Source organism: Pseudomonas sp. P106(2024) (assembly GCF_057480815.1).
In genome coordinates, this window is the sequence record NZ_JBLIYU010000024.1 from 1 (window position 1) to 46,422 (window position 46,422).

Consider the following 46,422-nt stretch of genomic DNA (forward strand, 5'->3'; position numbering starts at 1 on the left):
AGTGTGGGGCTTCCCCATGTGAGAGTAGGTCATCGTCAAGATTCATTTCGCAAAACCCCTATCTGCGCGAGCAGGTAGGGGTTTTGTCTTTTCCGCGTTTCTAAGCCAACGCCGGCTCTGTTGTGCAACACGAAGCGTGGGGGCGGGGGATCGTGTCGCCTGCGGAAAATGTGACCCGAACATCGATACAGTTCCTCATAATGGCCGTCTCCCACAATTCGAGTCGGAACACTAGAATAGAGCCGACGCATCCATTCAGAACCCCCTTATGCCCAACCCTGTCGATCCCGAAGCGCTCGCACAGCTGCCGCTGGACGAACTCGTGGCCTGCCACGAGTGCGACCTGCTGATGCGCAAGACCACGCTGCAACATGACGAGAAGGCCTTGTGCCCGCGCTGCGGCTACGAGCTGTACGCTCATCGCCACAACCTGATCAACCGTAGCCTGGCCCTGGTCCTGACCGCCCTGCTGCTGTACGTGCCGGCCAATTTCCTGCCGATCATGCAATTGCACCTGCTAGGCCAGACCTCCGACGACACCGTCTGGAGCGGTGTATTAGGCCTATACAACTCAGAGATGCGCGGCATCGCCGTGGTGGTGTTCCTGTGCAGCATGGCCATCCCTTTGCTCAAGCTGCTCTGCCAGCTGATGGTGCTGTTGAGCATCCGCCTGGATGTTGGCCGCAGCTATGGCCTGCTGATCTATCGTATCTATCACCATCTGCGTGAATGGGGCATGCTCGAGGTCTACTTCATGGGCGTGCTGGTGGCCATCGTCAAGCTGGTCGACCTGGCCGAGCTGAGCATCGGCCTGGGCCTGTTCTGCTTCATCAGCCTGTTGCTGGTGCAGGTATGGCTCGAGGTGGTCATGTCGCCACACCAGATCTGGGTGGCCTTGTCGGGGGAGGATGTCCATGCGGGCGATTGATGCAGGCATCCTGGTCTGCAATGAATGTCACCAGCTGAACCGCCAGGAGCCGGACAGCACCTCGCAGGCTTGCACCCGCTGCGGCGCGGTGGTGCATGCCCGGCGGCCCAACAGCATCGTGCGCACCTGGGCGCTGCTGATAACGGCCATGGTGCTCTATATCCCGGCCAATGTGCTGCCGATCATGACCGTCAGCGCGCTCGGCCAGGGCAGCCCGGACACCATCATGTCCGGCGTCATCACCTTGATGAAGCACGGCATGCTGCCGATCGCCGCTGTGGTGTTCATCGCCAGCATCCTGGTGCCGACCTTCAAGCTGGTCGGCATCGCCCTGCTGCTGTACTCGGTGCAGCGCCACCAGCCGCTCTCGGCACGTCAGCGCATCCTGATGTACCGCTTCATCGAATTCATCGGTCGCTGGTCGATGCTGGACATCTTCGTCATCGCCATCCTGGTCGCGGTGGTGAATTTCGGCCGCATCGCCAGTGTCGAAGCCAACCTGGGCGCCGTCGCCTTCGCCACCGTGGTGATCCTGACGATGCTCGCCGCTTTAACTTTCGATCCCCGACTGATCTGGGATAACACGGAGTCGGATGACGACCATGAGTGATTTGCCTACGGCTAAAACCCGGCCTGCTTCGAATTGGTCGGCCATCTGGATCCTGCCGCTGATTGCCCTGGCGATCGGCGGCTGGCTGGCCTGGCAGGCCTATCGCGATGCTGGTATCGAGATCCAGGTGCGCTTCGAGAGTGGCGAGGGCATCGTCGCCAACAAGACCGAGGTCATCTACAAGGGCATGTCGGTGGGCAAGGTCACCGCCCTGGTGCTGGATGACAAGGGTGACAACCGTGGCGTTGTCGCCACCATCGAGATGCGCAAGGAAGCGGGCCCGCACCTGACCAAGGGCACGCGTTTCTGGCTGGTCAAGCCAAGTGTCAGCTTGGCGGGGATCTCGGGCCTGGAGACGTTGGTCTCGGGTAACTACATCGCCGTTGATCCCGGGGAGGGGGAGCCGACCAAGCGTTTCACCGCGCTCAAGGAAGCTCCGCCGTTGTCCGATTCCGAGCCGGGCCTGCACCTTACCCTCAAGGCCGAGCGCCTGGGTTCGCTCAATCGTGACAGTCCGGTGTTCTACAAACAGATCCAGGTGGGTCGGGTGAAGAGCTATCGCCTGTCCGAGGACCAGGGCACGGTGGAGATCAAGGTGTTCATTGCGCCCGCTTACGCCAGCCTGGTACGTAAACACACGCGGTTCTGGAACGCCAGCGGGGTCAGCATCGACGCCGACCTGTCCGGCGTGAAGGTGCGCACCGAATCGCTGTCGAGCATCGTTGCCGGCGGCATCGCCTTTGCCACGCCAGAGAACCGCAAGGACAGCCCGCCCACCGACCCAAGCCTGCCGTTCCGTCTTTACGAAGACTTCGATGCCGCCCAGGCCGGTATTCGGGTCAAGGTCAAGCTGAGCGATTTCGAGGGGTTGCAGAAGGGCCGTACACCGGTGCTGTACAAAGGTATCCAGGTGGGATCGCTGAAGGAACTGAAAGTCGAAGGCGACCTCTCCACGGCCATGGCCGAACTGACCATGGATCCCCTGGCCGAGGACTACCTGGTTGAAGGCACTCAGTTCTGGGTGGTCAAGCCGTCCATCTCCCTGGCCGGCATCACCGGTCTCGAGGCCTTGGTGAAGGGCAACTACATTGCCGTGCGCCCGGGTGAGCCAGGTGCCAAGCCGCTGCGCGAATTCGAGGCGCGTCCCAAGGCGCCGCCGCTGGACCTGAAGGCGCCGGGCCTGCACATGGTGCTGTTCGCCGACACCCTGGGTTCGCTGGAGGTAGGCAGCCCGGTGATGTATCGCCAGGTGCGGGTGGGAAGCGTGCAGAGTTACCAGTTCGCTCGCAACAGCAAACGCATCCTGATCGGCGTCCATATTGAGAAGGAGTACGCCAACCTGGTAAACGGCTCCACGCGCTTCTGGAATGCCAGCGGCATCACCCTGACCGGCGGGCTGTCGGGCATCCAGGTCAAGAGCGAGTCGCTGCAGACGCTGATGGCGGGTGGTATCGCCTTCGATACGCCGAAACCGGATGTGCCGCTCAAGCGCCGTATTCCGCGTTTCCGCCTGCACGAGAGCCAGGATGCGGCCAACCGTGCCGGTACCTTGATCACTATCCGTGTCGACCGTGCCGAAGGCTTGAAGCCGGGCACGCCGATCCGTTTTCGGGGCCTGGATGTGGGCAGTGTCGAGAGCGTCGACCTGACCGCTGATCTGCAGGCCGTGGTGCTGCGTGCACGGATCACCCAAGCGGCCGAGCGTATCGCCCGTGCCGGCACCCAGTTCTGGGTGGTCAAGCCGGCCTTGGGCCTGGTGCGTACCCAGAACCTCGACACCTTGATCGGCGGCCAATATTTGGAGGTGTTGCCGGCGCTCAAGGACAAGGGGCCGCAGCGTGACTTCATCGCCCTGAGTGATGCGCCGGAGGTGAAAGGCGAGGAGGTCGGCCTGCCGCTGACCCTGAGCGCGGCGCGCCGCGGCTCGATCAAGCCGGGTGTGCCGGTGACCTATCGAGAGGTCACGGTGGGCAAGGTCACCGGCTTCGAGTTGGGGCAGACCGCCGACCGTGTGCTTATCCACATCCTGATCGAACCGCGTTACGCCGGGCTGGTTCGTGGCGGCAGCCGTTTCTGGAACAGCAGCGGGTTCGGCTTCGACTGGGGGCTGTTCAAGGGCGCCACGGTGCGCACCGAGTCGGTGGAGACCCTGATCGAGGGCGGAATTGCCTTCGCCACGCCGGACGGCGAACAGATGGGTAACCCGGCGCGGCCGCAGCAGACCTTCGCCTTGTTCGACAAGGCCGAGGATGCTTGGCTGGAGTGGGCGCCGAAGATTCAGATTGGTAAGTGATCGAACGGTTGGCCTGGTACCTGGAGCGGCCATGTGTCGCGAAAGGGCTGCACGGCAGCCCCAGGATTTCAGTGCAGACGCACAATCGCCGGGGCCGCTTTGCGGCCCTTTCGCGACGCAACGCCGCTCTTACAGATAGAGGAGTGTGGAGAGAAATCACAGGTATAAAAAAACCGACCCTAGGGTCGGTTTTTTCGACAAGAACGTCGCTTAGGCAGCTGCAGCTTCTTTCAGCGCCTTGATGTGGCCATTCAGACGGCCTTTGTGGCGAGCAGCTTTGTTCTTGTGGATGATACCTTTGTCGGCCATACGGTCGATTACAGGTACAGCCAGAACGTAAGCGGCTTGCGCTTTTTCGGCGTCTTTTGCGTCGATGGCTTTGACTACATTCTTGATGTAGGTGCGGACCATGGAACGCAGGCTGGCGTTGTGGCTGCGACGCTTCTCAGCCTGTTTTGCACGTTTCTTGGCGGAAGGTGAGTTGGCCACCGTCGAGCTCCTCGAAAGACTTTAGGTAAATAGCAAACAAAATAGGCCGCGAATCATGCCGATGAGTCGAGCGGATGTCAAGGCCACCTGCAGGGTTCCGCCGAGTGGTGAGCCAGCAGGAGGGAAATATTCCTTTCTGCCGCACGACCTGTAAACTCGGGAATTTTTGGCTCCCCTGCGAAGGCGCGGGAGTATCGCACATTCGGACGCTGTCTGGCAGCGCCCTCTGTCCCTGGCGTGAAATTTTTCGATGAACCTGCTCAAATCCCTGGCTGCAGTCAGCTCCATCACCATGATTTCCCGGGTGCTCGGCTTCGTGCGCGATACCATCTTGGCACGGGTGTTCGGCGCCGGCATCGCCACCGACGCCTTCTTCATCGCCTTCAAACTGCCCAACCTGTTGCGGCGGATCTTCGCCGAGGGGGCCTTCTCCCAGGCCTTCGTGCCGATCCTGGCCGAATACAAGACCCAGCAGGGCGAGGAGGCCACCCGTACCTTCATCGCCTACGTGAGCGGCCTGCTGACCCTGGTCCTGGCCCTGGTCACGGTGATCGGCATCCTTGCTGCGCCGTGGGTGGTCTGGGCCACCGCGCCGGGCTTCGTCGACAGCGCGCAAAAGTACGAGCTGACCACCGCGCTGTTGCGGGTGACGTTTCCTTATATATTGCTGATCTCGTTGTCGTCGCTGGTCGGCGCGATTCTCAATACCTGGAACCGCTTCAGTGTGCCGGCGTTCACGCCCACGCTGCTCAATGTGGCGATGATCGCCTTTGCCGTGCTGCTGACGCCGTACTTCGACCCGCCGATCATGGCCTTGGGCTGGGGCGTGCTGGCCGGTGGCCTGGCGCAGCTTTTGTACCAGCTGCCAGCGCTGAGGAAGATCGGCATGCTCGTGCTGCCACGCCTGAACCTGCGCGACAGCGGCGTGTGGCGCGTGCTCAAGCAGATGCTGCCGGCCATCCTCGGGGTGTCGGTGAGCCAGATTTCGCTGATCATCAACACCATCTTCGCCTCGTTCCTGGTGGCAGGCTCGGTGTCATGGATGTACTACGCTGACCGTCTGATGGAGCTGCCGTCCGGTGTGCTCGGCGTGGCCCTGGGCACCATCCTGCTGCCTACCCTGGCCAAGACCTATGCCAACAAGGATCGCGAGGAGTACTCGCGGATCCTCGACTGGGGCCTGCGCCTGTGTTTCCTGCTGGTGCTGCCCTGCACCCTGGCCCTGGCCATCCTTGCCGAGCCGCTGACCGTGGCGTTGTTCCAGTACGGCAAGTTCACCGCCTTCGACGCTGCCATGACCCAGCGCGCGCTCATCGCCTATTCGGTGGGCTTGCTGGCGATCATCCTGGTCAAGGTGCTGGCACCTGGCTTCTATGCGCAGCAGAATATCCGCACGCCGGTGAAGATCGCGGTCTTCACCCTGGTCTGCACCCAACTGTTCAACCTGGCCCTGGTCGGCCCGCTGGCCCATGCCGGGCTGGCCCTGGCCATCAGCCTGGGCGCGTGCCTGAACGCCGGCCTGCTGTTCTGGAAACTGCGCAGCCAGCAGCTGTTCCAGCCGCAGCCGGGCTGGATGCCGTTCCTGCTCAAGCTGGTGCTGGCCGTGACCCTGATGTCGGGCGTGCTGCTGCTGGGCATGCATTACCTGCCGGCCTGGGAACAGGGCAACATGCTTGCGCGCTTCCTGCGTCTCGGGGCGCTGATTGCCGCGGGCGTGGTGACCTACTTCGGCTGCCTGTTCCTGTGCGGGTTCCGCCCACGGCATTTCGCCCGCAAGGCGTTGCATTGAGGCGCATGAGGGGTCAGGCGTCGGTTTTTCGCATTCCATGCCCCCTGGGGGCGCTGCTGCCTGTCACCAGCGCCCGGGTGTGGTTATAATCGGCCACTTTATGAGCAAGAAGCGCGTTATGCAGCTGGTTCGAGGTCTTCACAACCTGCGCCCCGAGCACCGGGGCTGTGTCGCCACCATTGGCAACTTCGACGGGGTCCACCGCGGCCACCAGGCGATCCTCGCACGCCTGCGCGAACGCGGCCAGGCGCTGGGCCTGCCCACCTGCGTGGTGATCTTCGAGCCGCAGCCGCGCGAGTACTTCGCCCCGCAGAGCGCTCCGGCGCGCCTGGCCCGCCTGCGCGACAAGGTCGAGCTGCTGGCCGGCGAGGGCATCGACCGGGTCCTGTGCCTGTCGTTCAACCAGCGCCTGAGCCAGCTCAGCGCCGAGCAGTTCGTCAAGGCGGTGCTGGTCGATGGCCTGGGCGTGCGCCATCTCGAAGTGGGTGACGACTTCCGCTTCGGCTGCGACCGCGCCGGCGACTTCGCCTTCCTCACCGAGGCCGGCAAACGCCACGGCTTCACCGTCGAGGCGGCCAACACCGTGATCCAGGACGGCCTGCGGGTCAGCAGCACCGAAGTGCGCAAGGCCCTGGCCGAAGGCGACTTCGAGCTGGCCGAGCACCTGCTGGGCCGTCCGTACCGCATCACCGGGCGCGTGCTGCATGGCCAGAAGCTGGCCCGCCAGCTCGGCACCCCCACCGCCAACATCCAGCTCAAGCGCCGTCGCGTGCCGTTGTCCGGGGTCTACCTGGCCAGCATCGAAATCGACGGCAAGGCCTGGCCGGGTGTCGGCAATATCGGAGTGCGCCCCACCGTCGCCGGTGACGGGCGTCCTCACCTGGAGATTCATCTCCTGGACTACGCCGGCGACCTGTATGGCCGGCGCCTGACGGTGGAATTCCACCACAAGCTGCGTGAAGAGCAGCGTTTCGCCTCCCTGGAGGCGCTGAAGTCGGCGATCGACGCGGACATCGCCGCCGCACGTGCCCACTGGCACGCTCAACCGCTAACGAAGAGCCTGAAATGACCGACTACAAAGCCACGCTTAACCTTCCGGACACCGCCTTCCCCATGAAGGCCGGCCTGCCTCAGCGCGAACCGCAGATCCTGCAGCGCTGGGACAGTATTGGCCTGTACGGTAAGCTGCGCGAGATTGGCAAGGATCGTCCGAAGTTCGTCCTGCACGACGGCCCGCCCTATGCCAACGGCAAGATCCACATCGGTCATGCGCTGAACAAAATTCTCAAGGACATGATTGTCCGCTCCAAGACCCTGTCCGGTTTCGACGCGCCGTATGTGCCGGGCTGGGACTGCCACGGCCTGCCGATCGAGCACAAGGTCGAAGTCACCCACGGCAAGCACCTGACTGCCGACCGTACCCGCGAGCTGTGCCGCGAGTACGCCGCCGAGCAGATCGAAGGGCAGAAGACCGAGTTCATCCGCCTGGGCGTGCTGGGCGACTGGGACAACCCGTACAAGACCATGAACTTCGCCAACGAGGCCGGTGAAATCCGCGCCCTGGCCGAGATGGTCAAGCAGGGCTTCGTGTTCAAGGGCCTCAAGCCTGTGAACTGGTGCTTCGATTGCGGCTCCGCCCTGGCTGAAGCCGAGGTCGAGTACGCCGACAAGAAATCCCAGACCATCGACGTCGCCTTCCCGGTGGCCGATGCCGACAAGCTGGCCGCCGCCTTCGGCCTGGGCGCGCTGGCCAAGCCAGCCGCCATCGTGATCTGGACCACCACCCCGTGGACCATCCCGGCCAACCAGGCGCTGAACATCCACCCGGACTTCAAGTACGCCCTGGTCGATACCGGCGAGCGCCTGCTGGTGCTGGCCGAAGAGCTGGTCGAGTCGTGCCTCAAGCGCTACAACCTGGAAGGCTCGATCATCGCCACCGCCCCAGGCTCGGCCCTGGAGCTGATCAACTTCCGCCACCCGTTCTACGACCGCCTGTCGCCGATCTACCTGGCCGACTACGTCGAGCTGGGCGCCGGTACCGGCGTGGTGCACTCCTCGCCAGCCTACGGTGAAGACGACTTCGTCACCTGCAAGCGCTATGGCATGGTCAACGACGACATCCTCACCCCGGTGCAAAGCAACGGCGTGTATGTCGAGTCGCTGCCGTTCTTCGGCGGCCAGTTCATCTGGAAGGCCAACCCGGCCATTGTTGAAAAGCTCAGTGAAGTCGGTGCGCTGATGCACACCGAGACCATCAGCCACAGCTACATGCACTGCTGGCGCCACAAGACCCCGCTGATCTACCGCGCCACCGCGCAGTGGTTCGTCGGCATGGACAAGCAACCGAGCACTGGCGAACCGCTGCGTGAGCGCGCGCTCAAGGCCATCGAAGAGACCAAGTTCGTTCCGGCCTGGGGCCAGGCGCGCCTGCACTCGATGATCGCCAACCGCCCGGACTGGTGCATCTCGCGTCAGCGCAACTGGGGCGTGCCGATCCCGTTCTTCCTCGACAAGCAGACCGGCGAGCTGCACCCGCGCACCGTCGAGCTGATGGAAGAAGTCGCCAAGCGCGTCGAGCAGGAAGGCATCGAGGCCTGGTTCAAGCTGGACGCTGCCGAGCTGCTCGGTGACGAGGCCGGCCAGTACGACAAGATCACCGACACCCTCGATGTGTGGTTCGACTCTGGCACCACCCACTGGCACGTGCTGCGCGGCTCCCACGACATCGGCCACGCCACCGGCCCGCGCGCCGACCTGTACCTGGAAGGCTCCGACCAGCACCGCGGCTGGTTCCACTCCTCGTTGCTGACCGGTTGCGCCATCGACGGCCACGCGCCGTACCGCGAGCTGCTGACCCACGGCTTCACCGTGGACGAGAACGGCCGCAAGATGTCCAAGTCGCTGGGCAACACCATCGAGCCGCAGAAGGTCAACGACACCCTGGGTGCCGACATCCTGCGCCTGTGGGTCTCGGCCACCGACTACTCCGGCGAGATGGCGGTTTCCGAGCAGATCCTGCAGCGCAGCGCCGATGCCTATCGCCGCATCCGCAACACCGCGCGCTTCCTGCTTTCCAACCTGTCCGGCTTCGACCCGGCCCGTGACCTGCTGCCGGCCGAAGACATGCTGGCCCTGGACCGTTGGGCGGTCGACCGCACCCTGCTGCTGCAGCGCGAGCTGGAAGAGCACTACAGCGAGTACCGCTTCTGGAACGTCTACTCCAAGATCCACAACTTCTGCGTGCAGGAGCTGGGCGGCTTCTACCTCGACATCATCAAGGACCGCCAGTACACCACCGGCGCCAACAGTGTTGCCCGCCGCTCGTGCCAGACCGCGCTGTACCACATCAGCGAGGCGCTGGTGCGCTGGATTGCGCCGATCCTGGCGTTCACCGCCGACGAGATCTGGCAGTACCTGCCGGGCGAGCGCAACGAGTCGGTGATGCTCAACACCTGGTACCAGGGCCTGGCCGAGCTGCCGGCCGACGCCGAGCTGGACCGTGCCTACTGGGATCGCGTGATGGCCGTTAAAGCCGCGGTCAACAAGGAGCTGGAAAACCAGCGTACCGCCAAGGTCATCGGCGGCAACCTGCAGGCCGAAGTCACCCTGTTCGCCGAAGAGGGCCTGACCGCCGACCTGAGCAAGCTCGGCGACGAGCTGCGCTTCGTGCTGATCACCTCGGCCGCCAGCGTGGTGCCGTTCGTCCAGGCGCCGGCCGATGCCGTGACAACCGAAGTCGAAGGACTCAAGCTGAAAGTGGTCAAGTCCGGCCATGCCAAGTGCGGCCGTTGCTGGCACTTCCGCGCCGATGTGGGCAGCCACCCGGAGCATCCGGAGATCTGCGCCCGTTGCGTCGACAACCTGAGCGGTTCGGGTGAGGTGCGCCACTATGCCTAATGCTCCTGCAGGGCGCTTCGGGCGCCTTGCCTGGCTCTGGCTGAGCCTGGTGGTCCTGGTCCTTGACCAGGCCACCAAGCTGTACTTCGACAACGCGCTGACCATGTACCAGCAGATCGTGGTCATTCCCGACTACTTCAGCTGGACCCTGGCCTACAACACCGGCGCTGCGTTCAGCTTCCTGGCCGACAGCTCCGGCTGGCAGCGCTGGCTGTTCGCGCTGATTGCCGTGGTGGTCAGTGCCGTGCTGGTGGTCTGGCTCAAGCGCCTGGGGCGCAACGAGACCTGGCTGGCCGTGGCCCTGGCCCTGGTGCTGGGCGGCGCGCTGGGTAACCTGTACGACCGCGTCGTGCTGGGCCATGTGGTCGACTTCATCCTGGTGCACTGGCAGAACCGCTACTACTTCCCGGCCTTCAACCTGGCCGACAGCGCGATCACCGTGGGCGCGGTGATGCTGGCGCTGGACATGTTCAAGAGCAAGAAGTCCGAGGAAGCCGTCCATGACTGAGACCCGCATTGGCCAGAACACCGAAGTCACCCTGCACTTCGCGCTGCACCTGGAAAACGGCGACACCGTCGACAGCACCTTCGACAAGGCCCCGGCCGTGTTCAAGGTCGGCGACGGCAACCTGCTGCCGGGCTTCGAGACGGCCCTGTTCGGCTTCAAGGCCGGTGACCAGCGCAAGCTGACCATCGCCCCTGAGAACGCCTTCGGCCAGCACAACCCGCAGAACGTGCAGGTGATGCCGCGCTCGCAGTTCGAAGGCATGGAGCTGTCCGAAGGGCTGCTGGTGATCTTCAACGACGCCGCCAACACCGAGCTTCCAGGCGTGGTCAAGGCGTTCGACGACAACCAGGTGACCATCGATTTTAACCATCCACTGGCTGGCAAGACCCTGAGCTTCGAGGTGCAGATCCTCGACGTGAAGGCCGTGTGAGCCTGGAGCCGAGCATGCAAATCAAACTCGCCAACCCGCGCGGCTTCTGCGCGGGGGTCGACCGGGCGATCGAGATCGTCAACCGCGCCCTGGAAGTCTTCGGTCCGCCGATCTACGTGCGCCACGAAGTGGTGCACAACAAGTTCGTGGTCGAGGACCTGCGCAACCGTGGCGCGATCTTCGTCGAAGAGCTGGACCAGGTGCCGGACGATGTCATCGTCATCTTCAGTGCCCACGGCGTTTCCCAGGCCGTGCGCCAGGAAGCCGCCGGCCGTGGCCTGAAGGTGTTCGACGCCACCTGCCCGCTGGTGACCAAGGTGCATATCGAGGTTGCCAAGTACAGCCGCGATGGCCGTGAGACCATTCTCATCGGCCACGAGGGGCACCCGGAAGTCGAAGGCACCATGGGCCAGTACGACGCCAGCAACGGCGGTGCCATCTACCTCGTCGAGGACGAGGACGATGTCGCCAGGCTGCAGGTGCGCAACCCTGACCACCTGGCCTTCGTCACCCAGACTACCCTGTCGATGGATGACACCAGCCGGGTGATCGACGCCCTGCGCGAACGCTTCCCGAACATCGGCGGCCCGCGCAAGGACGACATCTGCTACGCCACCCAGAACCGCCAGGATGCCGTCAAGCAACTGGCCGACGAGTGCGACGTGGTATTGGTGGTCGGCAGCCCCAACAGCTCCAACTCCAACCGCCTGCGCGAGCTGGCCGAGCGCATGAGCACACCGGCCTACCTGATCGACGGCGCCGAGGACCTGCAACGCAGCTGGTTCGACGGGGCCGAGCGCATCGGCATCACCGCCGGGGCCTCGGCGCCCGAGGTGCTGGTGCGTGGCGTGATCGACCAGCTCAAGGCCTGGGGCGCGACCGGCGCCGAAGAGCTCGACGGGCGCGAGGAGAACATCACCTTCTCCATGCCCAAGGAGCTGCGGGTTCGCTCGATCTGAGTCAGTCCGGTGCACAGCGGCGGCCCTCGTCGCTGCGCAGGCTGACCCGGCCACTGGGGCTGAGCACCACCTGATGACGGCTGTCGAGGGTGGTGCGCGGGCAGATGTCCAGCGTGGTGCCGACGAAGCCCACCCCCAGCGGCGCCCCCCGGGCGCTGAACCTCACGACCCGGTACGAGGTCGTGGCAATCTTCAGCGGCCTGTGCAGGCGATGTTCCTGTAACCGTTCGCCATCCTGTTCCAGCACCACCCGCCAGCCTTTGCCCCAATCTTCCTCCAGTGGCCTGACCAGCACGGCCTGGTGTCTCAGCGCTGCCTGGTTGCGGGCGCCGCGCAGGGTCTGCGCCAGCTCCCTGGCCACGGCACCGACGTAAAGCTCATCGCTGAACTTGCTGTAGGCCGATATGCCCTGGTGTGTCAGAAGGCTCAGCACGCTTAGTGCGAACATCATTTGTATCAGTGTTACGCCTTGTTGCCCCACGCTGCATTCCTCCCTGGAAGTGCTTCTCTGTAGCTTCCAGGGTGCCCGGCAAGGGCGCCAGTCGGCCGGTTCGTGTTGTGGGCGAGGAAAGATCCCAGGAGGGGCAATGGGCGTGAGGGAAAGGGGCATGACGCTGCTGGAGGTGCTACTGGCCGTCACGGTGCTGACACTGGGGCTGTTTGCATCGGCGGCCTTGCAGTTGCGCGGGCTGCAGGCGGTCGAGGGGTCGCGGCGGGAAGGGCAGGCGTTACAACTGGCCCAGGGCATGTTGGAGCGCGTGAGGGCAGCGGAGGCGATCGAGGCGGGCGAGGAAGCGGCCTGGCAGTTGCGTCTGACCCAGGTGCTCGGTGGTGCGGCGCAGGGGCGCATGAACCTGGCCGGGGGCGTGCTGGTGCTGGACGTCGATTGGCCGGGCATGGGCGAGGGGCGGCAGTCGCTGAGCGTGCAGGGCAGGGTGCTGCCATGAGGCGTCGGCAGACGGGGCTGGGCCTGGTCGAGGCACTGCTGGCCCTGGCACTGGGCCTGATGCTGCTGGTGGCAGCTGGCCAGGTGTTCGTCTCGGCGTATCAGGCCTGGCGACTGCAGGGCGCGGCGGCGCGCCTGCAGGATGACGCGCGCCTGGCCTTGCAGCGAATGGCCGAGGATATCCGCCAGGCGGGGATGTTCGGTTGTCTGCGTCTTGAAACCGAGGACTTCGCCGATCCTGGCGCGGCCCAGGCCTTCGCGTCGCCCATTGAGGTTACGGGCGACAGCCTGACCCTGGTTGGCGCTGAGTTGCCCGGGTTGCTCGGCAGCCCGGACTGGACCGTGCTCAGCGACTGCCGCAGTTGGGCGCGGGTGCAGCCCGGGCAGCACGTCGGGGACGGCGAGTTGCTGGCCCTGCCGGTGCGTCGGGTAACCTACCGGGTGCGCAACGGCAGCCTGATGCTCACCAGCAATGCGCAGCATGCCAGCCTCATCGACCAGGTGCGGGCGCTGGAGGTCAGCCGTGTCGAGGCGGGAGCGGGCGAGCGGCTGGATATCCGCCTGACCTTGCATGACCGGCAGCACGGGCTTGAACAGCACCATTCACTGAGCGTGGCCTTGCGCAACCCGGGAGCCGGGTCGTGACACGCCAGCGCGGTATTGTCCTGATGCTGGCGTTGATCCTGAGCCTGCTGTTCGGCCTGCTGGCAACCTTGGCCCTGCGCGAGGCGCTTTTGCAGCAACGTCAGGCAGGCGATCAGTTGGCCGGCGCGCGAGCCTTCGAGCAGGCAGAGGCGGCCTTGATCGAGGGCGCAGAACTGCTTGCAGGCGGCATCCCGGCCCGATGCCAGGCCTGTCCGCCACCCAGTCCACCTGATACGCAGCCTTCTCCACCCTGGCTGGCGACCCGCAGTGGCTTCGTTTACCTGCAAACCCTGGGAGACAGCCTGCGTGTCGCGGGTCAGCCCGTCGGGGACAGGCTGACGCTGGTCCGGGTGACGGCGGTGGGCCTTCAAGCCCGCGGGCGGCAACTGCTGGAGGCGGTCTATGCCATCGACGGTGACGGCGCGGTGAAACGGATCAGCTGGCGCCAGCGCCTGGGGGAGGGCTGAGATGCAGCGCGGCCTTGGCCTGATCGAATTATTGATTGTCGTGGCGCTGATCGGCATGCTGGCAGCCATTGCCTACCCCAGCTACAGCGACCAGTTGCGCCGCGCCGCACGAAGCGAAGCGGTCGGCCTGCTGCAGGACGCGGCATTGCGCCTGGAGCAGCACCGCGCACGCGTGGGCGGTTATGCCGACAACGAGCAACTGAGCACCGTGTTGCCCGCGGGCACGCGCTACTACCGCCTGCAGGCCTGGCGCGACACTGACTGTTTCAGCTTGCGCGCCAGCCGCACACCCGAAGCCTTCATGGCGGATGACCGCTGCGGCGACTTCCTGCTCGATCAGGCGGGCGTGCGCGATAACACGGGCGCGGGCGACCAGGCGTGCTGGGGAAGCTGAAGATCATGAGGTGCCCAGGCACCGTGGAATTACTTCAGGTGTTGGATCGAACCATGAGCAAGCAAGTAGTGATTGTCGGCGGCGGTGTCATCGGCCTGCTGACCGCGTTCAACCTGGCGGCGGATGTCGATCAGGTGGTGGTGTGCGACCAGGGCGAGGTGGGTCGGGAGTCGTCCTGGGCCGGTGGCGGGATCGTCTCGCCGCTGTACCCGTGGCGCTACAGCCCGGCGGTGACCGCCCTGGCACACTGGTCGCAGGATTTTTATCCACAGCTGGGCGAGCGTCTGTTCGCCAGCACCGGGGTCGACCCCGAGGTGCACACCACCGGCCTGTACTGGCTGGATCTGGAAGACGAAGCCGAGGCCCTGGCCTGGGCCGCTCGCGAGCATCGCCCGCTCAGTGCGGTGGATATCTCGGCGGCCTATGACGCCGTGCCGGTGCTTGGTCCGGGTTACCGCCATGCCATCTACATGGCGGGCGTGGCCAACGTGCGCAACCCGCGGTTGGTGAAGTCGCTGAAGGCCGCGCTGCAGGCGCTGCCGAACGTGACCCTGCGCGAGCATTGCCAGATCAGCGGTTTCGTCCATGAAGGTGGCCGCGTTACCGGTGTGCAGACCGAGGACGGAGTGATCGCCGCCGACGATGTGGTGCTCAGCGCCGGAGCCTGGAGCGGTGACCTGCTGCAGACCCTCGGGCTGACGCTGCCGGTGGAGCCGGTGAAGGGGCAGATGATCCTGTTCAAGTGCGCCGAGGACTTCTTGCCGAGCATGGTCCTGGCCAAGGGGCGCTATGCGATCCCGCGCCGCGACGGGCATATCCTGGTGGGCAGTACCCTGGAGCATGCCGGCTATGACAAAACCCCGACCGGTGATGCGTTGGCGAGCCTGAAGGCCTCGGCGGTGGAGTTGCTGCCGGCGTTGGCGGATGCCGAGGTGGTGGGGCATTGGGCTGGCCTGCGCCCAGGGTCGCCGGAAGGCATCCCGTACATCGGCGCGGTGCCGGGGCATGAGGGGCTATGGCTGAACTGCGGGCATTACCGCAATGGGCTGGTGCTGGCGCCGGCGTCGTGCCAGCTGTTCGGTGATTTGCTGCTGGGGCGCGAGCCGATCATCGATCCGGCGCCGTATGCGCCTGGGGGGCGGTTGGGCTGAGCGCATAGGGCTCATGCCTATTCACGGTAGGAGATTGCACAGCCCTTCCGGGCTGCGCGTCGGTCAGCGTTGCTGGCCTGGCCCTTGCTCCAGATGCTGCTGGCTGCAATACCACTCCTGGCCCCGCGACAACGCCCGGTCATTGGGCAGGTGAACGCCGCAATGGGCGCAGCGCACCATCTTCAGCGGATCCTGCAGGCGCGGCTCGGCAGGTGATTGCTGACTGGTCTTGAACTTGCGCCACAGCCAGAACGCGGCGGCGATCAGGGCGATCCAGAAGAGTAGGCGAACCATGGTGTCCAGCTTGTCGAGAAAAGAAGCCGACAGTCTAGGACGCAGGCATGAAAAAAGGGAGGCCTCGGGCCTCCCTTTCTTTGTGTGCGTGGTATCAGTCGAACAGACCGAAGGTCATGTAGCTGAACCAGGAACGGTCCTTCTCGGCTTCCTTCGGACCTTCCGGCAGGATCGGGTCGCCGTTCTCGTCCTTGGGCAGCAGCTCTTCGGGCATTTCCGAGCGAGCATCCTGGAACTGCTTGACCACGTCCTGGTTGGCGCGGGTCTCGCCCGGTGGCAGCGGCGCCTGGGTGTCGATCAGGCCCAGGGTGGCCTTGGACAGCCACGAGCGGTTGCCGTTTTCGTCCACCTTGGTGACGAACTGGCCATCGACCAGGCTCGGGTGGTCCGGGTAGTTGAGCTTGAGAGTCTCGAGGCTGGTGGCCGCCAGTTCGTCCAAGTGCATGCGCTGGTACGACTCGACCATCACTGCCAGGCCATCACCCACCGACGGGGTTTCCTGGAAGTTCTCCACCACATAGCGGCCACGGTTGGCGGCGGCGACATAGGCCTCGCGGCTCAGGTAGTAGTTGGCCACGTGGATTTCGTAGGAGGCCAGCAGGTTGCGCAGGTAGATCATGCGCTGCTTGGCATCCGGGGCGTAGCGGCTGTTGGGGAAGCGGCTGGTCAGCTGGGCGAACTCGTTGTACGAGTCGCGGGCGGCGCCCGGGTCACGCTTGGTCATGTCCAGCGGCAGGAAGCGCGCCAGCAGGCCACGGTCCTGGTCGAACGAGGTCAGGCCCTTGAGGTAGTAGGCGTAGTCGACGTTCGGGTGCTGCGGGTGCAGGCGGATGAAGCGCTCGGCGGCGGATTTTGCGGCCTCGGGCTCGGAGTTCTTGTAGTTGGCGTAGATCAGCTCGAGCTGGGCCTGGTCGGCGTAGCGGCCGAACGGGTAGCGCGATTCCAGGGCCTTGAGCTTGTTCACGGCGCTGGTGTAGCTGGAGTTGTCCAGGTCGGCCTGCGCCTGCTGGTACAGCTCGGCCTCGCTGAGGTTCTCGTCAATGACTTCCTTGTTCGAGGAACAGGCAGCGGTGAGCCCGAGGATGGCGATCAGCAGCAGGTGTTTCACTTGCATGGCGGCTTGCGTCCCTTTGACGGCCGCTGTCTTGGGCGGTGCCGTCCTGTTATGATGAGCGCCCCCGGCCAAACCCCGGGGCAAAAGAAGCCGTATTTAACCACAAGCGCGCAGCCGAAACCAAAGGCTGAACGCCCGTCGATTCGAGCATGTCCGAGATCATTCAACTTAGCGCAGAGGTCCCGTCCGAACTGGGCGGCCAACGCCTCGACCAGGTCGCCGCCCAATTGTTCGCCGAGTACTCGCGTTCGCGCCTGTCCTCGTGGATCAAGGATGGCCGCCTGACCGTCGATGGCGCGGTGCTGCGACCGCGCGACACCGTCCACACCGGCTCCATCCTGGCCCTCGAAGCCGAGCAGGAGGCCCAGGGCGAATGGGTGGCTCAGGACATCGAGCTGGACATCGTCTACGAGGACGACCAGATCCTGGTGATCAACAAGCCGGCCGGGCTGGTGGTCCACCCGGCGGCCGGTCACCCCGACGGTACCTTGCTCAACGCCCTGCTGCACCATGTCCCGGACATCGTCAACGTGCCGCGCGCCGGCATCGTGCACCGCCTGGACAAGGACACCACCGGCCTGATGGTGGTGGCCAAGACCCTGCAGGCGCAGACCAACCTCGTCGACCAGCTGCAAAAACGTTCGGTCAGCCGTATCTACGAGTGCATCGTGGTCGGCGTGGTGATCGCCGGCGGCAAGATCGACGCGCCGATCGGCCGTCACGGCGGCGAGCGCCAGCGCATGGCGGTGACCGAGGGCGGCAAGCCGGCCGTCAGTCACTACCGCGTGCTCAAGCGCTTCCGTTCGCACACCCATGTGCGGGTCAAGCTGGAAACCGGCCGCACCCACCAGATCCGTGTGCACATGGCCCACGTCGGCTATCCGCTGGTCGGCGACCAGACCTACGGTGCACGCTTCCGCATCCCGCCGGCCGCCAGCGTGGCCATGGTCGAGGCGGTCAAGCACTTCCCGCGTCAGGCCCTGCACGCGCGTTTCCTGGCGCTGGACCACCCGACCACGGGTGAGCGCATGGAATGGAAGTCGGAGTTGCCGGACGACTTCCAGTGGCTGCTGTCGCTGCTTGACCAGGACCGCGAGAGCTTCATCGGATGAGTGGCCTGGCGCAGTCGCTGATCCTTCCCGACTGGCCGGCCCCGGCCTCGGTTCGCGCCTGTGTCACCACCCGCGAGGGCGGCGTCAGCCTGCCGCCCTACGCCTCCTTCAATCTCGGTGACCACGTGGGCGATGACCCGCAGGCGGTCGCCGAGAACCGTCGTCGCCTGAGTGACGAATTCGCCATCCAGCCCGCCTGGCTCAAGCAGGTGCATGGGCTGGTGGTGGCCGACGCCAACCCCGCCGTGGTTGCCGAAGCCGATGCCAGCTGGACCGACCAGCCGGGCATCGCTTGCACTGTGATGACTGCCGATTGCCTGCCTGCACTGTTCTGCGACCGCGCCGGTACCCGTGTCGCGGCCGCCCATGCCGGCTGGCGCGGGCTGGCCGGTGGCGTGCTGGAGGCCACCCTTGACCGCCTGGCGCTGGCGCCTGAAGAGGTATTGGTGTGGCTGGGGCCCGCCATCGGGCCGCAGGCGTTCGAGGTGGGGCTGGAAGTGCGCGATGCCTTCACGGCCGTGCATCCTGAGGCGGCTGAGGCGTTTGTCGAGGGCGAGCGCCCAGGCAAGCTGATGGCCGATATCTACCAGCTGGCGCGGATCCGCCTGGCGGCGCGTGGCGTTACCGCCGTTTATGGTGGCGGGTTCTGCACGGTCAGCGACTCGCGTTTCTTCTCTTATCGCCGCACCCCGCAGGGTGGGCGCTTTGCTTCGTTGGTCTGGTTGCAGCCGCGCTGACCTTACGCTCCCATGTTGCCTGACGTCACTGGTGCTGACCTCTGTCAACCCCGCTACGCTTGAATCTTCCAGAATCACCCTTATGTATTGGTCATCTCAGGCAGGTTCTTCATTACAGGTGCTGTCCATCGCTCCGCCTGCCCTTTAAAGGAAGGTATCCCCCATGCGAATAGACCGACTGACCAGCAAGCTGCAACTGGCATTATCCGACTCCCAATCCCTGGCCGTGGGCATGGACCACCCGGCCATCGAGCCCCTGCACCTGATGCAGGCGCTAATCGACCAGCAGGGCGGCTCGATCAAGCCGCTGCTGATGCAGGTCGGCTTTGACATCAACAGCCTGCGCAAGGCGTTGACCAAGGAGCTCGACCAACTGCCGAAAATCCAGAACCCCACGGGCGATGTGAACATGTCCCAGGACCTGGCACGCCTGCTCAACCAGGCCGACCGCCTGGCCCAGCAGAAGGGTGACCAGTTCATCTCCAGCGAGCTGGTGCTGCTCGCCGCCATGGACGAGAACAGCAAGGTCGGCAAGCTGCTGCTCGGCCAGGGCGTGAGCAAGAAGGCCCTGGAGAACGCCATCAACAACCTGCGCGGCGGCGCGGCGGTGAACGACGCCAATGCCGAGGAATCGCGCCAGGCCCTGGACAAGTACACCGTTGACCTCACCAAGCGCGCCGAAGAGGGCAAGCTGGACCCGGTGATCGGCCGTGACGACGAGATCCGCCGCACCATCCAGGTGCTGCAACGCCGCACCAAGAACAACCCGGTGCTGATCGGCGAACCCGGCGTGGGCAAGACCGCCATCGCCGAGGGCCTGGCCCAGCGCATCATCAACGGCGAGGTGCCCGATGGCCTGAAAGGCAAGCGCCTGTTGGCCCTGGACATGGGCGCGCTGATTGCTGGCGCCAAGTACCGCGGCGAGTTCGAAGAGCGCCTCAAAGGCCTGCTCAACGAACTGAGCAAGCAGGAAGGCCAGATCATCCTGTTCATCGACGAACTGCACACCATGGTCGGCGCCGGTAAAGGCGAAGGCGCCATGGATGCCGGCAACATGCTCAAGCCGGCCCTGGCCCGTGGCGAGCTGCATTGCGTCGGTGCCACCACGCTCAACGAGTACCGCCAGTTCATCGAGAAGGACGCCGCCCTCGAGCGCCGTTTCCAGAAGGTGCTGGTCGAGGAGCCGAGCGAGGAAGACACCATCGCCATCCTGCGCGGCCTGAAAGAACGCTATGAAGTGCACCACAAGGTGGCCATCACCGACGGCGCGATCATCGCCGCGGCCAAGCTCAGCCACCGCTACATCACCGACCGCCAGCTGCCGGACAAGGCCATCGACCTGATCGACGAAGCGGCCAGCCGCATCCGCATGGAGATCGACTCCAAGCCGGAAGTGCTCGACCGCCTCGACCGTCGCTTGATCCAACTGAAGGTGGAATCCCAGGCGCTGAAGAAAGAAGAGGACGAAGCGGCGAAGAAACGCCTGGAGAAGCTGACCGAGGAAATCGACCGCCTGGAGCGCGAGTACGCCGACCTCGAAGAGATCTGGGCCTCGGAAAAAGCCGAGGTGCAGGGCTCGGCGCAGATCCAGCAGAAGATCGAGCAGTCGCGCCAGGAACTGGAAGCCGCGCGCCGCAAGGGCGACCTCAGCCGCATGGCCGAGCTGCAGTACGGGGTGATCCCGGACCTGGAGCGCAGCCTGCAGATGGTCGACCAGCACGGCAAGACCGACAACCAGCTGCTGCGCAACAAGGTGACCGAGGAAGAAATCGCCGAAGTGGTGTCCAAGTGGACCGGCATCCCGGTGGCCAAGATGCTCGAAGGCGAGCGCGAGAAGCTGCTGAAGATGGAAAGCCTGCTGCATGAGCGGGTGATCGGCCAGGACGAGGCGGTGACCGCCGTGGCCAACGCCGTGCGCCGTTCCCGCGCCGGGCTGTCCGATCCGAACCGCCCCAGCGGCTCGTTCCTGTTCCTCGGGCCTACCGGCGTGGGCAAGACCGAACTGTGCAAGGCGCTGGCCGAGTTCCTGTTCGACACCGAAGAGGCCATGGTGCGCATCGACATGTCCGAGTTCATGGAGAAACACTCGGTGGCTCGCCTGATCGGCGCACCGCCAGGCTACGTGGGTTATGAAGAGGGCGGCTACCTGACCGAGGCCGTGCGTCGCAAGCCGTACTCGGTGGTGCTGCTCGACGAGGTGGAGAAGGCCCACCCGGATGTGTTCAACGTGTTGCTGCAGGTGCTGGAAGACGGTCGCCTGACCGACAGCCACGGCCGCACCGTGGACTTCCGCAACACGGTGATCGTGATGACCTCCAACCTGGGCTCGGCGCAGATCCAGGAACTGGCCGGTGATCGCGAAGCGCAGCGCGCGGCGGTGATGGACGCGGTGGGTTCGCACTTCCGTCCGGAGTTCATCAACCGCATCGACGAGGTGGTGGTGTTCGAGCCGCTGGGCCGCGAGCAGATCGCCGGTATCACCGAGATCCAGCTCGGCCGCCTGCGTGGCCGCCTGGCCGAGCGCGAGCTGTCGCTGAGCCTGAGCCCGGAGGCATTGGACAAGCTGATCGCCGTCGGTTACGACCCGGTGTATGGCGCACGGCCGCTCAAGCGTGCGATCCAGCGCTGGATCGAGAACCCGCTGGCGCAGTTGATCCTGTCTGGCGAGTTCTTGCCGGGTGCGGCGATCACCGCGAAGGTGCAGGGCGAGGAAATCGTCTTCGCCTGATCACGGCAGTAGTTGAAGAGCCCCGCGAAAGCGGGGCTTTTTTATGTGGGCTTTCCCGACGCCATAGCGGGCTTGCCCCGCGATAAGGCCAGTGCAGGCGCCGCAAACCCCTGATTTTCCGGCTTCCTACCTAACTTGCTGAAAATTTTGAAAAAAGTGCTTGCACAAAATTCAGAGTGCCCCTAATATTCGCCCCGCTGTCAGGCACTGAGCGAATCACCAGCAACATCGGAGATCGCAAAACAACTTACAAATCAGTAAGTTGAACGAAAAAAAGTGGTTGACAAGCAAAACGAAGAATGTAGAATAGCCGGCCTCAGCAGCGACAACGCGAAAGCGAAGCAGCTAAAGAGTTCGAAGCTAACACAGACTTCGAAGCAGTAAAGATGTACCGAAGTTCAGTTCCGCGATAGCTCAGTCGGTAGAGCAAATGACTGTTAATCATTGGGTCCCTGGTTCGAGTCCAGGTCGCGGAGCCAATCTCGGGGTGTAGCGCAGTCCGGTAGCGCGCCTGCTTTGGGAGCAGGATGTCAGGAGTTCGAATCCCCTCACCCCGACCATTTTCCGGGTCGTTAGCTCAGTTGGTAGAGCAGTTGGCTTTTAACCAATTGGTCGTAGGTTCGAATCCTACACGACCCACCATGTAAAAAGGGCATCTCGACTGAGATGCCCTTTTTCTTTTGTCCGCGATTTATCTCCCCGCCCTTTGCTACCCTGTGGCCTTTGCCCGCAGGAGCGCCCGCGCATGCCACTCAAAGCCAGTGTTTTCATCGCCACCAGCCTGGACGGCTACATCGCCCGCGAAGACGGCGGCCTCGACTGGCTGATGGGCGCTACCCAGTCCGCTGACGACCATGGCTATGCCGGGTTCATGGCGGGTGTCGATACGCTGGTGATGGGGCGCGGGACGTTCGACAAGGTCATGACCTTTGGCGAGTGGCCGTATCCGGATACCCGGGTGGTGGTGGTCAGCAGTACCCTCGAGGCGCTGCCCAGAGGTGTGCCAGAGCGCGTCGAGCTGCACCCGGGGCCGATCCCGGCGTTGCTCGAGCACCTGCAGGCCACGGGCGCGAAAAGCCTGTACCTGGATGGCGGCAAGCTGATCCAGGGGTTCTTGCGCGAGGGGTTGGTGGACGAGCTGACCATCACCCGCATTCCCGTGCTGCTGGGGCAGGGGATACCGTTGTTCGGCGTGTTGGCGAAGGATGTGCTGTTGCAGCACATGAGGACGACCAGCTACGAGAGCGGGTTTGTGCAGAGCACGTATCGCGTGGTGCGTTGAATCGCTGGGGCTGCACTGCAGCCCCAGGATCTTGAAGCCTCAGTGCAGCTTCAGACGCGGCTCGGTGCCCCGGCCAATCTTGCTGCCCAGCATCAGCATCAAGGTGCGGAAGGTCCCGTACAGCGCCATCTGGTGCATACGATACAGCGACACATAGAACATCCGCGCCAGCCAGCCTTCCAGCTTCACGCTGCCCATCAGGTTGCCCATCAAGTTACCCACAGCCGAGAAGCGCGACAGTGACACCAGCGAGCCGTAGTCCTTGTACTCGTAGGTCGGCAGCGCCTTGTTCTCCAGGCGCAGCTTGAGGCTCTTGGCCAGCAGCGAGGCCTGCTGGTGCGCGGCCTGGGCCCTTGGCGGCACATTGCGGTCGCTGCCCGGTTGCGGGCAGGCGGCGCAGTCGCCGAAGGCGAAGATGTTGTCGTCCAGGGTAGTCTGCAAGGTCGGGCGCACCACCAGCTGGTTGATGCGGTTGGTCTCCAGGCCATCGATGTCCTTGAGGAAGCCCGGCGCGCGAATGCCTGCCGCCCAGACCTTCAAGCTGGCCTGGATCACTTCGCCCGAGGCGGTCTTCAGGCCATCGGCGGTCACTTCGCTGACCGCGGCGTTGGTCATCACCGTCACCCCGAGTTTTTCCAGGGTCTTGTGCACCGGCACGCTGATGCGCTCCGGCAGCGCCGGCAGCACCCGCGGGCCCGCTTCGATGATAGTGATGTGCATGTCTTTGGGCTGGATCTTGTCCAGGCCGTAGGCTGCCAGCTCATGGGCCGCGTTGTGCAGCTCGGCCGCCAGCTCAACACCGGTGGCGCCGGCGCCGACGATGGCCACGCTGATCTGCTCGCTGGCCACGTCGCCCGCGTGGGCACGCAGGTAGTGGTTGAGCAGCTGCTGGTGGAAGCGCTCGGCCTGCTTGCGGCTGTCGAGGAACAGGCAGTGCTGCGCCGCGCCCAAGGTGCCGAAGTCGTTGGTGTTGCTGCCCACGGCGATCACCAGGGTGTCGTAGCCGAGGGTGCGCGCAGGCAGCAGCTCACGGCCCTCGTCGTCGAGGGTCGCGGCCAGCTGGATCTGCTTGCTTTCGCGGTCCAGGCCGCTCATGCGGCCCATCTGGAAGTTGAAGTGGTTCCACTTGGCCTGGGCCACGTAGTTCAGTTCGTCTTCCGAGGAGTTCAGCGAGCCGGCCGCCACTTCGTGCAGCAGGGGCTTCCAGATGTGTGTCAGGTTGGCATCAACCAGGGTGATCTCGGCCTGTTTGCGCTTGCCCAGGCTTTTACCCAGGCGGGTCGCCAGTTCCAGGCCGCCGGCGCCGCCGCCGACAATCACGATGCGATGAGTCATGGGGATATCTCACAAGTTTTACGGAATTCGTGGACACAAGGTCCGGCCGCATCCGGCACGAGGGGCGGGCGAGCGCAAGGCAGCTCATAGCACCAGTCCACTCAGCAGGCGGCTCAACAGGCCCAGACCGATGGTCACGGCCACCACCAGCAACAGGAGCAGCAACGGCCGGAAAGGCCTGCGCTCGACTTGATGCTGGGGGGCACTCAGATACTCATCGACGCGACGCTGATCTTCGGGATTCAGGCGGCTGGTCATGGTGGGCCTCGTCAGATAGACGTTTGTGACTGCGTGTACGCCACAGCGTTCACGCAAACGCATGGATCGAATGATAATGCTTTCTATCCCTGGCGCCGAGTGTACGTGAACGCAAACACACCCGGCACTGGATCAAAGACTGATGCCTACGTCGAACACGATGCTGCGCCCCAGGTTGCCGCGCAGGAAATCCGGCGCGTCCGGATGGGCGAACAGCACCCGGGCGAAGGTCGGCCCCACCAGCGACAGCGAGCGCCAACCCTGGCGCAGGTACTCGGTGGGCGGCGGGAAATGGCTGTTGAGGTCGAGCACTTCGCGCTTGAGGCTGGCGAAGGCGATGATGTCCAGATCGCCCAGGTCCAGCCCGCGTTCGCGGTAGTTGTGTGATTTCTTGCGCAGCGTTGGCGCCAGGCGCGCCAGCAGTTCCTGGGCGCTGATCCTTCGGGGCCGCTGCTCGCGACGTACAAGCTGGGCCAGGGAAAACGCGCTGCGCCGCCGTTGCAGCTCCTCGCGCCATTCATCGTTGAGCCGGCGGCCCTCGTCGAGCACGAAGAACACTTCGAATGCCGCGTCGCGGAACAGCACATCCGGCGGCTCCTGCCCGGCCGGGGTGAAGTCCTCGCTGCGGTAGGGAATGTTCAGCCCTTGCAGCAGGCGCTGGCAGACCCAACGCTCGCGCTCCCATTTGCGGGCATTGGATAGGAACGCATTGGCTTGTTCGGCCTGGATGGTAAGCAGGCGCAGGTAGTCTGAGTCATCCATGGGGACAAGCTTAGTCGCTAATTGATGACGGTAAGATGCTGTTTGTGCGTGGGAATCAGCCCAGCACCAGCCATTGCTGGAACACGCCGAGCAAATGCAGCAACCCGCCGCCCAGGCAGATCGCCGAACTGACCGCGATGAAACGCCGGCTGCGTCCGGTGCCGGCCAGCAACAACGGGCCCAGCAGGCCACGGGCCAGGTACACCAGGGTAATGAGGCAGATGATCGGCATCAGCAACGGCAAGGGCGCGATCACGCCAGCTGCCGACAGCGCGTAGGCGGCCCAGATCAGCAGCACCGTCGCGATCGCCACGGTGACCAGGACAGGGTAGGCGCGCCCTTGTTCGGCGGCCCGGGCCATGCGCTCGCCCGCGCCGAACAGGCGGTACCAGCGCGGCCCCACGGCAATGACCATCAGGTGCAGTATCCCCGCGGTGGCGCTGAACAGCGCGCCCAGCAGCAAGGGCAGGTTGATGCCTTCAGTCATCGGGGATGCGTCTTGCAGTGAAAGGAGGTGTCAGCCTATAGCAACCGGACGAAAGGGAGAATGGGTGTAGACTCAGGCTTGTCCACATGGCCGACAGGGATATTGTTCAGGTGATCAGCGCACAGGTCTTGTCCAGCACCAGCCTCACCCTTGGCTGGCTCGGTTACGTGCCCCTGCTGGTCTGGGCCGCCAGCCGCACGCGCTGGGTGGAGCTGTTTACCGATACCCGCCGCCAGCACCTGCTGTTCGGCACGGTGTTCTGCCTGTTTGTGTTGTGGCTGGTGCGGCGCGATTTCGACACCGGCGTGTCGTATCACTTCATCGGCATGACCGCCGTGACCCTGCTGCTGGATTGGCCGCTGGCGGTGCTCGGCGGCTTCCTCGCCCAGCTTGGCCTGTTGCTGCTCGGCCGCCAGGACCTTGCCGCCATCGGTGTAAACGGCCTGCTGATCGTCGGCTTGCCGGTGCTGGTCACCGAGGTGTGCGCGATCCTGGTCGAGCGCGCCCAGCCGCGTAACCTGTTTGTGTATATTTTCTGTTGCGGTTTTTTCCCCGCTGCGCTGACCGTGCTGGTGTGCCTGGCGGCCGGGCTGGGGGTGTTGTGGATGGACGAGCGGTTCGCCATGCCCGAGTGGCTCAGCGACTTTGTTGGTTACCTGTGGTTGATGATGTTCCCCGAGGCGTTCATCAACGGCACTGTGATCAGTGCCCTGGTGGTGTTCTGCCCCGAGTGGCTGGAGACGTTCAACCGCACTCGCTATTTGCAGGCGCCGTGGAAGGATGAAGAGCGGTGATGCTTTCTGGGGCTGCTCTGCAGCCCTTTCGCGACACAAGGCCGCTCACAGGGGAATGCGATCACTTGTAGGAGCGGCCTTTTGTCGCGAAAGGGCCGCAAAGCGGCCCCAACAACGTCGAACCTATCAGCGTTCTAAAAACGCCTACCTCAATGCCGCGGCTCCAGATCCCCCGAATACAGCTCATCCTCGGACTCTTCGGCCCCCGCGATCTTATGCTCCTCGGCCGCCCAGGCCCCCAGGTCGATCAGCTTGCAGCGGTCCGAGCAGAACGGCCGGAACGGGCTCTTCTCCCCCCATTCCACAGGCGCCCCACAGGTCGGGCAATCAACGGTCATCGGCTGGCTCATGGCTGGCCTCCTCGCAAAGTCAGGTAAAAGTGGTGCAGGCGGTCGATCTCGTCGTGCAGCGATTGCAGGTCACGATCATTGACCACCACGTCATCGGCATGGCGCAGGCGCTCTTCCCGGGCCAACTGGGCCTTGAGAATCGCCTGCACCTGCTCAGGATGGGTGTTGTCCCGCTGCAAGGTGCGCTGCACCTGCAACTCGGTCGGCGCATCGATCACCAAGATGCGCTGGGTCTTGCTGAACTGCCCCGACTCGATCAACAGCGGCGACACATACACCGCATAGGGCGTCTCGGCCTTGGCCAGGTAGCTGAAGATCTCCTGGCCGATCAGCGGGTGCAGCAGTTGCTCCAGCCATTGCCGCTGCGCAGGATCGGCGAAGATCTGCTGGCGCAGGGCGCCACGGTCGAGCTGGCCATCCTCGAGCAATACGCCTGGGCCGAAGCGTTCGACGATGCTGGCCAGGGCAGGGCGCCCCGGCTCGACAACCCAGCGCGCGGCCTGGTCGGCATCGACCAGGTGCACGCCCAGCTCGACGAAACGCTCGGCGGCGGCGCTCTTGCCGCTGCCGATGCCGCCGGTCAGGCCGAGAATCCAGGGGGTGAAAGGCGCTGTGCTCATCAGGTTCCAAGCAGTTGCAGGTAAGAAGCGACTATTTCATCACCCCAGAGCAATGCGATCCACCCCGCAATGGCCAGATAAGGCCCGAAAGGCAATGCAGCGCCCATTTGCGTACGTTTCAACCGTACCAGCGCCAGCCCGATCAACGCCCCCACCAGCGAGGCCAGCATCAAGGTCAGCGGCAAAACCTGCCAACCGCCCCAGGCCCCGAGCATGGCCAGCAGCTTGAAGTCGCCAAAGCCCATGCCCTCCTTGCCGGTCACCAGCTTGAACACCCAGTACACCGTCCACAGGCTCAGGTAACCTGCCACCGCGCCCCACACCGCATCGGCCAGCGGCACCAGCAACCCGAAGGCGTTGACCACCAGCCCCAGCCACAACAGCGGCAGCACCAGCACATCCGGCAGCAACTGGTGCTCGGCATCGATCAGGCTCAAGCTGATCAGGCCCCAGGTCAGCAGCATCACCGCCAGCGCTTTCACGCCCGGCCCGAAATGCCACGCCACCAGCAGCGACAGCAGGGCGGTGGCCAGCTCCACCAGTGGATAACGCACACTGATCCGCGCCTTGCACCCCGAGCAACGCCCGCGCAAGGCCAGGTAACTCAACACTGGAATGTTTTCCCACGCCCGGATCGGGCGCTGGCAGTGAGGGCAACGCGACGCCGGCAAACACAGGTCGAAACGCTCGTGCTCGGCCTGTGGCAGCCCCAGCACCTCCTGCGCCTCGCGCTGCCACTGGCGCTCGAGCATCAGCGGCAGCCGGTACGCCAGCACATTGAGAAAACTGCCCACCAGCAACCCCAGCACTGCGGCCAGGGCATAAAAGAACGGCGGATGATCGATGACGACGGCCCAGGCATTCATATTCAGATCAGGCTACCCAACTGGAAGATCGGCAAGTACATCGCCACGACAAGGCCCCCCACCAGCAGCCCGAGGATCAGCACGATGGCCGGCTCCAGCAGCGTGGTCAACTGCTCCAGCGCCTGGCTGACCTGCTCTTCGTAATGTAGCGCGGCCTTGTCCAGCATGGTGTCGAGGGTGCCGCTGGCTTCGCCGACCGCCACCAGCTGGCGCAGCAGCGGCGGAAACAGCCCGTCCCCCTCCATCGCCTGTTGCAGGCTGGCCCCATTGGCCACGCCCTGGCGCAACGCCAGGATCGCCCGCTCATGCAGGCAGTTGCCACTGACCGGCGCCACCGTTGCCAGCGCATCCAGCAACGTCACGCCTGCGGTATAAGAAGTCGCCAGGCTGCGCGCAAACCGCGCCAACGCTGCCTGCCCGAGCAAGGTGCCAACCACCGGCACCCGCAGCCCCCAGCGCACCATCCACAGGCGCGCCGGCAAGTGCCGTCGATAAACCTCCCGCCCGCCAACCCCCAACACAGTTATCAACAGCACCAGCCACCCCACGTGATTGCCCAGCCCTGTGGATAAATCGATCACCCACTGGGTGAACGCAGGCAGCGCCTTGTCGAAACTGGCGAACAGCCCCTGAAAGCGCGGCACCACCTCCAGCAACAACAACGCCGCCACCCCCAGCCCGGTCAGCAGCAACAGCGCCGGGTACAGCATCGCCTTGCGCACCTTCTGCCGCAGCGCCTGGCGCTTCTCCAGCATGCCCGCCATCTGCTCCAGCTGCCGGTCCAGCGTGCCCGACTGCTCGCCCACCCGCACCAGGTTGCAGTACAGCGCATCGAACCACGCCGGGTGACGCTGCAACGCCTCCGCCAGCCCAAGCCCCGCCGCCACATCCTGTTTCAATCGCGCCAGCAACGCCGCCATGCCACTGTCCACCGTGCTGCGCGCCATCACTTCGAACGCCTGCAACAACGGCACCCCCGCCGTCAGCAAGGTCGCCAGCTGCCGGCTGAACCCCGGCGCATCCGCCTTGCCCGCCCGCTGCGGCCAACGCCACTGCAACCCACCCGCCAACCTCACCCGCGTGGCCCGGATGCCCTGGCGTTGCAGCCAGGCTTGCACGAACGCCGGGCTGCGCCCCGGTTGCTGGCCGTGTTGACGAGCGCCGGAGGCATCGATGCCCTCCCAGGCGTAGAGGCGGGTAGACGGTGGCATGCGAAGGTCCTTTGCAGTGCGGCGACAAGCCCCGTAACAGCTTGCCGGGCCCGAGGCCGGGCGCGTTTCCATGACGCTCACTAGAGTAGTTCAGCGAAGATGACGCCCTGCCGTGCAGGGGTGACAAAAGGTGTCGGTTCAGGCCTACTGCGCGCCTGCCGGCCGGGGCGCCGAAAAGATGAACATGCGCCGACCGCGCCTCCATGTATTACGAAGGAAGACCGTTCATGAAAGGGCAACGAGGTATCACCCTGATCGAACTGATGATCGTCGTCGCGATCATCGGCATCCTGGCGACCATCGCCATCCCCATGTACACCAACCACCAGGCCCGCGCCAAAGCCGCCGCGGCGCTGCTGGAAATCTCCGCGCTGAAAACGCCGATGGACATCCGCCTGAATGAAGGCAAGGACGTGCCCGACGTCGCCAGCCTCGGCGGCCAGCCCGCCACCGCCCATTGCGCGATCACCGCCAGCGGCACGGCGGCCGACGGCACCGCCAGCATCGCCTGCACCCTGGCCGACGCACCGGCCAATGTACTGGGCAAGACCGTGACCCTGGCTCGCACCCAAGCCGGGTGGACATGCGTGACCACGGTGGAGGAAGACCTCGCGCCGAATGGCTGCAAGGCGCCGTGAAAGTGAGGTGAAACAGGGGTTTGCGTAACGAGCACGGCAATGATACGTTGCGCAACACGCCGGTGTAGCTCAGTCGGTAGAGCAGCGCACTCGTAACGCGAAGGTCGCAGGTTCGATTCCTGTCTCCGGCACCAGAGACCAGTTTCCAGAAGTCTATGACTGTCTACGAAACACCCCGCAAAGCCCGCCTAGCGCGGGCTTTGTTGTTTCTGCCTGTCTCGTTTTGTCTCTGGGCATCTACGCGATTTAGGGATATGGTTAGGGATATCTCGGTTCGACAAGGAAACGTATCCCTATGGCGCGCACAGTGGTGCCTCTCACCGATCCCAAATGTGATGCGGCCAAGCCTCGGGAGAAGGACTACAAGCTGTTCGATGGCAAAGGCCTATACCTGCTGGTGAAGCCGTCAGGCGTCAAGACTTGGCGTATGAAGTACACCAAACCTGATGGCCGTGATGGTTTAGCTACGTTTGGCAACTATCCGGCGCTCGGCTTGAAAGCGGCCCGGGAGCGACGCGCTCAGGCACTTGAACTCCTTGCTGCTGGGAAAGACCCCATCGAGCAGGCGCGCTTGGACAAACAGGAAGCGGTCAATGCCCGGGCGAATACCTTCCGTTTGCTTGCAAAGGAATGGCATGCGGCCTGCGCTCGTAAGTGGACACCTGGTCATGCCTCCACCGTTTGGCGACGCATTGAATCCCACCTGTTGCCCACTCTCGGTGATCGTCCGGTCGCGGAGCTGAAAACACGGGATCTGCTTGTTCCGCTGAAAGCGGCGGAAAAGCGGGATACCTTGGATACGGCTGCACGCCTACGCCAGTACATGACGGGCATCCTTCGTATGGCGGTTCAGCATGGCCATCTAGATTTCAACCCTGCGATCGATCTGCAAGGCGCCACGGCTACCCGCAAAACAGCGCACCGGCCTGCTTTGCCATTCGAGCGCTTACCTGAGCTTCTCCAGCGGATAGATGCCGACAGCGGGCGCGGCCTGACCAAGCTCGCGGTGCAGTTGACCATGTTGGTGTTCATCCGCTCCAGCGAGCTCCGCTTCGCTCGCTGGGGAGAGATAGATATGGGGAGGCTGATGTGGGAAATCCCTGGCGAAAGGGTGGCTATTGAGGGTGTGAAGAACTCCCATCGAGGCTCCAAGATGAGCACGCCACACTTGGTGCCGCTCAGCCGACAGGCTGTAGAGGTGCTGGAGAAAGTTCGTAACCTCACTGGTCGTTTCGATCTGGTGTTTGCGGGTGACCACAATCACTGGAAGCCCATGAGCGAGAACACTGTGAACAAAGCACTGCGACGAATGGGGTATGACACCAAAGCAGAGGTATGCGGCCATGGTTTTCGGACAATGGCCTGTTCTGCGCTGGTTGAGTCTGGACTTTGGAGTAAAGACGCGGTCGAGCGGCAAATGAGCCACCAAGAGAGAAACACGGTGCGTGCCGCCTACATCCACAAGGCTGAGCACTTACAAGAGCGGAGACTTATGGTGCAGTGGTGGGCCGACTACCTGGATGCTAATCGCAGGGATGCAATTACTCCCTATGATTTTGCCCATGGGAGGTCCCTCCATCCATGAAGCAGACTGAGATGATGGTGGAGGGCATGACAATGCTTGTCCCATCAAAAGCCGGTGTACGAGGTGTAACCCGTGTAACGGATCAGGCCAAGACGCTGAAATCATTGGGGATTAGGCACGTAACACCGACCAAAATAATTTCGTACATCCGGTGTAACCTCGCGGTCCCGTGTAACGCCAAAAGCCCCTCGCCCGCCTGCTGGCCTATGCGCATGCTCTCTCAGGTCAAAGAAAATCGCGGGTTCGGCGCAAACTGCCGGGGCGTGGGGGAATGTTGATGCAGCCTGACTCTTTGTCCATTGATGGGCTGGCCATCCATCCGACCCGGACCGAATCCAGCACCATCAGGGAGCATCTGAAGCGCCTTCCAATCTTCAGTGGTTACGCTTCAGAGGTTGATGCCGTACTGAACATCATGGAGCGCTGCCGCCACTGGCTCCCGGAGGAAGTCGGCGCAGAGCTGAGCAATGCTGCACTGCAATATAATGACGCGATCTACCAGGTGATTTCTCACTACGGGGCCAGGCAACTTGTAGCCCAGTTCCGGAACTATACCGGGCTCGTAACGGCGACAGATGTGCAAGTTATTGCTGCTTTCGCGTTGGCAAATGCTATCCACGCTTTATGCGGCTTGGCCGAACACTTGATTACACAAGGTCAAGAGATACCCGCCCTTGAGTACTATCAGATGCACCTTTGCTGCATTGAGGACTACGTGCCAGGTGCTAGCGCCTGGCTGGAACCTGATGAAAACGCAGCATGCTGTGAGATAGGCGAGTTGGCCAACGCAGCGTCGAGGCATGCGGACACCAAAATCGACGGGGTGTTGAGTGGGGTTGCTCGGCGCCGGGAAGGCTTGGAGAGCCGTGATCAATCCATAGAAGCGAAAGCGCTGGAACTCATCAACGCAGGAACAGCCATGCACAATCTGAACAGCAAGCTACGTGCCTGGCAGGAGCGCGAAACAGGGGCGTCGCTATCGAAGGTTCAGATGGGGGCAATTCTAAAGCGCATTCCTTGGCTGGGTTATGGCCCTCCCAGTTCACTAAGCAAAAAGTAAAGTGAACCTTCTCAGCTAGGTAGCCCCTGCATAGGCTCCGCCCTGTAAAACCAATACAGGGATACAGCTATGACACTCCAACCCGCACCGCTGGGCGGCTCTGCAATCGATCAGCCGGCCAGGCTCATTCGCATGAAAGAAGTTGTAGAGCTCGTGGGGCTTGCACGCCCAACGATCTACAAGCTGATGAGCCAACCTGAAAGCACCTTTCCTCAGCCTGTGAAGCTCACTGACAGCACCGCTCGCGGCGCTCCCGTGGCCTGGGTTTTATCTGAGGTTCAGGCCTGGACGCGCGCTCGCATCGCTGCGCGTGACAAGGTGGCGGCATGACTCCCATTTTCCTCCCTCACGCAGCGCTCGATGCAATCGACGAACTGGGTCAAAAGGCTCCAACACATGGGCGGTTGGTGCGCTTGCAAAAACTGCGGGACGAAGCGCTGGCCAAAGGGGCGCACGTACTGCTGCTGATTTGGCCGACTCTCGATTGGGGGCTACTGGCTATCGAGACGCCTGGCGACGTGACGATTCGAGATGCGGCGCAGTTGGTTCCCAACGTGCTCGCCAATCCCGATGCACTAGGGCAGATGTATGAGAAGGCGCGGCAGGGCCGCAATCTCACCTGGCTCAAGCTTGAGCGCCGCCCGGCCGCCGCCCACTAACGAGAACGCCCCCGGCTGCAACCGAGGGCGTCTGAGGATATTCACTTTGCCCGCCTACTCTATGCCATGGCCCAGAGCCATGCAACCTGCCCGCACCTATCAGCTTGCGCCTCGTCGGCTCACACGTTACTCTTCGCAGGTCGCTGCAAATTCAGCGACCGGGTTTGGCGACCCGACGAAATCAAGGCGCACAAGCGCCCCTATCACGAATGCTGGCGCTTTTTTTGTGCCCGCATTCCCGTGTTATGGCGGCTGTGCGTGGGAGACCTTCGGGTCTGCCGGGTTCCTTGATTCCCGGTTCGCCAACCTGCGCACAGCTGCCACCCTAAATCGTTTGGCGACGATCAGTGGCAGCTCCTCAAATCAAGGAGCTCCGCCCATGCACGCCCTCAATCCGTCTGCCCTCCAGAACCACATTGCTGCCCTGAAGGCCCGTGCCATTGCGGCACTGCACGCCGACTCGTCCCTCTCCGTCCGCTTGGCGCGTTACAACGCTGCGATGGCCCGTGCTCGCGCCCTGGAAGCAAACGGGGGTGCCCAATGACCAATCCAACACAGCACTTTTCTCAGCCAGAAGACCTGCTATGCATCACAGCAAATGCGCCAGTAGGCGTCCCGATTGATGCGCTCACCTGCGCCATTGAGCGAGCCCAAGCAGTGCTGTGCTTGGTAGAGGATCAGTTTGAGAGTGAGCACGGGCAACGCCTCGCTAATAGTGTGATCCTCGGCGCCCTGTGGGATGTGCGCGGAACGCTAGAGCAGATTCGTACCCTAGTCGTGCATGCCGATGACTCGACCTCTCATGTCGCGGAAGGGGGCCGGAAATGAACGGGCACTTTCAGGTCAATACCGTAGGTGGGGGCACCTTCTCAAAGCACAACTCGTTGAATCAACCGCTCTTCAAGGTGTGCCCTGGTGTTTCCGGCGAGGAAGCTTTGGAGCAGGCGTCGGTGCTCATGAGCTGCGTAAACAAACTGACCCAGTTGGCTGGCGTAAGCGAAGACAACAATGCTCTGGTGTGGGCGGCACACTATCTGGGCGAGCAGGCTAAGGCGCTTGTCGATGATGTGACCACTGGGATTCAGATTGCCGAGGGTGGCCAAGCATGAGCAGGACTACCCCCAATTCGCGACATCCGACCTTTGCCCAGGTCAAAGCGGCTTCCCTAGTGGCGATTGATCGCGTGCTAGCCCACTGGCTTCCCAATGGCAAGCGTGTAGACGGCGGCAAGGAATACACCGCTCCCAACCCAACCCGAGCTGACAAGCATTCAGGATCGCTCAAGGTGAATCTGGCCAAAGCTACCTGGTGCGACTTCGCCACCGGTGACAAAGGCGGCGATTTGATCGACTTGGTGCGCTACCTTGATCGCGGCACCGATGTGGAAGCTTGCAACAAGCTGGCGGCTTTCCTCGGTGTCGAGGCAACAAATAGCACCAACGTCACACCACCCACTGGCCAAGCCAAAAAGCCAGAGTGGGTGCCTGTGTCGCCCATTCCTGAGCAGGCAATGCAGAAGGTGCTGCAAGCGCACCGGCAGCACGGTAAACCTTCCAAGGTTTGGATTTATCGTGACGCCAACGGTCAGCCACTTATGGTGCTGTACCGTTTTGACCTTGGGCCGGATGAGAGCGGCGCGGCGCGCAAAGTCTTCGCACCCCTCACCTGGTGTAAAAACTCTGCTAACGGCTCGCTGGCCTGGCGCTGGCAGGGCTTATCGGAGCCACGCCCCCTCCTGCGCCTTGATGACCTGGCTAAACGTCTCTCGGCACCAGTCGTATTGTGCGAGGGTGAGAAGGCCGCTGATGCCGCTGCCGATCTGTTGCCCGAGCATGTTGCCACCTGCTGGCCTAACGGGACGAACTCTTGGCAGAAGGCTGATTTCGCGGCGCTAGTCGGGCGTGACGTATTGCTGTGGCCAGACAACGACGCTCCAGGCTTGAAGTGCATGGATGCCTTGGCGGATCACCTGCGAAAGCTCGGAGCAGCCACGGTACGAACGGTAGCCTTGGCGGTGTTCGGGCAACTCCCTGGTATGGACGGTGAGCGCCCCACTTTCGCCCTAGGCGGTGAGTGGGGCGACGGTGACGATGCGGCGGATGCCCAATCCAAAGGCTGGACTGCTCAACACTTGGCAGAGCTGCAGCGCACCGGGGAGCTGTTCGCCCTCGTACCTGCCGCCACACCCACCCCCACCAAGCAGAGCAAGACCACTGGCCAGGCCAAGCGGCAACCCGAGAAGAAAACCGCCCCGGTCCCGAGCGGCTTCCGTGTCACCAAGGATGGGGTGTTCTATGTCGGTGAGGATGGCGAAGCACGCCCGGTTTGTTCACGGCTAGAGATATTGGCTCGCACCCGAGACGAAAAGGGCCACGGCTGGGGCCTGCTGGTGGAGTTTGATGACCCGGATGGGGCCAGCAAACGCCTCAACATTCCGGCCAGGGCGATGGCGGGTGACTTTGGCAAAGAGGTGCTTGCGCCACTGGTCGATATGGGACTGCGCCTGGCGCCCGTGCGTACCGCTCGCAATTCGCGTAACGACCTGCAGAGCTACTTGCAAGGCTATGACGGCTCCGAGCGCGCTCGCTTGGTCACTCGTCTGGGCTGGCATGGGGATGCTTACCTAGTGCCGGATCGGCAGATCGGTGCCAGCACGGAATACCTGCACTTTTATGAAGCCGGCGCCCAGCTTCCACCCATTACCCAAGTTGGAACACTAGAGCAGTGGCAACAGCAAATCGGTACTTTGTGCGTGGGGAACAACCGCCTGACGTTCGTCGTGTGCGTAGCTTTTGCTGGAGCGGTGCTGCACTTACTTGGCCATGAATCAGGCGGCTTCCACCTCTACGGCGACAGCTCGGGCGGGAAGACCACCCATTTACAGGTGGCCGCTTCGGTTTGGGGAGGGCCACGCCTGGTGCGGTCCTGGCGTTCTACCGATAACGCGCTGGAGAGTATCGCGGCGGCACACTCCGACGGCCTTCTGGTGCTTGATGAAATCGGGATGTGCGATCCACGGATCATCGGGGAGACGGTCTACATGCTTGGCAACGGCACAGGCAAAGCCCGGGCGAATGACCGTGGGATGAGCGGGCGCCAGGTACAAGAATGGCGACTGCTGTTCCTTTCCACGGGGGAAAAGACCCTTGCGCAGCACATGGCCGAAGCAAACAAGGATTTGAAAGCGGGTATGGAAGTACGGCTATTAGCCGTGCCGGCTGATGCCGGAAAAGGACTGGGGTTGTTTGAGGAGCTGCATGGTTTTGAAGATGCCGCTGCGCTTTCGGATGCGCTGAAAGCCCGTGTGACCAAGTCCTACGGATCACCTGCACTGGCATTCCTGTCGGCCCTGTGCGACCCGGTCAAACTACGCGCCTATATAGCCATGGTCCGCAGTACAGTGGAGCGCTTTACTGCAGAGGCACTACCAGTCACTGCGAGCGGACAGGCTCAGCGAGCGGCTACTCGCTTTGGGTTGGCAGCAGCGGCTGGAGAGTTGGCCACCGCCCTTGGCGTTACCGGGTGGCCGGATGGCTTAGCTCTCGACTCTGCCCGCGTATGCCTGAAGGCTTGGTTGGCTGAGAGAGGCGGCGCCGGGAACATGGAGGGCGATGCAGTTCTTGCCCGCCTCCGCCAAGTGATCGAGAGGTTTGGAGAAAGCCGCTTTACGCGTTGGGAATCTGCGGCTGCCAAGGTCGATGAACATGGTCCACGCACCCTTGATCGACTCGGTTTCCGTAAGTCGATGGAGCACGGTATGGGTGACACGGCGCACACGACGACGACCTATTACGTACTCCCCGAAGCTTGGCGCTCTGAGATCTTCCGAGGCATGAACCTCAATGCAGTGAATAAAGAGCTACTGCGGCGTCGAGTGCTGGAGCCGGGCAAAGATGGCAAGGCCTCCACCTCCGTGCGTCTACCTGGGCTCGGACTACAGCGCTGCTATGTCGTTGTGACGATCCCTGAACCGGCTGAGAACGAAGCGCAGGCCGCTTGAACCACCACCTCTAATCCATGAGGTAGCGATGGCAGCGAGTGGTCTTGCCAGCCCCGGTCACAACACAATCCCATTTTTAGGTATCGATTATGAATGAACTCAAAAAACAGCGAGATGAACTGATTGCTGAACGTGATGCGCTTGAGGCCAGTATTCCAGGTCAACTCTCCGCTTGGCGAGACATGCCGAATGCTTGGCGCAACGGCAATTGTGTAGGTAGCCCTGAGGCTACCGCAGCCGCGGAAAAGATTTCTGCTGATGAGTGTCGCGTCCGTAGCATTTCTGCGGAACTGGAGAAGCTCGACAACGAGATAGATTATCGTGAGCGCCTCGAAAATGCCGAGGAAAGCAAGACACAAGCCCGCCAGCTCATGTCTGATTCAACTCGCGCGATCTCCATCTTGGAGGGGAAGCGCAGGCTCCTCTTTGGACGCCTCCAAGCAATTCAGAAAGATATGGAGTTGGCGCTTGACGCGGCTCGACAGGCCGAGCTGGACGCGGCAAACCTGTATGCACGAAGTATCGCTTCTGGTGACAGCAAAGGTGAAAAGGCGGCAAACACCGAGATGCAGAAAGCAAGTAACCAGCTCGTTGAGGCGGATGAACACGCAAGGCGCCAAGAACTGTTGACGACTGCTTTGCAGGCAGAGATTGACTCGCTCGACGCACAGATCGCACATGCTCAGAAACAAGGGCACGAGGCGCAGAGTGCAGCTTTGGCTGCTACCGAGATAGCTCTCGGTGATGAGTGGAATCACTTGGCTGAGAAGCTTGCGGTCGTGGGGGCTCGGATCCTGGCCGCCAATCGTCATCGCGGTGTTGCTGGCATGGCGTTATCAAGGTTATCGATTCCTGGTTTCGGTCCTTCAGCTAGAGAGCTCCAGAGAGATGATGTGCTAGACCGCTCTAAAGGCGTCACCCTAGCAGACCTGCTGGAAGCGTAATCCCGACACAGCCCGCAGATGCGGGCTGTTTTATGGTTGAGGTGCTCCTACGTGTCATCTAATCCAAAAGGCGGCTGCGACAAGCTAGTGGATGGCCAGTTTAGGTCGACATATTCTGTTCACTAGTGCCCGATAAGGACCAAAAACGTCCCTTTCCGGAAGGCCGCAATCGGCCAGCAGCAGCCTTTCAGGGCGGGGCAGAAAGGTACGTCTGACAAAACACCTAACCCGATCCCTAATGGCGACCAGCACGCCGATACGATCAGGGGCTGCGGTGTCTTTCCAAGTGCAAGGCAACATAATCATCTATCACCCAGAGTGAGGAGGTTGTGCGCAACAACCTAGGTAGCTCAGGATCGTTTACTGATGGCAATAAGCCGCATATGATGCACTAACTGAAAGAATATCAGCCCCAAGGGCCTTAGCAATGGAAGCTAATCGTGAATATCTGCGCTCACGACATCGCGCTACTCAAGCCCGGCAGCTTGTTGCTACCGCGATCACACCCGTACACGCCCCTCACCTCACTAAATGCCATGTGTGCCGTCGAACCGTTTGGGGGGCACGCAATTGCAGCGCTTCTCAACCGTTCAGAATAGCCGGTTCCAACCCGACAACGAGTGCTGAGCGCTATATATGAGACTTCATGAAGTTAAGGCTCGCGAGTTGAACGGTAGAGATACCATTCACCGATTTAAGGCCCAATTCAAAGCGGCAAGCCTTGAATGTTTAGCACTCCTCGAAGACTGCGCCATTGAGCGAGTCTTTTGCGACTACCATGAAGATTACGTGGTCAAGTTTGTGGATGGCGGGGAGATTTACTACCGCTTCGTGCAGGTCAAAACAAAGACTAAGCAGAACCATCTTTATAATATCCTAGAGATATTTGGCATCAAAAAAACCAAAAAAAACGGCCACGATTTACCTAACAGTTTTGCGGGCAAGATGTTGTTGCATGCAGATAACTTCGGTGACGCCTGTCACTCTCTCGTCATCTTAACGAACATCAACTTCGACGATGATGTCGAAGGGTTGATCAACGATGCACAATCCGGCAGTGTTGTATCCAAACACACGGCAACGCTCATAACTGAAACTAAAAATCTTGTACCAAGTCTGGCAACAAAGACCGATAAGGAAGTTCTCGCCTTCCTGTCGCACCTAAAGCTAGTACCTCGCCAGCAAATCTTAAACGAGGACGACGATAACTTCGTTTCAAGCGCACATGGTCAGATTTACAAGTACAGTGAAATCAATCTTACTCCGAAGGAAGTTAGGCTTCTGATTATTCAGCTTCTATCGCTAATAGAAAGCAAGTCATCAGAGGAAATAAATGACAGCATGACCGAGAATATGCTCAATGATAAAGCGAGTGTGACGCTCGATGACATGCTCGATATTCTTGCCATTTCTCGCCCGGCCTATTATCTCCTAAGAAATGGCGGCGATCCGAACGCTATTAAAAGTGTTTCAATTCTTCAACGCGTATTAAAGCGGAACAACTATAAAGAAGAAACGCTTAACTCATTTGCAAATTTCAAGTCGCAGTGGGAAACTTGGTATCGAGTTAATAGGCACACAATCCAGGAGCTAAAACTACTTGAGCTGATGGATGAAATAACAAGTCTGACAGATAACCTGGCTGTCGGCAAAATAGACATGAAGACGATTACAGGCGCTGTCGTCAAGCTAACAGTTAATCTTCGCACGCTATTAAATCGCAATGACCTAACTGAAGAGCTGGTTTTTGGAGCGGTACTGTCTGAAATAGTGAAAGGAGAGTCTTCATGAATTTTCGTGAGGCTGTGGCTGCAGCAAGCGCTGAGTCCCAAAGTCTTAATTTCTCGTACTCACCAAGAAACAGGTCTGACGTTTTGGGCAATGAGACTTTGTTTCATATCCCATTAATCGCACTGACAATAATTTTACTCGCGCGTAGCCAAGCAAAACCCAAACGTAACGACATTGGCATGCTGGTTGGGCAGTGTTTTGAACAGAGCATTGCCAGTTTTAAGGGGTCAGCGCAAGAACTAGGTTGGTCTGCAAATTTAAGAGTAAGAACAATTAAGGCGCTGACGTTCTTGGAAGATGCCGGGATGGTCGTCGTTAACAAACATAACTCTCGGATCGATGCGGCAGAGTCTGGCAAAAAATTCATAGACAAAGTTATGAGTGAAGAAAGCCACCTTTGCGTGGCGCTATTAACCATAAAAAGATCATATAGAAACATCTGTAAAGAGCGTGACATCGAGGCCAAACTAGATGAAATTTGAATCCCTGCAGTTCTTTGCAAGCCATGGTGGTGGATGGGGCTCTCAAGAGCTGAAGTTTGGTAAATCTGTTACTCAGCTATATGCCCTTAATGGTAGTGGGAAAACACCTCTAATCCAATCCATCATGTTTTGCCTCGGATTAGACGTCCAGTTTCGTGAAGACATTATTCGGAATACTGGAAAGGTCGTCCTGCGAGTAAATATAGATGCGAACTTACTTTCCTTTGAGCGGAAGGTAGGAGAGAGATACGATATCACCATTAGCAGCGATGGCAGAACTATAGATCGCTTCTATAACGATGAAGACTTTTCAAGGTTCATGCTGGGCATCTTGAAACTAAGGTCTGAGCGACTGACTACCAATAGTGACACCGCTACAATTCCGTATTTCTCGGCGATACTTCCACTATTTTATTTAGACCAAGACACCGGTTATTCCGACTACTACGTTCCGCCGCGACATAGCTTTATCAAAGCTCAGTATTCCGAAATGATTCGCTTGGCCGTGGGCCTCCCTGCCAGAAGCTCATTCGACGCGGCCAAAAAGACGATTAATCTCAAAAAAGAGCTCGACTACCTGGATAAGACTATCACAGATAGCCGTAAGCTCATGGAAAGGCTCCGGCAAGACCTCCCAGCCGCTCCACGACTTGAAGCAGATATTGAGCGTGATATTACCTCACTCAAAGCTCGTCTTGATGAGTTGAAGACGACCAAGGATATTAAAAGCGAGACATTAAACAGCTTCGACTTCTTGATTGCCGATCTTCGTCGCCAGCACCGGGAGATAGCCTCGCAGCATATAACCCTAGAGTCGAGAATTCGCAGTTCGTCTCAAATACGAGATGAGATCGAAAGCGAAATCGAGACCTTGGATTTGAATGAGCAGGCTCGTCGTGCATTCATTTCTTTTAGCGAAATATGCACAACCCCCTCGTGCGGGATGTTTCTCGTAAGCTCTGACTCGTATGGCAAAAGTTTGCTCTATCTCAAAGACCAGCTGAAAGACCTGGAAGCCGTGACCGTCGCGAATATACAGCAGGCCGAAGCCCTACAGACCAAGATGACTTGGCTTGAAGCACAAATTGCTGATCTTTCCGCGAAGAGAGGGATTGCAGAGCGCGAAGCAGGGATTGAAATGTTCATTGAGGCGATCAGTAAAATCGCCTCCGAACTTTTCGAGTTAGAGCTCGAAAAAGGTCAACAGCAGAAATACAAGAGCCAAGAAGGTAAGCACCTCGAACTGCTGAATCGGCGAGAGGCGGTTCAAAACGAGCTAGAGTCTCTCGGAAAAACCAGAGAGCAATCTCCGGATGTAATGCGATTTAAGCTCGCGTTAGCCGAGAAAATGGCCCGTTGGCTCGACATCCTCAACTCCAAGAACATCTCCAGAGAGATCCAGATCGACAGTGATCTGAAGCCAATTCTTGGCTCAGAGAAGCTTGGGATCATCAAAGGAAGCTCCAAGGCTCGTACGGTGCTTGCATTCCACGCTGCGCTATTTGAAATCTGCACCGACAATCCAGCCTCGCCCTTCCGAACATTGATATTCGATACCCCTCGGCAGCAGGAGATTCACTCGGAGGACCTGGATGCGTATATCAAAGAGCTCAAAGTAGTGGCTTTAAAAAATAATGCTCAGATTATCTTCTCGACTACCAGCTACCGCTTCGAGATCGACCCAGCGACGGATGAAGAATGGCTTCCAAAGTTCGGTGGTTTTGAACAACCAATGTACCTCGGATATTTCAATGATATCCTTGAATCATAGGCTTCAGTGCTCCGAACCGCTCCAGCGGTACGGCCAATCCCTTTCATTGTACAAGGTACTCCATGACAGCGTTGGTTCAGTTTCTTCGCTTTATTGGCCAGGTTGTTCTTTATGAAGACAGTAGTTCAGGCGCGACCTTGAATTGCCCGTTATTTTGTAGTTGTTAAATGGCTGCTTTTGGCCGATTGCTGCCATTCGATACCGGCAGCTTTGGGTCGATGGCTGCCGATCGTTAAGGTTCGCTTCCGCCCCATAGCTGCCCTACGCTGCGGGCCGGAGGTTAGGACAGCCGGGCATGACTTAACGTTTTCGAAGAATTGACTTACGGTAAAATCTGTGTCGAAACGCCGGACCTGCGAGTCAGGTTCGCATCTCGAAGTTTCGCCGTTGCCTCCGTAATTTCTCGGACAATAGTCTTAGCCTGCGCCGCCGGTATTTCAACACGAGAATGGGTAATTCGGTTTCTGACAATCATGTGAGACCGGATGCTCCGAAACTCCTGAGCCGTAAATACTTCTTCCTTTTTCGCGTATTCCAGCATCATGCTGAGAGTTGATCGAGAGGCAAAGAGGTCAAGACCAGATAGCTCAAATAGCTGTCGAAGATCATGCTCGAGAAGTGAAAATGCGGCAATGACCGCTGCACGATATTCCTTCTTTTGCAAGAGTCGATTTGGCTCATCTTCAAGTGAAGGTGAGATCCGAGAGAACGCTTCGGCAAATGCAGTCTCAATAGCCTTGATGAAGTTAGAAGCCTCTTCGTCCAGCGACCTAGGACGTCTTATGACTTGGTGATTAGCGACATCAAAAGGCAAAGTCGATTGATCTTCGGCAATCAAAATCAGAGGTTTTGCCAAGCCCTCTTGAGAAATTGCCATACCTACTTCAAACATGGTGTTTTGTGAACTGAGGTCAGCCACAACGATTGCAGAACGCTCAATGAGGGCGTACACCTTGGCCATGAGACTGTCGCCCGGAGTGGCCACATCGGTAGCCATGATGGGGCTGAATCCGTATCGCTCGGCAATCGGGTATATGCGCGCCTTATAAACTGCGGCGTACCGAGTTGGGACGGAAAAGAACGCAAGGCGGCTCTGAGCACTTGAGGGAAGTGACAACTCAGCTTGCGGCTCTGGTTCTGTGGCCATGCTAAGGGAGATAACCTTCGAGGACCAGTATTCCCGAAGCTCACGGAACACGATTTCCAAGATCTCTCCATACGAACGATTTGGTGTCTTCGGAAGGTTGATCACCTTTACACCGCGCCGCTCATAACGCGCAACGGCATGCGCAGGTGCTCCAACCTGAAGCACGTAAGCCGGTCGCCGGAGTGCTCCCAGCCGTTCCCTGACGACTTGCCAAATTTGTCGAAAATCAGGGTCATCGAGACTGTAGCCGATGAAAAGCGCGGTGTGATCTATCAGGAGGCTTGAGAGGTGGGTCGCAAGTAAGGGAAGACTTGTGACGAACGCGTCGTAATCTTCTTCTGTAACGACCAATCGATTGGGATGGTGGAGGTCGCCGTGGAGTTTCAGCAGCCTGACTCCAGCTTGAGAGTCGCCTACTGCAAGTTGGTCCTCTGAAATTAGAGGGATGCAGTATTTGCTAATTCTCGCATACGCCTGTTCTAGTAAAAAATCGAAGTTGGTAGTTACTACGCGCTCGAAAGGGATCTTGCAGAACTCCTCGTGGGTCTTTGCTGGCTGGATCGTTGTTATGAGTAGCGCCGATGAAAGTAGCTCGACTAGCTTCACCCGAGTGAACTCATGCGAGTAAGCGGATAGCGCCTCAACCGCAGATGTATACTGGTATTCGGGCAGAGCTGAGGCCACCCTCTTCCCTAATCCATCCCAATCGAGCATTTTTTTGCCCTTGGGGATTTTGGCATTAAGCGAAAAGCCGGCCCCGACAAATGGGAGGCAGCGGCCTTGTACCATGTCTTCGAGAAATGGCTCTGGAAAGTGACCAAGGTAGTCCGGCACAGGAGGGGTCCTTGAGAAGGTGACTGCTATTTAGCGACATTGGCACAGCATAACGTTCCTTGTCGCTTGATAAGTCCATGTTCATCTTGAGGATGGTCTCGAAAACTGCAACAGCCTCATAGTGAAATGTGACATGGGGACAAGCCGAGCTGCTTAATGAGCTTCAGCAGCGAGCTTGCGGGAGAGACTACTTGATTGCCGCAGCGACAGTCTATCGGCGGTGGCCGCTATGGGTCGATAGCGGACAGCCATGGTTACACCAGATCTGTTGTTACACTAATCAGAGCAGAGCGAGTACATCAAGGTGTACACCTTTTAAGCCTTTAAGATCAATGGGTTGTGTGCCGTCGTTACACCCAGTACACCTGTTACACGACTCCTAGAATGGCGGTTATCTAGCGACCCCAAGCCCCCTATTTGCTCGTGCCTTCAGCGGCTGAAGCAAGGTCTCACTTCCCGACCCTCGGCGCCGCCGGGGACCCTGAGAGATGTGACTAGATACGGGGCAGGAAACCCGCGGCTTTTTATTAGCGGAAGGTTGGCCAGGTTAGTGAACTGGTTAACAAGGTAAACTCAGTGAGAATGTGCAGTTTCTCGAACAGGCAAGCTGATCTTTGCACCTTCGGTAACGTTTCGGTTAGGGCCCCAGATGCTGAGGCCGTCCGATAGCTTGTGAGGTTGCCGGCTGGGCTCGGTCATGCACGCATGACTTTATTCCAATCTAACTCATACCCTGCCTCTTCGAGCTCCCTTCCGAGGGCCTGCTTCCAGTTTCCCTCAAGCGATTCATACACTACACCCGCATAGTCGCTAGGAATTTCCAACGATCCCCGCTTCAAAGCACAGACCCTTCCCCGTCCCAGGCGACCAATGAAATACCCAAGCTCCAAAATCACGTTCTGGCGAGCACGGGGTGAGGGTGTACCACCTTTGACGCAACCCTCATCATCGGGGGTGAGAAGTACTACAGCAAATCCCACCCCACCGTACCTCTCCACCTTCTCGATCACGGTCCGGCCTTGGTTGGCCTGCTCATGCAAGATGATGGCGTCAAAGCCGATTCTCTCTAGGAAGCGGGCTACCATCTCGCGAGAACCATCGTCGTGGCCGTGGACTACAAAAACTTGTCTGGACAGCGCTGTCGGTGCGCTATGGTCTGAAAGGAGAGCGGCCTCTTCCTGCTGGTAGTCGGCTAAGTCTTCCTCGAGCGACCGCTGGCCTTGGGTGAGTAGCGCTATAGACCGTTCGAAGTTTTTTCTCATCCGACCTTCATAGTCTGGAGACGGCGCGCCTCTCCTGACAATACCTGGTCGCCACGAGAGAACGGCAGCACTTTCTAAGTCCCTGTAAGTCGTAGAACTCTCACCAAAACACCGCTCTAGGGTCTGTCTGATCGACACCTCTAACCCTTTAAGCGCAGCGGTTGGACCCTGGCGAAGGCTACTCAGATCGAAAGCTTGAAGCTCATTGATGCGTTCACCTAACCGCTCAATTCCTTTCTGGATGTTCTGAACACGAATAGGGGGAGCAGAAGCTTGGTTCGTTGAGGGGTTGGTTCGGGCCATCGAATAAGGACTCCATGTGGGGGAGCAAAACACTATCCGATCCAACACAATCGCGCAGCATTCGTGAGCTGAAGGTAGTGGCATGAGTCTTTGTCCCCAGTGGACTGGCAACTGGTGGATCGGGGTCTAGGTAATGCATGGGTGAGTAGATTTATGTTTAGGGATACGTTTAGGGATACGTTTTGTCGTTTTGAGTCAGGTGGCCCAGTTTTTACTGGGATAGATCCATCATATTAGGTTCCTGTCTCCGCACTAACACCCAGAAGTCACCGCAGTCCTTGCAGTGCGGGCGTTTTGTTTCTAGCTATCTCAGCAGGCCTCATCACTGACCAGATGTAGCTAACCTGCACGCGTCTGCTGTGACATGGTTGCTGTATGCAGAAGACCATCTTGAATCGCCCCTGGTTTCGTAGACACCTCCAAGCCTCATAATGAGGCCCAAATAGGAGGTGCCATGAGTCGTCAGCGTTACCCTGAAGAATTCAAGATC

The 46,422-nt window shown here is 60.8% G+C and carries 44 protein-coding genes and 4 tRNA genes; 34 read left to right on the forward strand and 14 right to left on the reverse strand.

The genetic code is table 11. The annotated features are described in order from the left end of the window. The first annotated feature begins 268 nt into the window (after positions 1–268). The 3 genes from AC25M7_RS24340 to AC25M7_RS24350 are packed head-to-tail and all read left to right on the forward strand — an operon-like array spanning position 269 to position 3,831. Positions 269–928 (forward strand): paraquat-inducible protein A, encoded by a 660-nt coding sequence (locus tag AC25M7_RS24340; protein ID WP_028689910.1) that lies wholly within the window; start codon positions 269–271, stop codon positions 926–928. Continuing rightward, the gene (locus AC25M7_RS24345) at positions 915–1,538 is read left to right on the forward strand and encodes a paraquat-inducible protein A (RefSeq protein ID WP_028689909.1); all 624 of its coding nucleotides are present in this window, start codon (positions 915–917) and stop codon (positions 1,536–1,538) included. Before AC25M7_RS24340 ends, AC25M7_RS24345 begins: the two co-directional genes overlap by 14 nt. Next, a complete protein-coding gene (locus AC25M7_RS24350; RefSeq protein WP_028689908.1) occupies positions 1,531–3,831 on the forward strand; it encodes a PqiB family protein in 2,301 nt (766 codons plus the stop codon). Before AC25M7_RS24345 ends, AC25M7_RS24350 begins: the two co-directional genes overlap by 8 nt. 210 nt (positions 3,832–4,041) lie before the next feature. Here the strand turns inward: AC25M7_RS24350 and rpsT are convergent, their stop codons facing one another. Further along, on the reverse strand, positions 4,042–4,320 hold the full coding sequence (rpsT, locus tag AC25M7_RS24355) for a 30S ribosomal protein S20 (RefSeq protein ID WP_023533220.1): 279 nt from the start codon (positions 4,318–4,320) through the stop codon (positions 4,042–4,044). 250 nt (positions 4,321–4,570) lie between these two features. Between rpsT and murJ the strand changes: the two genes are divergently transcribed. The 6 genes from murJ (at position 4,571) to ispH (ending at position 11,903) form a co-directional block, all read left to right on the forward strand. Beyond that, positions 4,571–6,109 (forward strand): murein biosynthesis integral membrane protein MurJ, encoded by a 1,539-nt coding sequence (murJ, locus tag AC25M7_RS24360; protein ID WP_028689907.1) that lies wholly within the window; start codon positions 4,571–4,573, stop codon positions 6,107–6,109. A 118-nt stretch (positions 6,110–6,227) separates the two neighbouring features. Then, positions 6,228–7,178: a bifunctional riboflavin kinase/FAD synthetase gene (gene ribF / locus AC25M7_RS24365; RefSeq protein WP_028689906.1), complete on the forward strand. Its 951-nt coding sequence runs from the start codon at positions 6,228–6,230 to the stop codon at positions 7,176–7,178. Then, positions 7,175–10,006, forward strand: a complete 2,832-nt coding sequence (ileS, locus tag AC25M7_RS24370) for an isoleucine--tRNA ligase (protein ID WP_062363903.1) — start codon at positions 7,175–7,177, stop codon at positions 10,004–10,006. The genes ribF and ileS overlap by 4 nt, the downstream gene beginning before the upstream one ends. Continuing rightward, the gene (gene lspA, locus AC25M7_RS24375; RefSeq protein ID WP_028689904.1) at positions 9,999–10,514 is read left to right on the forward strand and encodes a signal peptidase II; all 516 of its coding nucleotides are present in this window, start codon (positions 9,999–10,001) and stop codon (positions 10,512–10,514) included. Before ileS ends, lspA begins: the two co-directional genes overlap by 8 nt. Next, positions 10,507–10,944, forward strand: coding sequence for an FKBP-type peptidyl-prolyl cis-trans isomerase (gene fkpB, locus AC25M7_RS24380; protein WP_028689903.1), 438 nt, complete (start codon positions 10,507–10,509; stop codon positions 10,942–10,944). The genes lspA and fkpB overlap by 8 nt, the downstream gene beginning before the upstream one ends. 14 nt (positions 10,945–10,958) lie before the next feature. Next, positions 10,959–11,903: a 4-hydroxy-3-methylbut-2-enyl diphosphate reductase gene (gene ispH, locus AC25M7_RS24385; protein WP_028689902.1), complete on the forward strand. Its 945-nt coding sequence runs from the start codon at positions 10,959–10,961 to the stop codon at positions 11,901–11,903. 1 nt (position 11,904) lies between these two features. On the opposite strand, the gene AC25M7_RS24390 is transcribed toward ispH, so the two are convergent. Further along, entirely contained in the window at positions 11,905–12,351 is a 447-nt protein-coding gene (locus AC25M7_RS24390) for a GspH/FimT family pseudopilin (RefSeq protein ID WP_486971566.1), read from the reverse strand. A 160-nt stretch (positions 12,352–12,511) separates the two neighbouring features. Here AC25M7_RS24390 and AC25M7_RS24395 point away from each other — a divergent pair, with 160 nt between their 5' ends. Genes AC25M7_RS24395 through thiO form a run of 5 tightly spaced genes read left to right on the forward strand, consistent with a single transcriptional unit; the run spans position 12,512 to position 15,506 of the window. Then, positions 12,512–12,850 carry a hypothetical protein gene (locus AC25M7_RS24395; protein ID WP_486971567.1) on the forward strand — a complete coding sequence of 113 codons (339 nt, stop codon included), beginning with the start codon at positions 12,512–12,514 and terminating at the stop codon, positions 12,848–12,850. Further along, positions 12,847–13,494: a PilW family protein gene (locus tag AC25M7_RS24400; protein ID WP_028689900.1), complete on the forward strand. Its 648-nt coding sequence runs from the start codon at positions 12,847–12,849 to the stop codon at positions 13,492–13,494. Before AC25M7_RS24395 ends, AC25M7_RS24400 begins: the two co-directional genes overlap by 4 nt. Next, the gene (locus tag AC25M7_RS24405; RefSeq protein ID WP_236180903.1) at positions 13,491–13,961 is read left to right on the forward strand and encodes a hypothetical protein; all 471 of its coding nucleotides are present in this window, start codon (positions 13,491–13,493) and stop codon (positions 13,959–13,961) included. The genes AC25M7_RS24400 and AC25M7_RS24405 overlap by 4 nt, the downstream gene beginning before the upstream one ends. Position 13,962: 1 nt before the next feature. Beyond that, positions 13,963–14,355 (forward strand): type IV pilin protein, encoded by a 393-nt coding sequence (locus AC25M7_RS24410; protein WP_486971568.1) that lies wholly within the window; start codon positions 13,963–13,965, stop codon positions 14,353–14,355. Between the two features lie 53 nt (positions 14,356–14,408). Next, positions 14,409–15,506, forward strand: coding sequence for a glycine oxidase ThiO (thiO, locus tag AC25M7_RS24415; protein ID WP_486971569.1), 1,098 nt, complete (start codon positions 14,409–14,411; stop codon positions 15,504–15,506). 63 nt (positions 15,507–15,569) lie between these two features. Here the strand turns inward: thiO and AC25M7_RS24420 are convergent, their stop codons facing one another. Both AC25M7_RS24420 and AC25M7_RS24425 read right to left on the reverse strand, forming a co-directional pair. Continuing rightward, entirely contained in the window at positions 15,570–15,800 is a 231-nt protein-coding gene (locus AC25M7_RS24420; protein ID WP_028689896.1) for a PP0621 family protein, read from the reverse strand. A gap of 94 nt (positions 15,801–15,894) precedes the next feature. Next, on the reverse strand, positions 15,895–16,914 hold the full coding sequence (locus AC25M7_RS24425) for an outer membrane protein assembly factor BamD (RefSeq protein ID WP_028689895.1): 1,020 nt from the start codon (positions 16,912–16,914) through the stop codon (positions 15,895–15,897). Positions 16,915–17,063: 149 nt separating this feature from the next. Between AC25M7_RS24425 and rluD the strand changes: the two genes are divergently transcribed. From rluD to AC25M7_RS24460, 7 genes are all read left to right on the forward strand, one after another. Further along, the gene (gene rluD, locus AC25M7_RS24430) at positions 17,064–18,026 is read left to right on the forward strand and encodes a 23S rRNA pseudouridine(1911/1915/1917) synthase RluD (RefSeq protein ID WP_028689894.1); all 963 of its coding nucleotides are present in this window, start codon (positions 17,064–17,066) and stop codon (positions 18,024–18,026) included. Further along, positions 18,023–18,763, forward strand: coding sequence for a peptidoglycan editing factor PgeF (pgeF, locus tag AC25M7_RS24435; protein ID WP_096049330.1), 741 nt, complete (start codon positions 18,023–18,025; stop codon positions 18,761–18,763). Before rluD ends, pgeF begins: the two co-directional genes overlap by 4 nt. A 163-nt stretch (positions 18,764–18,926) precedes the next feature. Continuing rightward, positions 18,927–21,491, forward strand: coding sequence for an ATP-dependent chaperone ClpB (gene clpB, locus AC25M7_RS24440; RefSeq protein ID WP_069016171.1), 2,565 nt, complete (start codon positions 18,927–18,929; stop codon positions 21,489–21,491). A gap of 403 nt (positions 21,492–21,894) precedes the next feature. Next, a tRNA-Asn gene (locus AC25M7_RS24445) sits at positions 21,895–21,970 on the forward strand. A gap of 4 nt (positions 21,971–21,974) precedes the next feature. After that, positions 21,975–22,051: transfer RNA gene (locus AC25M7_RS24450), tRNA-Pro, on the forward strand. A 6-nt stretch (positions 22,052–22,057) separates the two neighbouring features. Further along, a tRNA-Lys gene (locus AC25M7_RS24455) sits at positions 22,058–22,133 on the forward strand. 103 nt (positions 22,134–22,236) lie between these two features. Next, the gene (locus AC25M7_RS24460; protein WP_069016170.1) at positions 22,237–22,773 is read left to right on the forward strand and encodes a dihydrofolate reductase family protein; all 537 of its coding nucleotides are present in this window, start codon (positions 22,237–22,239) and stop codon (positions 22,771–22,773) included. Positions 22,774–22,812: 39 nt separating this feature from the next. Here the strand turns inward: AC25M7_RS24460 and AC25M7_RS24465 are convergent, their stop codons facing one another. From AC25M7_RS24465 to AC25M7_RS24480, 4 genes are all read right to left on the reverse strand, one after another. Then, on the reverse strand, positions 22,813–24,108 hold the full coding sequence (locus AC25M7_RS24465) for an NAD(P)/FAD-dependent oxidoreductase (RefSeq protein ID WP_186594159.1): 1,296 nt from the start codon (positions 24,106–24,108) through the stop codon (positions 22,813–22,815). Between the two features lie 84 nt (positions 24,109–24,192). Next, on the reverse strand, positions 24,193–24,366 hold the full coding sequence (locus tag AC25M7_RS24470) for a DUF3094 family protein (protein ID WP_050703672.1): 174 nt from the start codon (positions 24,364–24,366) through the stop codon (positions 24,193–24,195). Positions 24,367–24,498: 132 nt separating this feature from the next. After that, positions 24,499–25,128, reverse strand: a complete 630-nt coding sequence (locus tag AC25M7_RS24475) for a DUF1780 domain-containing protein (protein WP_069016168.1) — start codon at positions 25,126–25,128, stop codon at positions 24,499–24,501. 55 nt (positions 25,129–25,183) lie between these two features. Then, positions 25,184–25,615, reverse strand: a complete 432-nt coding sequence (locus AC25M7_RS24480; RefSeq protein WP_486971570.1) for a hypothetical protein — start codon at positions 25,613–25,615, stop codon at positions 25,184–25,186. An 86-nt stretch (positions 25,616–25,701) separates the two neighbouring features. Here AC25M7_RS24480 and AC25M7_RS24485 point away from each other — a divergent pair, with 86 nt between their 5' ends. Next, positions 25,702–26,409, forward strand: a complete 708-nt coding sequence (locus tag AC25M7_RS24485; protein ID WP_088851380.1) for an energy-coupling factor ABC transporter permease — start codon at positions 25,702–25,704, stop codon at positions 26,407–26,409. 149 nt (positions 26,410–26,558) lie between these two features. Here AC25M7_RS24485 and yacG read toward each other — a convergent pair whose 3' ends face one another. From yacG to AC25M7_RS24505, 4 genes are read right to left on the reverse strand one after another with little or no spacing between them, the layout of a single operon-like run. Continuing rightward, the gene (gene yacG, locus AC25M7_RS24490; RefSeq protein ID WP_011535705.1) at positions 26,559–26,759 is read right to left on the reverse strand and encodes a DNA gyrase inhibitor YacG; all 201 of its coding nucleotides are present in this window, start codon (positions 26,757–26,759) and stop codon (positions 26,559–26,561) included. Continuing rightward, positions 26,756–27,379 (reverse strand): dephospho-CoA kinase, encoded by a 624-nt coding sequence (coaE, locus tag AC25M7_RS24495; RefSeq protein ID WP_232854055.1) that lies wholly within the window; start codon positions 27,377–27,379, stop codon positions 26,756–26,758. The genes yacG and coaE overlap by 4 nt, the downstream gene beginning before the upstream one ends. After that, complete coding sequence (locus tag AC25M7_RS24500; protein WP_486971571.1) at positions 27,379–28,245, reverse strand: prepilin peptidase; 867 nt, start codon at positions 28,243–28,245, stop codon at positions 27,379–27,381. The genes coaE and AC25M7_RS24500 overlap by 1 nt, the downstream gene beginning before the upstream one ends. 2 nt (positions 28,246–28,247) lie before the next feature. Beyond that, positions 28,248–29,456, reverse strand: a complete 1,209-nt coding sequence (locus AC25M7_RS24505) for a type II secretion system F family protein (protein ID WP_486971572.1) — start codon at positions 29,454–29,456, stop codon at positions 28,248–28,250. A gap of 227 nt (positions 29,457–29,683) precedes the next feature. On the opposite strand from AC25M7_RS24505, the gene AC25M7_RS24510 reads away from it, so the two are divergent. From AC25M7_RS24510 to AC25M7_RS24565, 12 genes are all read left to right on the forward strand, one after another. Beyond that, the gene (locus AC25M7_RS24510) at positions 29,684–30,094 is read left to right on the forward strand and encodes a pilin (RefSeq protein WP_186599367.1); all 411 of its coding nucleotides are present in this window, start codon (positions 29,684–29,686) and stop codon (positions 30,092–30,094) included. Positions 30,095–30,152: 58 nt separating this feature from the next. Further along, positions 30,153–30,228, forward strand: a tRNA-Thr gene (locus tag AC25M7_RS24515). Positions 30,229–30,389: 161 nt separating this feature from the next. Further along, positions 30,390–31,679 (forward strand): tyrosine-type recombinase/integrase, encoded by a 1,290-nt coding sequence (locus tag AC25M7_RS24520; protein ID WP_486971573.1) that lies wholly within the window; start codon positions 30,390–30,392, stop codon positions 31,677–31,679. A gap of 277 nt (positions 31,680–31,956) precedes the next feature. Beyond that, a complete protein-coding gene (locus AC25M7_RS24525) occupies positions 31,957–32,739 on the forward strand; it encodes a hypothetical protein (protein ID WP_486971574.1) in 783 nt (260 codons plus the stop codon). Between the two features lie 69 nt (positions 32,740–32,808). Further along, entirely contained in the window at positions 32,809–33,069 is a 261-nt protein-coding gene (locus AC25M7_RS24530) for a helix-turn-helix transcriptional regulator (protein WP_139668892.1), read from the forward strand. After that, positions 33,066–33,398: a hypothetical protein gene (locus AC25M7_RS24535; protein WP_486971575.1), complete on the forward strand. Its 333-nt coding sequence runs from the start codon at positions 33,066–33,068 to the stop codon at positions 33,396–33,398. Before AC25M7_RS24530 ends, AC25M7_RS24535 begins: the two co-directional genes overlap by 4 nt. An 824-nt stretch (positions 33,399–34,222) precedes the next feature. Beyond that, positions 34,223–34,507, forward strand: coding sequence for a DUF3077 domain-containing protein (locus AC25M7_RS24540; protein WP_486971576.1), 285 nt, complete (start codon positions 34,223–34,225; stop codon positions 34,505–34,507). Then, the gene (locus tag AC25M7_RS24545; RefSeq protein ID WP_486971577.1) at positions 34,504–37,398 is read left to right on the forward strand and encodes a DUF927 domain-containing protein; all 2,895 of its coding nucleotides are present in this window, start codon (positions 34,504–34,506) and stop codon (positions 37,396–37,398) included. Before AC25M7_RS24540 ends, AC25M7_RS24545 begins: the two co-directional genes overlap by 4 nt. Positions 37,399–37,487: 89 nt before the next feature. Further along, entirely contained in the window at positions 37,488–38,342 is an 855-nt protein-coding gene (locus AC25M7_RS24550) for a hypothetical protein (protein ID WP_486971578.1), read from the forward strand. Positions 38,343–38,978: 636 nt separating this feature from the next. Beyond that, positions 38,979–40,133, forward strand: a complete 1,155-nt coding sequence (locus tag AC25M7_RS24555; protein ID WP_484574116.1) for a dsDNA nuclease domain-containing protein — start codon at positions 38,979–38,981, stop codon at positions 40,131–40,133. After that, entirely contained in the window at positions 40,130–40,615 is a 486-nt protein-coding gene (locus AC25M7_RS24560; protein ID WP_484574117.1) for a hypothetical protein, read from the forward strand. The genes AC25M7_RS24555 and AC25M7_RS24560 overlap by 4 nt, the downstream gene beginning before the upstream one ends. Continuing rightward, the gene (locus AC25M7_RS24565; protein ID WP_484574118.1) at positions 40,605–42,386 is read left to right on the forward strand and encodes an AAA family ATPase; all 1,782 of its coding nucleotides are present in this window, start codon (positions 40,605–40,607) and stop codon (positions 42,384–42,386) included. Before AC25M7_RS24560 ends, AC25M7_RS24565 begins: the two co-directional genes overlap by 11 nt. Positions 42,387–42,708: 322 nt before the next feature. Here the strand turns inward: AC25M7_RS24565 and AC25M7_RS24570 are convergent, their stop codons facing one another. Then, a complete protein-coding gene (locus tag AC25M7_RS24570) occupies positions 42,709–44,367 on the reverse strand; it encodes an SIR2 family protein (RefSeq protein ID WP_484574119.1) in 1,659 nt (552 codons plus the stop codon). Between the two features lie 695 nt (positions 44,368–45,062). Further along, on the reverse strand, positions 45,063–45,932 hold the full coding sequence (locus tag AC25M7_RS24575) for a TIR domain-containing protein (protein WP_486971579.1): 870 nt from the start codon (positions 45,930–45,932) through the stop codon (positions 45,063–45,065). Positions 45,933–46,422: the final 490 nt, after the last annotated feature.

Excerpts from the sequence above, each read along its gene's own strand:
- AC25M7_RS24340 (WP_028689910.1), top strand. The coding sequence starts at position 269 with ATGCCCAACCCTGTCGATCCCGAAGCGCTCGCACAGCTGCCGCTGGAC.
- AC25M7_RS24345 (WP_028689909.1), top strand. The coding sequence starts at position 915 with ATGCGGGCGATTGATGCAGGCATCCTGGTCTGCAATGAATGTCACCAG.
- AC25M7_RS24350 (WP_028689908.1), top strand. The coding sequence starts at position 1,531 with ATGAGTGATTTGCCTACGGCTAAAACCCGGCCTGCTTCGAATTGGTCG.
- murJ (WP_028689907.1), top strand. The coding sequence starts at position 4,571 with ATGAACCTGCTCAAATCCCTGGCTGCAGTCAGCTCCATCACCATGATT.
- ribF (WP_028689906.1), top strand. The coding sequence starts at position 6,228 with ATGCAGCTGGTTCGAGGTCTTCACAACCTGCGCCCCGAGCACCGGGGC.
- ileS (WP_062363903.1), top strand. The coding sequence starts at position 7,175 with ATGACCGACTACAAAGCCACGCTTAACCTTCCGGACACCGCCTTCCCC.
- lspA (WP_028689904.1), top strand. The coding sequence starts at position 9,999 with ATGCCTAATGCTCCTGCAGGGCGCTTCGGGCGCCTTGCCTGGCTCTGG.
- fkpB (WP_028689903.1), top strand. The coding sequence starts at position 10,507 with ATGACTGAGACCCGCATTGGCCAGAACACCGAAGTCACCCTGCACTTC.
- ispH (WP_028689902.1), top strand. The coding sequence starts at position 10,959 with ATGCAAATCAAACTCGCCAACCCGCGCGGCTTCTGCGCGGGGGTCGAC.
- AC25M7_RS24390 (WP_486971566.1), bottom strand. The coding sequence starts at position 12,351 with ATGTTCGCACTAAGCGTGCTGAGCCTTCTGACACACCAGGGCATATCG.
- AC25M7_RS24395 (WP_486971567.1), top strand. The coding sequence starts at position 12,512 with ATGACGCTGCTGGAGGTGCTACTGGCCGTCACGGTGCTGACACTGGGG.
- AC25M7_RS24400 (WP_028689900.1), top strand. The coding sequence starts at position 12,847 with ATGAGGCGTCGGCAGACGGGGCTGGGCCTGGTCGAGGCACTGCTGGCC.
- AC25M7_RS24410 (WP_486971568.1), top strand. The coding sequence starts at position 13,963 with ATGCAGCGCGGCCTTGGCCTGATCGAATTATTGATTGTCGTGGCGCTG.
- thiO (WP_486971569.1), top strand. The coding sequence starts at position 14,409 with ATGAGCAAGCAAGTAGTGATTGTCGGCGGCGGTGTCATCGGCCTGCTG.
- AC25M7_RS24420 (WP_028689896.1), bottom strand. The coding sequence starts at position 15,800 with ATGGTTCGCCTACTCTTCTGGATCGCCCTGATCGCCGCCGCGTTCTGG.
- AC25M7_RS24425 (WP_028689895.1), bottom strand. The coding sequence starts at position 16,914 with ATGCAAGTGAAACACCTGCTGCTGATCGCCATCCTCGGGCTCACCGCT.
- rluD (WP_028689894.1), top strand. The coding sequence starts at position 17,064 with ATGTCCGAGATCATTCAACTTAGCGCAGAGGTCCCGTCCGAACTGGGC.
- pgeF (WP_096049330.1), top strand. The coding sequence starts at position 18,023 with ATGAGTGGCCTGGCGCAGTCGCTGATCCTTCCCGACTGGCCGGCCCCG.
- clpB (WP_069016171.1), top strand. The coding sequence starts at position 18,927 with ATGCGAATAGACCGACTGACCAGCAAGCTGCAACTGGCATTATCCGAC.
- AC25M7_RS24460 (WP_069016170.1), top strand. The coding sequence starts at position 22,237 with ATGCCACTCAAAGCCAGTGTTTTCATCGCCACCAGCCTGGACGGCTAC.
- AC25M7_RS24465 (WP_186594159.1), bottom strand. The coding sequence starts at position 24,108 with ATGACTCATCGCATCGTGATTGTCGGCGGCGGCGCCGGCGGCCTGGAA.
- AC25M7_RS24470 (WP_050703672.1), bottom strand. The coding sequence starts at position 24,366 with ATGACCAGCCGCCTGAATCCCGAAGATCAGCGTCGCGTCGATGAGTAT.
- AC25M7_RS24475 (WP_069016168.1), bottom strand. The coding sequence starts at position 25,128 with ATGGATGACTCAGACTACCTGCGCCTGCTTACCATCCAGGCCGAACAA.
- AC25M7_RS24480 (WP_486971570.1), bottom strand. The coding sequence starts at position 25,615 with ATGACTGAAGGCATCAACCTGCCCTTGCTGCTGGGCGCGCTGTTCAGC.
- AC25M7_RS24485 (WP_088851380.1), top strand. The coding sequence starts at position 25,702 with ATGGCCGACAGGGATATTGTTCAGGTGATCAGCGCACAGGTCTTGTCC.
- yacG (WP_011535705.1), bottom strand. The coding sequence starts at position 26,759 with ATGAGCCAGCCGATGACCGTTGATTGCCCGACCTGTGGGGCGCCTGTG.
- coaE (WP_232854055.1), bottom strand. The coding sequence starts at position 27,379 with ATGAGCACAGCGCCTTTCACCCCCTGGATTCTCGGCCTGACCGGCGGC.
- AC25M7_RS24500 (WP_486971571.1), bottom strand. The coding sequence starts at position 28,245 with ATGAATGCCTGGGCCGTCGTCATCGATCATCCGCCGTTCTTTTATGCC.
- AC25M7_RS24505 (WP_486971572.1), bottom strand. The coding sequence starts at position 29,456 with ATGCCACCGTCTACCCGCCTCTACGCCTGGGAGGGCATCGATGCCTCC.
- AC25M7_RS24510 (WP_186599367.1), top strand. The coding sequence starts at position 29,684 with ATGAAAGGGCAACGAGGTATCACCCTGATCGAACTGATGATCGTCGTC.
- AC25M7_RS24520 (WP_486971573.1), top strand. The coding sequence starts at position 30,390 with ATGGCGCGCACAGTGGTGCCTCTCACCGATCCCAAATGTGATGCGGCC.
- AC25M7_RS24525 (WP_486971574.1), top strand. The coding sequence starts at position 31,957 with ATGCAGCCTGACTCTTTGTCCATTGATGGGCTGGCCATCCATCCGACC.
- AC25M7_RS24530 (WP_139668892.1), top strand. The coding sequence starts at position 32,809 with ATGACACTCCAACCCGCACCGCTGGGCGGCTCTGCAATCGATCAGCCG.
- AC25M7_RS24535 (WP_486971575.1), top strand. The coding sequence starts at position 33,066 with ATGACTCCCATTTTCCTCCCTCACGCAGCGCTCGATGCAATCGACGAA.
- AC25M7_RS24540 (WP_486971576.1), top strand. The coding sequence starts at position 34,223 with ATGAACGGGCACTTTCAGGTCAATACCGTAGGTGGGGGCACCTTCTCA.
- AC25M7_RS24545 (WP_486971577.1), top strand. The coding sequence starts at position 34,504 with ATGAGCAGGACTACCCCCAATTCGCGACATCCGACCTTTGCCCAGGTC.
- AC25M7_RS24550 (WP_486971578.1), top strand. The coding sequence starts at position 37,488 with ATGAATGAACTCAAAAAACAGCGAGATGAACTGATTGCTGAACGTGAT.
- AC25M7_RS24555 (WP_484574116.1), top strand. The coding sequence starts at position 38,979 with ATGAGACTTCATGAAGTTAAGGCTCGCGAGTTGAACGGTAGAGATACC.
- AC25M7_RS24560 (WP_484574117.1), top strand. The coding sequence starts at position 40,130 with ATGAATTTTCGTGAGGCTGTGGCTGCAGCAAGCGCTGAGTCCCAAAGT.
- AC25M7_RS24565 (WP_484574118.1), top strand. The coding sequence starts at position 40,605 with ATGAAATTTGAATCCCTGCAGTTCTTTGCAAGCCATGGTGGTGGATGG.
- AC25M7_RS24575 (WP_486971579.1), bottom strand. The coding sequence starts at position 45,932 with ATGGCCCGAACCAACCCCTCAACGAACCAAGCTTCTGCTCCCCCTATT.